The sequence below is a fragment of the Curtobacterium flaccumfaciens genome, from assembly GCF_018598405.1.
Classification (GTDB): Bacteria; Actinomycetota; Actinomycetes; order Actinomycetales; family Microbacteriaceae; genus Curtobacterium; species Curtobacterium aurantiacum.
In genome coordinates this window covers 1-57,046 of record NZ_JAHEWS010000001.1, presented here as the reverse complement: position 1 = coordinate 57,046, position 57,046 = coordinate 1, and the positions used below count along the sequence as shown (strand labels likewise).

The following is a 57,046-nucleotide window of genomic DNA, read 5'->3' as shown; positions in this document are numbered from 1 at the left end:
TCGATCAGGTCCTGCAAGGTCCGCGGTTCGAGCACGGCCGACTGATCGGCGATGGCCGTCGCGGCGCGTGACTTCGGGGAGCGGTCGGCGAACAGGGCGTCGGACTCGGCGTCCGACAGCCGGACGACGTGGCCCTCGAACCGGAGCTGCTGCATCGTCTCGCGCCAGTACGCCTGCAGGGCCGCGTGCGGGTTCTCGGCGAGCTGCCGGCCCTTCGGACTGTCCTCCGACGTGCCGAAGACCAGTCCGTCCGCCTCGATGCGCTTCACGTCGACGGTGCGAGCGGACACGCGGCCGTCGGCACCGGCCGTGGCGAGGGTCATCGACAACGGCTCGGAGACCTCCCGGTCCTCCGCTGCGGTCAGCCACTCGCGAGCGAGGTCGAGCGGAGACGCCGGCGGGCTGTCGAACTCGGGCAGGTGCAGGGAGTCGTCACCGGAGAGCGGAGCAGAGGACATGGACCCACCCAACCGTGCGCAGGTCGTCGACGCCCAGGAAGTCCGGTGTCCGCGCCGAGGCGGGTCACACCGCGTACCGCCGAGCGGTCCGCCGCATCGCCCGCAGCAGCAGCACCCCCGGCACCCGCAGCAGCACCCCCGGCACCAGTGCCCGCACCCTGGCCACCACCCGGACGGTGCGCCGGAAACGCCGTTCCTCCCGCGGCCCCCACGCGAAGCCGTACGCCGTGCGCACCCGCTCCGGCAGCATCCCCACCGTCACGATGCGCACCAGGGGCATCACCGACCGCACCCACAGCGGCGCGAACCGCGGGTGCAGCAGGTCACGGACGACCCCACGGGCGTCGTCGGTGACCTCGAGCCCGTCCAGCGTCTGCTGCCAGTACCGGTCGAACGCCGCCACCGAGGCCGGCCAGCGCTCCGCCGGCACCCGCAGCGCGGTCGCGATCGGGGCGTAGGCCGCGAGCACCTGTGCGGCGCGGTCCGCGGAGACGCGTGTGCCGAACAGGTCGTGCGCCTGCCGGGCCGAGTCGAACAGGGTCGCGGCCACCCAGAGCTGCCGGTCGACGTCGTCGGCGCCGGCGACGGGCCGGTGCGCACGGTTGACGAAGCCCGCTGCGGTCGCCGAGTCGGATTCCGTGCCGACGACGACGGCGTAGATGAACATCAGGGTGTGGGCGAGCCGCTGCTGGGGGCGCCGGGCGAAGTCCGAGTGCCGCCGGACACCGGCCGCGACGACCGGGTCGGCGATCTGCAGCAGGATGGCGCGGCCGCCCGCGGCCACGGGCGTGCTGTCGGCGAGGAAGCGACGCAGGCGACGGTCGTGGACGCGCCCAGCAGGCGGACGGGAGGCACGGCGCGGGTCGTGTGCCGCGCCTCCAGGCCGTGGGGTGGTCACGCCGCACCCCGTCGGCGTCGCGCCCGCAGGACGGGCCACAGGTCCACGGCGATCGCCGCGAGGAGCGCGACTGCGCCCAGAACCAGGGCGACCAGTGCGTACGAGGCATCGACCGGTGCGTCACCGGTCAGGGCGAGGAGCGTCGCGACGAGCCAGATCGCCGGGAGCGGCCAGAGGCGGGTCGGCGAGCCGGTGACGACGGCTCCGATGACGCCGACGACCAGGAGCGGGACCCAGCGGCCACCGGGCTCGGAGCGGGCGGCGAGGTGTGCCGAGGCCGCGACCAGGAGCATCGCCGCGACCGCCAGCAGGCGCGCTGCCGAGGGCATGCTGCGGACGCTGGCGCGGACTCGTCGGAACACGGCCCGATGCTACCGAGCCGTGTTCCGGATGAGCCTGGTCGCGGGGAGGGTCAGAGCGGCTTCGTGCCGAGGTCGTTGCCCAGGTCGGCGCGGTCCTCGTCCTGCTCGTTCTCGTGCTCCCACAGGTCGGGCGAGCCCTCGCGCGGGGAACCGCCGGTCGGACCGTCGTCGGTGCCGTCACCGGGCTGCGGCTCCACCGTCTCGCCGGCGACCGCGTCGTTCGTCACCGTCTCGAGGGACTCCTCGGCCTCGTCCACCTCGTACGGGCCGACGTGCTCACGGTCGATGTCGTCGTCACGACGCTGGTGGGCGTCGAAGCCGTCGACGGGGCTGATGCCGGGGTCACTCATGGTGGTTCCTTTCCGTAGCGGGCTTCCTGCCTACCCGTCGGTGCTTGGCGACTGTCCGGTTTCGTGTCGTGTTCACCCGGGCGTCACCTCCCGGTCACACCGCCCCGGCAGCATCGCCGATGCTCGGGGGAGTGGAGCGCGGTCGCCGACGGGTGGTCGAGCGACCGCGCCTTCCCCGCCCGGGCCGGCTGCGCCGGTGCGCTGGCCGGCGCGCTTCGTCCGCGCCGCGGTCAGACGCGTTCGAGCAGGTCGCGCTGCTCGACGTCGGCGAGTGCCAGGGTGCGGTACCCGGCGGACTCGAAGAACACGGTGATGCGGTCTTCCTCGGTGCTCATCACCACGCCCGTGCCCCACTCGGCGTGCTCGACCCGGGCGTCCGGCGGCCAGGCGTCGTCGTTCGCGCCGTCGGCCACGTGGGTGGAGGCGTCGTGGGCGGTGCCGGAGGAACAGGTGTCGCAGTTGCCGCACGGTTCCGGCAGCTCGTCGCCGAAGTAGCCGAGCAGGAACTGCCGTCGGCACCCGTTCGTCTCGGCGAGCTGCCGCATCATCGCGATGCGGGACTCCTCGACCCGTTCCCGCTCGGCCGCTCGGTCGGCGGTGGCGCGCGCCGCGTGGTCCGCGTCCTGCGGGCCGTCCGGCACCCGGGCGACACCGTCGACGTCGTCCCGCAGCGCGCCGGCGTCGAGCAGGGCGTTGAGGGCACGACCGGCGGTCCGGGCGGACAGACCAGACGCCTGCACGAGGGCGGACCGCGCGATGGAGCCGGTCGCCGGGACCGCGTCGAACACGGCCCGGACCGATGCCGGTCGTGGCGATCCGGAGGCGAAGAAGGTGCGCAGGCCGAAGTCCTCGGCGCGGTAGTGCAGGGTGGCGCCGGCCGGTTCGGCATCCCGCCCGGCCCGCCCGATCTCCTGGTAGTAGGCGTCGATCGACTCGGGGACGTCGGCGTGCACGACGTTCCGGACGTCGGGTTTGTCGATGCCCATGCCGAACGCACTCGTCGCGACCACCACGTCGACGTCGCCGTCGAGGAACCCGGTGTGCACGGCCTCGCGCTCCGCCACCCGCATGCCGGCGTGGTACGGCTGGGCCCGGCGACCGCGGGCTGCGAGGGCGTCGGCGTACTCGGTCGTCGCCGCGCGGGTGGCGACGTAGACGACCGTGGGTCCGTCGAGCTCGGCGACCTGGTCGACCACGGCCCGGCGCTTCTCGGTGTCCTCGGCGTGCCGGACCACCTCGAGCCGGATGCCGGGACGGTCGAACCCCGAGGCGAGCACGAACGGGTCGCGCATGCCGAGCCGCTCGACGATGTCGTCCCGCACCGGAGCGGAGCCCGTCGCGGTCAGGGCGAGCACCGGCGGGCGGCCGAGACGCTCCGTGACCTCGCCGAGCGCCAGGTAGTCCGGTCGGAAGTCGTGGCCCCAGGACGAGATGCAGTGGGCCTCGTCGACGGCGACCAGCGCGACCCCGGCGTCGCGGAGCCGCTCGAGCACGTCGTCCTTCACGAGCTGCTCGGGCGCCAGGAACACGTAGCCGGCTGCACCCCCGGCGACGGCGTCCCACGCATCGGCGACGTCCCGTGCCTTCTTCGTGGCGTTCAGGGCGACGGCGCGGGGTGCGTCCGGATGGTGCTCGAGCCCGACCACCTGGTCCTCCTGCAGCGCGACGAGTGGGGAGACGACCACGACGAGGCCGTCCAGCCCGAGGCCGGCGACCTGGTAGATGGCGGACTTGCCCGATCCGGTCGGCATGACGGCGAGGGCGTCGCGGCCGTCCAGCACGGCGTCGATGACGGATTCCTGGTCGGGACGGAGCTCCCAGCCGAAGACCTCGGTGGCGCGGGTACGGAGTGCAGGCTTCACCGATCCACCGTGCCGAGCAGATCCTGGAACCCTTCGCGGCGATGCGCGCAACGGCTGATGCGGCTTCCGGCGCCCGGTTGCACCAGCCTGCACCGGCCGTCCACCGAGCAGCGCTAGGCTGCGTGGCGGCCGTTGTCTCGACATCGAGCGACCCTCGATGTGGAGAGCGCGACCGGGAAACCGATGCCGATCGCACGAACCGTGCGGGAAGAAGAACAGCGTGGATCTTTTCGAGTATCAGGCCAGGGACCTCTTCGAGTCCTACGGCGTCCCCGTGTTGCAGGGGATCATCGCCGACACCCCCGAGCAGGCGAAGGCGGCGGCCGAGAAGATCGGTGGCGTCGTGGTCGTCAAGGCGCAGGTGAAGGTCGGCGGTCGCGGCAAGGCCGGTGGCGTCAAGGTCGCGAAGACCCCGGACGAGGCGTTCGAGCACGCGCAGGCCATCCTCGGCCTCGACATCAAGGGCCACACGGTCCAGCGCGTCATGGTCGCCCAGGGCGCCGACATCGCCGAGGAGTTCTACTTCTCCGTGCTGCTCGACCGCGCGAACCGCTCCTACCTCTCGCTCACCAGCGTCGAGGGCGGCATGGAGATCGAGCAGCTCGCCGTCGAGAAGCCCGAGGCGCTCGCCCGCGTCGAGGTCGACCCGCTGACGGGCATCGACAAGGCAGCCGCGCTCGAGATCGCCACGCAGGCGAACTTCCCGGAGTCGCTCCGCGATCAGGTCGCCGACGTCTTCGTGAAGCTCTACGACGTCTACAAGGGCGAGGACGCGACCCTCGTCGAGGTGAACCCGCTCGTCCGCACCGGCGACGGCCAGATCCTGGCACTCGACGGCAAGGTCTCGCTCGACGAGAACGCCGACTTCCGGCACGAGGGCCACAAGCAGCTCGAGGACACCGCCAGCGAGGACCCGCTCGAGGCCAAGGCGAAGGCCCACGGGCTGAACTACGTCAAGCTCGACGGCCAGGTCGGCGTCATCGGCAACGGCGCGGGGCTCGTCATGTCGACGCTCGACGTCGTCGCCTACGCCGGTGAGCGCCACGGCGGCGTGAAGCCCGCCAACTTCCTCGACATCGGCGGCGGTGCTTCGGCCGAGGTGATGGCCAACGGCCTCGACGTCATCCTCGGTGACCCGCAGGTGAAGAGCGTCTTCGTGAACGTCTTCGGCGGCATCACCGCCTGCGACGCCGTCGCGAACGGCATCGTCGCCGCGCTCGGCATCCTCGGCGACGCGGCCACCAAGCCGCTCGTCGTGCGCCTCGACGGCAACAACGTGGAAGAGGGTCGCCGGATCCTGGCGGAGGCAGCGCACCCGCTCATCACCGTCGCCGCGACCATGGACGATGCGGCCGAGAAGGCCGCCGAACTCGCCGCCGCAGCGGCCTGAAGGGACTGACCATGTCGATCTTCCTCAACAAGGACTCCAAGGTCATCGTCCAGGGCATCACCGGTGGCGAGGGCACGAAGCACACCGCCCTGATGCTCAAGGCCGGTACGAACGTCGTCGGCGGTGTCAACGCCCGCAAGGCCGGCACCACCGTCACCCACGGCGACGTGTCGCTGCCGGTCTTCGGCACCGTCCGCGAGGCCATCGACACCACCGGTGCCGACGTCTCGATCGTCTTCGTCCCGCCGGCCTTCGCGAAGGACGCCGTGCTCGAGGCCATCGACGCCGAGATCCCGCTCGTCGTCGTCATCACCGAGGGCATCCCCGTGCAGGACTCGGCCGAGTTCTGGGCGCACGCCAAGGCGAAGGGCGGCGCGACCCGGATCATCGGCCCGAACTGCCCCGGCATCATCACCCCGGGGGAGTCGCTCGTCGGCATCACCCCGGCGACGATCACCGGCAAGGGCCCGATCGGACTCGTCTCGAAGTCCGGCACCCTGACCTACCAGATGATGTACGAGCTCCGTGACCTGGGCTTCTCGACCGCCATCGGCATCGGCGGCGACCCGGTCATCGGCACGACGCACATCGACGCGCTCGCCGCGTTCGAGGCCGACCCGGAGACCGAGGCCATCGTGATGATCGGTGAGATCGGTGGCGACGCGGAAGAGCGTGCCGCCGAGTTCATCAAGGCGCACGTCACCAAGCCCGTCGTCGGTTACGTCGCGGGCTTCACCGCTCCCGAGGGCAAGACGATGGGCCACGCCGGCGCGATCGTGTCCGGTTCGGCCGGCACGGCCGAGGCGAAGAAGCAGGCGCTCGAGGCCGCCGGGGTCAAGGTCGGCAAGACGCCGTCCGAGACCGCCGCGCTGCTGCGCGAGGTCGTCGCCGCTCGCTAGCGGTTCGTCCGTCCCGCAAAACACCGGTGTTCGTCGATTGAACCGCGTCCTGCGCGTGTTCGTCCTGCGAACACCGGTGTTTTGCGTCGGCAGCCGCGCGGCTCCAGGGTGCCCGCGCGAGGGGCACGTATCCTCGCTGCGATGAACCGCCTGGGAACCGCTCTGCTCGCCGCGATCGAGGCGGTCGTGACGGTCGGCGTCGGCATCGGGATCGCCCTCGTGCCCCTGACGCTGCTCTGGGGGTTCGAGTACGGCCTGCAGGTCGACTGGGACGTCTTCTGGAAGGCCACCGGCAGCGTCTGGCTCGTCGGCCACGGCGTCGACGTCTCGTTCCTGCTCGGGTCCGCCCTGGCGAAGAGCACCGGGGTCAGCGGCGCCGCCGATCCCATCCACGTGACCCTCGCCGCGCTCGGGTTCGCGGTCGTCACCGCCTGGCTCGGTGCCCGCGCCGGTCGTCGGTTCGCGGAGACCGAGCACCGCACCACCGGGCTCCTGGTCGGCACCGCGGTCGTCGCGGTCCTCGGCCTGGCCGTCGCCCTGTCGTCGACGTCCGCCGCCACCCGCCCGACCATCTGGCAGGCCGTGGTGCTGCCAGCACTCTGGTTCGGGATCCCGGCACTCGTGACCTCCGAGGTCTGCCGGCGTCGCCGCGGCATGCCGGCCGACGCCGGGACCCAGCGGGTCATCGACCTGCTCGACCGCGTCCCGGCGGTCTGGCGTGCCGTCGCCACGTTCGGTCTGCGCGCCGGGACCGCCGCGACCGCCGTGGTCGTCGGGGTCGCCGCGGTGCTGGTCGGCCTGCTCCTCTTCACCTCGTTCGCCGAGGTCATCACCCTCTACGAGCAGTCGCACGCCGGCGTCATCGGCGGGATCGCGCTCACCGTCGGGCAGCTCGCGTTCCTGCCGGACTTCGTCGGGTGGGCGACCTCGTGGCTGATCGGCCCCGGTTTCGCGATCGGCACCGGGTCGAGCGTGTCCCCGATCGCGACAACCCTGGGCCCCATCCCCGGTCTGCCGGTCTTCGGCGCGCTGCCGACCTCGGGGCACACCTTCGGGCTCGTCTGGATCCTCGTGCCGGTCATCGCCGGGTTCGCGGTCGGCGGGTCGATGCGGCCGCGGCTGGTGCGGGCACTGGGCGCTGCCGACTCCGCGCTGCACCGGGCGCTCGGTGGCGTCGCGGCAGGACTCGTCGCGGGCGTGCTCACCGGGCTGATCGCCTGGGTGTCGTCCGGCTCGTTCGGCCCCGGGCGCCTGTCCGACGTCGGCCCGAACGCCCTCGCGGTCGGTGGGTTCGCCGCGCTCGAGGTCGGCCTGCCGGCGATCATCGCCCTCGCCGCGGGCAGCGACCTCGTCCGGCTGCCGGACCGCGGCTGGACGCGCGAGCGGTGGACCGAGGTCGACGACGACGACACGGCGCGCGACGGGGTCGACGTCGGCGAGGGGTCCCTGCTCGCCGCACTCGACCAGGCCGGGGCCGGGCGCACCACCGACGTGCACCGCTTCGTGGTCGAGGAGTCCCACGACGGGTCAACCGCTGCACGATCCCGCGCAGCGACCGAGCACGTGACCGAGCCGATCGGCACCGAGCCGGTCACCGACGAGCCCGCCGAAGCGGACCCGGCACCCGAACGGCCCGCACCCACACCCCCGTCCGTCGCACCGCGCGCTGGCGACATCGAGCACGACGTCGAACTCCCCGACTGGGCGAAGACCGACGCCGTGGCTTCCGAACGCCTGGCCGCCGAGCCCGGGCCGCCGCGCCGGAGTGCCGGGCGTGCGGCGCTCGGTGGTCTCCGCGACCGTCTCGCGGGCGCTGCCGACGGCATCCGCGGCCGGGCTGGCGAGCTCCGCGACCGCGTGACGGGGTCCGACGCCGAACCGCAGCAGCTCAGCCCCGAGCGACCCAGCTCCGAGCGGCCCGCAGCGCCCGCCCCGGCAGCTGCACCCACCCCGGTGCCCACCGACGCCCAGCCCGCGTTCCCGTGGAGCACCGAGGAGTTCGTCGCCGGCCGCGACGACGTGGACGTGACGGCCGAGGCGGACCACGTGGACGTCGCGCCCGACACCCGAGCGTCCGCCTCGAAGCCGGCGGAGCCGTCCCGCCTGGCGAAGTGGGACGTCACCGACCAGATCCCCGAGGACGAGCTGCCCTGGTGGCGGCAGCCGAAGGACGACCGGTAACAGCGCCCGTCGGGTCCGTGCCTGCCGGTAGGGTTGGTGCCGTGCTCGAACTGGTCGTCCTGATCTCCGGTACCGGGTCGAACCTCCGAGCCCTGCTCGAAGCGACCTTCGACGCCGAGTACCCCGCCCGTGTCGTCGCCATCGGTGCCGACCGTGACGCCGAGGGCCTCGGCCTGGGCGAGGAGTTCTCGATCCCGACCTTCACGGTGCCGTTCACCCGCTACGACTCGCGCGCCGAGTGGGGCCAGGCCCTGGCGGAGCAGATCCGCCCGTGGTCGCCCGACCTGCTCGTGCTCTCCGGCCTCATGCGCCTGCTGCCCCCGGCCGTGGTGTCCGAGTTCGCCCCGGGGATCATCAACACCCACCCGGCCTACCTGCCCGAGTTCCCCGGTGCCCACGGCGTGCGGGACGCCCTCGCCGCCGGCGTCACCGAGACCGGTGCGAGCGTGATCGCGGTCGACGACGGCGTCGACACGGGCCCGATCCTCGCCCAGGAACGCATCCCGGTGCTGCCGGGCGACACCGAGTCGACGCTGCACGACCGCATCAAGCCGGTCGAGCGCCGCCTGCTCATCCAGACCATCCTCGACATCGCCAACGGCACCACCGACCTGAAGGGCACCCCGAGCGCATGAGCGTGCACGCAGCCGACCCCAGCCTCTACCGCGACCGTGACGTGGTCCCGGTCCGCCGTGCACTGATCTCGGTGAGCGACAAGTCCGGCCTGCTCGAGCTCGCCGGCGCCCTGGCCGACTCCGGGGTCGAGATCGTGTCGACCGGCTCCACCGCGCAGACCATCCGCGACGCCGGGTACGCCGTGACTGACGTCGCGAGCGTCACCGGGTTCCCCGAGTCGCTCGACGGCCGGGTGAAGACCCTGCACCCGTCGGTGCACGCCGGCCTGCTCGCCGACCTGCGGCTCGAGTCGCACGAGCAGCAGCTCGCCGACCTCGACATCGCGCCGTTCGAGCTCGTCGTCGTGAACCTCTACCCGTTCGTCGAGACCGTGGCGTCGGGTGCCGACACCGCGACCGTGGTCGAGAACGTCGACATCGGCGGCCCGGCGATGGTCCGTGCGTCGGCGAAGAACCACCCGAACGTGGCGATCGTCGTGTCCCCGGCGTCCTACCCCGAGGTCGTCGAGGCCGTGCGTGCCGGCGGCACCACGCTCGAGCTCCGGAAGCGCCTCGCCGCCCAGGCCTTCGCGCACACCGCCGCCTACGACACCGCGGTGGCGTCCTACTTCGCGAGCGACGTCGTCACCGCCGCCGCAGCCCCGACGACCGCCGGCGACATCCGGACCCCGGGTACCTTCGACGAACACCTGTCCTTCGGTGCCGAGCTGTCGGCGACCCTGCGCTACGGCGAGAACGCGCACCAGGCCGCGGCGCTCTACACGTCGACGGACGGCACCGGCATCGCCCAGGCGACGCAGCTGCACGGCAAGGAGATGTCGTACAACAACTACGTCGACGCCGACGCAGCGGTCCGTGCGGCCTTCGACTTCGACGAGCCCGCCGTCGCGATCATCAAGCACGCCAACCCGTGCGGCATCGCGATCGCCCCGTCCGACGCCGCCGACCCCATCGCCTCGGCCCACGCCGCAGCACACGCCTGCGATCCGCTCTCGGCGTTCGGCGGTGTCATCGCCGCGAACCGCCCGGTCACCGTGGCCATGGCCGAGACCGTGAAGGACATCTTCACCGAGGTGGTCGTCGCCCCCGGGTTCGACCCCGAGGCCCTCGAGATCCTGTCGCGCAAGAAGAACATCCGCCTGCTCACGCTGCCGGCCGACTTCGCGCTCGCCGACCGCGAGGTCAAGCAGATCTCCGGCGGGTTCCTGGTGCAGGACGCCGACCGCTTCACCGGCTTCGACCAGGCCACGTGGACCCTGGTCGCCGGCGAGCCCGCGGACGAGCAGACCCTCGCCGACCTGGCCTTCGCGTGGCGTGCGAGCCGTTCGGTGAAGTCGAACGCGATCCTGCTGGCGAACCGGGGCGCGAGCGTCGGCGTCGGCATGGGCCAGGTCAACCGGGTCGACTCGTGCCACCTCGCCGTGAACCGTGCGGGTGACCGTGCGACCGGCAGCGTCGCGGCGTCGGACGCGTTCTTCCCGTTCGCCGACGGCCTGCAGGTGCTGCTCGACGCCGGTGTCCGTGCGGTGGCGCAGCCCGGTGGCAGCGTCCGCGACGACGAGGTCATCGCCGCGGCGAAGGCCGCCGGCGTCACGATGTACTTCACGAGCGAGCGCCATTTCTTCCACTGATGTGAACAATCGGTGGCGAACCATTGCGCGCCGTGAGTCACTGTGAATAGTCTGTAAGGCTCCGCGGCAGGCAGCCGACGATCCCTCGGGACCGGCGGCACCGCGGACACAACGGTGACGAAGACGACGACTGGAGTGACGATGGACAACATGACCGGAACCGTGGCGACGGCCGCCCGTGCAGGTCTCGTGTCCGTCGTGGGGACCGCTCCCGCACGGCGATCCCCGATCGCACCGCGACCCCGCGTCGCGGCCGCCGTCGAGTCGGGCCGTTCCCACGGCCCCGCGGCGTAGCACCACCGGCGTCCGCGAACCACCCGCCTGAACCCGGGGGACGATTGTCCCTCGGTGCCTCCGGCCCGACCGACGTCACGCGAGTGACGGCGGAGACGCGACCACGCGCCCGGCCGATGATCACCACGCAACGCCACACCGAGCCTCCAGGCCGAAGCCGCGCGACGCAAGCAAGCAAGCAGCAAGCAGCAAGCAAGCAGCAAGCAAGCAGCGAGCACGCACCGCGCAGCGCGACCCGGGGACCCGGCAGACGCATGAGGACGCAACGCATGTCCAAGTCGCCCACCACGGCGCGCCCGTCCACCTTCCGTGCGATCGCGCGGATCTACCCCTACGTGAAGCCCTACAAGGGGCGCCTCATCGGCGGCATGGCCGCAGCGATGGGAGCCTCCCTCGTGGCGCTCGCAATCCCCTACGTGCTGCAGTGGCTCGTCGACGGTCCGCTGTCGTCGCGCGACTCCTCACAGATCTGGCCCGCCGGGCTCGGGGTACTCGCCCTCGGTGCGCTCGAGGCGTTCTTCATCGCCTCGCGCCGCCGCCTGGTGATGCGTCCCTCGACCCGCATCGAGACGAGCATGCGCAACTCGCTCTACGCGAAGCTGCAGGACCTGCCGGTCGCGTTCCACGACCGCTGGGAGTCCGGGCAGCTGCTGTCCCGTTCCGTGTCGGACCTGTCCCTGATCCGCCGCTGGCTGGCGTTCGGTGTCGTCCTGCTCGTGGTCAACGCCGTGACGATCGTCGTCGGTTTCGTCGTGCTCTTCACCTTCGGGTGGATGCTCGGCCTGATCTTCCTGATCGCCTCGATCCCGCTGTGGATCAACGGCCTGCTGTTCGAGCGCCGGTACTCCGCCGTCGCCCGCCGCAGCCAGGACCAGGTCGGTGACCTCGCCACGAGCGTCGAGCAGTCCGTGCACGGCATCCGCGTGCTCAAGGCCTTCGGTCGTGGCGGCGCGAAGCTCGAGGAGTTCAGCGAGCAGGCCGAGGCCCTGCGCGGCACCGAGATCAAGAAGGCGAAGGCCATCGCGGGCATCTGGCTGTGGTTGCTGCTCGTGCCGGACGTCGCGTTCGCCCTCTGCCTGCTGGCGGGCATCTACCTGGCATCGCAGGGGCAGCTCACCGTCGGCCAGTTGTTCGCGTTCTTCGCGACGGCGACGGTGCTGCGGTTCCCGATCGAGTCGATCGGGTTCCTGCTCTCGATGACGTTCGACACCCGCACCGCGGTCGACCGCTTCTTCGAGGTGATGGACTCCGAGAACACGATCACGGACCCGGAACACCCGAAGACGATCGCCCAGCCGCACGGCGCCCTGTCGTTCAACGGCGTGCACTTCCGCTACCAGGACTCCGCACCGCAGTATCCGGACCTGATCAACGGCGTCGAACTGCAGCTGCAGCCGGGCGAGACCATGGCGCTCGTCGGGCTCACCGGCTGCGGCAAGACGACGCTGCTCTCGCTCGTCCCGCGCCTGTACGACGTGACCGGTGGTTCGGTGACGATCGACGGGGTCGACATCCGTGAGCTCACCCGTGAGGAGCTGCGCCGCCACGTCGGTGTCGCCTTCGAGGACGCCACCCTGTTCTCGTCGACGGTGCGCGAGAACGTGTTGCTGGGTCGGCCGGACGTCCACGGTGACGAGGCCGAGGCGCTGATGCGCGAGGCGCTCGACATCGCGCAGGCGTCCTTCGTGGACGACCTGCCCGACGGCGTCGACACCCGGGTCGGTGAAGAGGGGCTGTCGCTGTCCGGTGGGCAGCGCCAGCGCCTGGCGCTCGCCCGTGCGATCGCAGCACGACCGTCGGTCCTGGTGCTCGACGACCCGCTGTCGGCCCTCGACGTCGACACCGAGGCGCGGGTCGAGGCGGGCCTCCGCCGCGTGCTCGCCGAGACCACGTCGCTCATCGTGGCGCACCGTCCGTCGACGGTGACGCTGGCCGACCGGGTCGCCCTGATGGAGAACGGCGTCGTCACGGCCGTCGGGACCCACCACGACCTGATGGCCACCAACGAGCACTACCGCTACGTCATCTCGTCGCTCGACGACGACGACCAGACCGCACGACAGGAGGCGATGGCATGAGCCAGCAGACCGACCAGAACCTGCCGGGAGGCACGGCGTCCGTCCCGCAGGAAGCTCCGGACGAGCAGTCTGCCGCGCCCGTCACCGCCTCGATCACCACCATGGGCGTGCGCGGCGAGGAGCGTGAGGACTTCACGAAGGCCGAGAGCAAGCGCCTGCGGCGCCGCTCCCTCGCCCTGCTCGGGTCCCTCGCCGCACCGCTGAAGCTCCGGCTGGTGCTGCTCGGCATCGTGGTCGTGGTCTCGACCGCGGGCACCGTCGCTGGTCCGGCGCTCATCGCGTGGGGCATCGACAACGCCCTGCCCGCGGTGATGGACCAGAACGACTGGGTGCCGGCGTTCGGGGTCGTCGCGACGTACATCGTCGTGGCCGTCCTCGGTGCGGTGTTGACGGCCTGGTACACGGTGCTCGCGGCACGGATCAGCCAGGCGATCCTGTTCGACCTGCGCAAGCGCGTGTTCCTGCACACGCAGCGGCTGTCGCTCGAGTTCCACGAGACCTACACGTCGGGCCGGATCATCTCGCGCCAGACGAGTGACCTCGACTCGATCCGCGAACTGCTCGACTCCGGGCTGAACCAGCTCATCCAGGGCGTGCTCTACATGGTGTTCACCGCCGTGGCCCTGGTGCTGCTCGACCCGACGTCCGGGCTCGTGCTCGCGGTGTCGCTCGTGCCGCTCTGGTTCCTGATCCGCTGGTTCCAGACGAACTCGCAGACGCTGTTCCGCTCCACCCGTGTCACCTCGGCGCGCGTGATCGTGCACTTCGTCGAGACGATGACGGGCATCCGCGCGGTGCAGGCGTTCCGCAAGGAGTCCCGCAACCGTGACGAGTACGGCGGCTTCGTGGAGGACTACCGGGTGGCGAACACGAAGGTGTTCAACCTGTTCGGGACCTTCGACCCGGTGCTCGTGCTCATCGGCAACGCGACGCTCGCCGCGGTCGTCATCGTCGGTGGCTTCCGGATCGTCGGCGGGACGCTGGAGGTCGGTGCGCTGCTCGCGGTCGCGCTGTACGCCAAGCGGTTCTTCGACCCGGCGCAGGAACTCGCGATGTTCTACAACGGGTACCAGTCGGCCTCGGCGGCGATGGAGAAGATCTCCGGCGTCCTCGAGGAACGGCCGAGCGTGCCGGACCCCGTGAAGCCGACCCGTCTGGCGGACGCCACCGGGAAGATGGACTTCGACGACGTCGTCTTCGCCTACAACAAGGGCAAGGTCGTGCTGCCGGAGTTCGACCTGCACATCCCGGCGGGGCAGACCATCGCCCTCGTCGGGTCCACCGGTGCGGGCAAGTCGACGCTCGCCAAGCTCATGGCGCGCTTCTACGACCCGACCCAGGGCTCGGTCAAGCTCGACGGTGTGGACCTGCGCGACCTCGACACGAAGGACATGCGCCGCGCGATCGTCATGGTCACACAGGAGGCGTACCTGTTCTCCGGCACCGTCGCGGACAACATCGCGCTCGGCAAGCCCGGGGCGTCGCGCGCGGAGATCGAGGCGTCGGCCAAGGCCGTCGGCGCGCACGAGTTCATCATGGCGCTGCCCGACGGGTACGACACCGACGTGAACAAGCGCGGTGGTCGTGTCTCGGCGGGCCAGCGGCAGCTGCTCTCGTTCGCGCGGGCGTTCATCGCGGACCCGAAGGTGCTCATCCTCGACGAGGCCACGGCGTCACTCGACATCCCCTCGGAGCGACTGGTGCAAGAAGGTCTGGAGACCCTGCTCGCCGACCGTACCGCGGTGATCATCGCGCACCGGTTGTCCACCGTCGCGATCGCGCACCGGGTGCTCGTGATGGAGCACGGGAAGATCGTCGAGGACGGCACCCCCGCCGACCTCATCGCCGGCACCGGGCGGTTCGCCCAGCTGCACGCGGCCTGGCGCGACTCGCTCGTCTAGGCCCCGGTCGGGCTGCACCACGTGGTTGGCTTGCTCCATGAGCAACGACAGCGTGGTGCAGCCCGGCGGCGTCGCCCTGCACGACCCCTTCTACGGTGCCCCCTTCGCCGAGGCCGTCCGACGGTTCTGGAAGAAGTACACCGTGTTCACCGGGCGGGCATCGCGCGCCGAGTTCTGGTGGTGGTGGCTGACGTCGTTCGCGATCGGGCTCGTGCTGCAGCTCGTCCCGCAGGTGTTCACGCCGGACACCCCGGTGCTCGAGAACCCCGTCGGCTCGTACCTGTTCATGCTGTGGGTGCTCGCGACGCTCATCGGCTCGCTCGGCCTCGGCGCCCGACGCCTGCACGACGCGAACCTGTCCGGCTTCTGGCAGTTCCTGCACATCGTGCCGGGCATCGGCTCGCTGATCGTGTACGTCCTGTGCCTGCTGCCCGCGAACCCGAAGGGTGCGCGCTTCGACCGCTGACGGTCGGTCGGTCGGCCGATCCGCCGGCCGACCCGCGTCGCCGGGGGATCAGAACGGGTCGTCCGCATCCGTGGCGGGCGACCAGCGCGCACGACGCATGTCGAGCCTCCAGGTCGACGTCCCCTGCACGAGCGGCGTCCCCTCGGCGCGGTAGTGCTCGAGTGCCCTGGCCTCGTGGTGCAGCGGCGGGTGCCCACCCGCGCGCACCACGCGCCACCAGGGCAGGTCGGCACCCTCGTGCGCCATCACCTTGCCGACGGCCCGCGACGCCCGCGATCCGAGGGCTGCTGCGACGTCGCCGTACGTCATGACGTGGCCGGGCGGGATCATCCGGACAACCTCGGCGACGGCGGCGCCGAAGTCGACGGCCGCCCCGGACTCGCTGACCGTGGCGTCGGACGGCGCCGTGTCGTCGGAGAGCACGTCGTCGGAGCGTGCTAGAGCGTCAGGACCGCGAAGTGGTCGCCGTACTGGGTCTCGCGCACGACCTCGAAGCCCACGGCGCGGAAGAACGCCTCGGGGCTGTCGTCGCCACCCGGCTCGTACACGACCGTGAGCCGCTCGAACCCACGGCTGCGGGCCTCGTCCGCCAGGCCGTGCACGGCGAAGCGGCCGACACCGCGGCCCTGCGCGCTGGCCGCCACGTTGACGCGCCAGATGCAGCTGCGCAGCTCTTCCTGCGCGTTGTCGGCGTCGAACGAGCCGATGATCAGGCCGAGGACCTCGTCGTCGTCGAGGACGACACGGGTCCACGCGGAGCTCGGCTTGACGTCGGACTCGGCGACCCCGTAGGTGGTCGGCTGCACGAACTGTTCCTGGCCCGGCTTGAGCGTCAGGGAGTTGGCCGCGGCAGCGGTCTTCGCGGAGAGTTCTTCCAGGCGCAGGTCGGACATGCGGCCAGGCTAACGGTGCGACCCCTGTGGGGGCCAGTGACGACGGCAGACCGAGACCGCACCGTTGTCACGGTATCGTCGCGGCATGGCAGAGCATCGACGGGGAGCGAACCTCCCGTCGATCGGCGGGTTCAACCGCACCGTGGTCCTCGACGCCGTCCGCCGCTCACCCGACGGCCTGAGCCGCGTCGAACTCGCAGCCCGCACGGGGCTCAGCGCGCAGACCGTGTCGAACGTCACCCGGTTCCTGATCGAGGCCGGGATGATCGCGGAGTCCGGCACCGTCGTCTCGGGTCGCGGCAAGCCCCGCACCATCCTGCGGCTCGAGCCGGGCAGCCGGTACGCGGTCGGCGTGCACGTCGATCCGGCGGTCGTCACCTACGTGCTGCTCGACCTCGCCGGCACCGTCGTGGCCGCGTCCACGACCTCGACCCCGACCGCCGACGATCCGTCTCAGGTGGTGCGCACCATCGCCTCGGCCGTCGACGGGCTCGTGGCCGACGCCGGGGTCGCCGTCGAGAGCGTGCTGGGCGTCGGGATCGCGAGCCCCGGACCCATCGACGTCGAGGCGGGCATCGTGGTCGACCCTCCGTTCCTGCCCCGCTGGCGGGACGTGCCCCTGCGCGACGCGGTCGCCGAGGCCACCGGCTACCCGGTGCTGCTCGAGAAGGACGTGACGGCCGCCGCGGTCGGCGAGATGTTCCTGGCGGGGGAGTCTTCGGCGCGGAACTTCGCGTTCGTGTACTTCGGCACCGGGTTCGGCGTCGGGCTCGTCGTCGACCACGAACCCGTGCGCGGGGTGGGCTCGAACGCGGGCGACGCCGGACACATCATGGTCGACCAGGGCTCGCTGGCCGGCACCCCGGACGGTTCGGGTACGCGCGGTGAGGTCGGTGCCGCCGTCGCACCGGACCGGCTGGTCCGGGTCGCGCGGTCGCGGGGGCTGGCGTTGTCGGGCGGCGGCGCTGCAGCCGACTCGGTCGACGCCGTGGACGCCGCGTGGGACGAGCTCGCGGCAGCCATCGCCGCCGGGGACGACACCGCCGTCACGCTCGCCGCCGAGGCCGGCACCGTGATGGGCAACGCCGTCGTCCTCATCGTGAACCTGCTCGACGTCGACCGCGTGGTGTTCGGCGGGCCGTTCTGGTCCCGCATCGCGAGCGCCGCCCTGCCGGCGGCGCGGACCGCCATCGTCGGGTCGCCGCTGCTCGTGCCGAAGCACCCGGTGCAGGTGGTCGAGAGCGACCGTGGGGCCGACGTCGCCGCGGTCGGTGCCGCGTGCCTGGTGCTCGACGCCGCCCTGTCACCGCGGGCGAGCGCCCTCCTCATCCGGCGCTGACGACGCGGTTCATCGGGCGCTGACGGCGCGGTCGGCGGGCGGCCTGGCCGGTCGGTGTGGACCGCCACGGCCCGCTACGCTGCGGAACGATGATCCGCCAGGTGCGCGGAGGACGGTGGGGGACGCATGACGGACAGCACGGACGACATGAACGGCACGATGGATCCGCGGTGGGCGAAGGTGCGCCCGCTCGTGTTCCGGACGATCATCGGCGCGGTCGTCGCCGCGGGCCTGGTCGGCATCGCCGCGGTGCTGCTCGGTGACTTCGGCATGGTCGCGGTGCAGCTGCTCCTGACGATCGTCGTGGTCGTCGTCTTCGCGCTGCTGTCCTGGTACGACGCCGACGTCTCGTCCAGGCGGTCGGGGACGTTCGCGTTCGCGAGCATCGCCACGTCGATGTACCTGCTCGTCGCCGGCCTGTACAAGGTGTGGATCGTCCCCACGGGGGTCGACGGTGACGGCATCTGGTTCGTCGTGGAGCACTTCTGGCACTGGATGTGGCTCGTCGGCGTCGCACGCGTGGCGCTCCTGCACGTGCACCTGCTGCTCGTCATCCACCGGCGCTACCCGACGCCCGCTCTGCAGGTCGTCGCCAAGGCCACCGTCGGCGTGATCGCCCTGCTCGCCCTGCTGCTGTCGATCCCGCTGCTCGCACCGGACGTCGACTACGCGCGGGGCTACTGGCGACTCGTCTGGGTGGTCGTGATCCTCGACCTGCTCGGGACCGTCGTGGTCCCGCTGAGCAACGCGCTGTTCCGCCCGCGGGGCGCCCTCCCGTCGGCGACGTGGCCGGTGCCCGAGCAGCAGCCGGCGTGGAGCTCGACGCCGACGCCGGCCGCTCCCGCACCTGCACCCGAGGTCCCGCTGCCGCCCGCTCCCGCACCTGCGCCCGCTCCCGCCTCCACCCCCGGTCCCGCGCCCGAAACGGTCGTCGCGTCCGACGGGCGTCGCTACGCGTCCCGTCCGTCGGCCTCCCGCGCCCTGGCCTGGCCGCGCTACGTCGACGGCACGCCCCTGCCCGCACTCCCCGACGGCACTCCGGACTTCTCGGAGGTCACCGAGCGCTGACACCTCGAGCAACACGTGTGCAGAAGACGTCGGGTTCGCCATGCGGACCCGACGTCTTCTGCTCACCATGTGCGGTAGGCGCGACCGCAGGGCGGACGGGAGGCGCGGTGCGGGGCCGCCCCGCGCCTCCCGTCCGCCCTCCGTGCGTCCAGAGCGCCGGGCGCGGCCCGGGGACACCGCGCGTTCACCGACCGGCCACCGGCCGGACGCCTGGGTGCTGAACAGTCGTGCAGGTCCCGCCCTCCTCTTCCCCGAGCACCCGAGAAGGACCCTGCATGCGCGCTCCCGCCCTGCGCCCGCCCACACTCCGCATCGGCGCCGCCATCGCGGCCGCCCTGGTCGTCGCCACCGGTGTCGTCACGGCCAGCCCGGCGCTCGCCGCCGTCGGGGACGACGACCCGGCCGTCGGGGCCGTCGCGGCCAACGGCCTCGTCGTGAACGAGGTCGAGTCGAACGGCGACGACACCGACTGGGTGGAGTTGAAGAACACCTCGGGCGCCGCGATCGACCTGACCGGGTACGCGTTCCTCGACAACGACAGCTCGCACGACGCGTACGTCCTGCCGAGCGGCTCGACCATCGCCGCCGGCGGGTACTTCGTCGTCGACCAGCTGTCCGCGACCGCCCCGGGCTTCGACTTCGGACTCGGCGGCGCCGACACCGCACGCCTCTACGACCCCGCCGGTGACCTGGTGCTCCGGTACGCGTGGACGACCCACGCGGGTGTCACCTACGGTCGCTGCGCCGACGGCGTCGGGGCACTCGTCGACACCACGGCCTCGACCAAGGGCGCGGCGAACGACTGCTCCTCACCGGTGCGGATCAACGAGGTCGAGTCGCAGGACGGCACCCCCGGCGACTGGGTGGAGCTGACCAACACCGGCAGCACCGCCGTGGACCTGGGCGGGTACGTGTTCAAGGACAGCGAGGACGACCACGCCTCCACGATCCCCGCGGGCACGACCGTCGCGGCCGGGGGCTTCACGGTGCTCGACGAGTCGGACTTCGGGTTCGGACTCGGCAAGGCGGACTCCGCCCGGCTGTTCGATGCCCGGGGCACGGCCGTGGACTCGACCTCGTGGACGGCGCACGCGAGCACGACGTTCGGCCGCAACCCCGACGGCACCGGTGACTTCGCCGAGACCTCGGCACCCACGAAGGGCCTGGCGAACACGTTCGCCGGCGTCGTCACCGCCGAGGTCTGGCCCGGCGGCCCGGACGAGACCGTGCTCGACGACGAGGCCACCTTCACCGGTGACCTGAGCGGCCTCGACTGGACGACGTCGAAGTCCTCGCGGGACGGGCAGCTCTGGGCCGTGCAGAACGGTGACGGGCTGCTCTACCACCTGACCTCGGACGGCACCGGTGGCTGGGCGCCGTCGAACGCCGCCGGCGCCGACCTGCGCTACGCCGACGGCACGGGCACCCCGGACGCCGAGGGCGTCACCGTCACGAGTGACGACCCCGGTGCCGTCTACGTGTCGACCGAGCGGAACAACGACGTGTCGAGCACGAGCCGCCCGTCGGTCCTGCGCTACGCCACCACCGACGGCTCCGAGGCAACGCTCCGGGCGACCGACGAGTGGAACCTCGCGGCGGACTTCCCCGGGCTCGGCGCGAACGCCGGGCTCGAGGGCATCACCTGGATCCCGGACGCCTGGCTCACCGCGCACGGCTTCACCGACGAGCGCACCGGTACCGCCTACGCGCCGTCGGCCTACGCCGGGCACGGCGAGGGCCTGTTCTTCGTCGGGGTCGAGGGCACCGCGAGCGTGTACGCCTACGCCCTGATGGACGACGGGTCCTCGGCACGGGTCGCCACCATCGCGACGTCGCTCGCCGTGGTCGCCGACGTGCAGTTCGACCCGACGCTCGACGCGCTCTGGGTGGTCTGCGACGAGGTGTGCTCCGGCCGCACCGCGCTGTACGAGGTGACGGACGGGGCCTTCGCCGCCTCGACGCTGTACGAGGCGCCCTCGGCCGCCGACCGCACGCTCGCCAACGAGGGCTTCGCGATCTCGGGCGTCTGCACCGACGGGGAGCGCCCGACGTTCTACGCGGACGACAACGACACGGACGGGTTCTCGCTCCGCACGGGGACGTACCCGTGCGAGGGCGGCGACACGGACCCGGGCACCGACCCGACGCCGGTGCCGACGCCGACGCCGACGCCGGGTGACGGCGGTCAGACGCCGACCCCGAGCCCGACCCCGGGTGGGACGCCGACCGGTGGCCCGACGACCGGCCCCTCGGCTGCGCCGGTCGTGCCGGTGGCACCGTCGGAGTCGCTGTTGACGGAGGCGAACCGTGGTGGGGTGTCGGCTCCGGCGTCGGCTCGTGCGGGGGAGACGATCACGGTGACGGTGGGTACTGCGTCGGCCGGTGACACGGTCAACGTGTGGCTGTTCTCGACCCCGACGCTGATCGGCACGGCTACGGTCGCTGTTGATGGGACGGTTCGGGTGACGATCCCGGCGGACACGGCAGCTGGGGTGCATCGTCTGGCGGTGACGGCTGCGGACGGGAGTCTGATCGGGTGGACCCCGATCACGATCACGGTTGATGGTCCGTTGGCGTTCACGGGTGCCGAGGGGCTCGGTGCCGGTGCGCTGGTGGCGTTCCTGCTGCTCGCGGCGGGTGCGGGTGCGGGTGTGCTGATCGTGCGTCGCCGACGTCGGGCTGCGGCTGCGGAGTAGTCCCCACGCCCCACGGGGGTGGATGGTGTGCAGCAATGGTCGGGTCCGCAGTGGGGACCCGACCATTGCTGCACACCATGGGTGGTGGAGGCGCCCCCAGGGCGGCCTGGAGGCGCGGTGCGGGGCCGGCACGCGCCTCCAGGCCGGTGGGTGGTCGCGTTCAGTGTTCGGCGTCGTGCATGGTCTGGTCGTCTTCCTGACCGGGGATCGCGTCCTTCGTGGTCCAGCCGTACCAGCGGCCGTCGATCTCGGTGACGGCGCGACCGTCGCCGCAGGTGACCAGGCCCTTCGTCGGGAGCTCCTCCGGCATGAAGTCCGCGGTCATCGCCGTGCCGCCGTACGACTCGTCGAGCGGGGTGCAGTCGTCCACGTCGACGCCGTCCTTCGACGCGAACCCGATGACGTAGCCCGGCTGCGAGGCGTGCAGGCGGACGTCGATGTCCTTCGCGTCCTTCGGCACCCACTTCGGCATGAAGAACGCCAGGTCCTCCGACTCGCCGGAGCGCGGGGCGTCGGAGTACGTGGCGAAGTGCTTCTGCGGGGTCTTGTTCGGCACGATGTCCTGGATCGCGCTGCAGCCGGCGGTCAGCAGCAGGGCGGTCACTGCTGCGGTGGAGGCGAGGGCGATCCGGAGGGTTCGGCGGGCGGTGGTGGGGCGCGTGTCGGTGCTCATGGATCCAGTCTCGTGACCGAGCGGCGGCTGAAACATCACGCGCGCACCCGGAAGTGGCCGGGGGTTACCCCCACCCGCGGCGCCGACGTCTGCCGAGGAGTGCTGAACGCACGCGATGGGAAGCGGAATCGGGCGTGCCTGGTCGAAACTTCCGACCCGGTACGCCCGATTCCGCCCGGTACGCCCGATCCGACCCGGCACCCGCCCCAGAAACTCCTTGACACGGTTAAGTCAATACGGTGGACTAATCTTGCGCGCGGGCGATGATGCCCGCGGACATCACCCGTGCAAAGGAGCACCGATGAAACGCACCCGCATCATCGCCGGACTCGCAGCTGTGGCCGTGGCCGCAGTCGGTCTGGCTGGCTGCTCGAGCTCGGGGTCCGCCTCGAGCGACACGATCAAGATCGCGTACCAGAAGTTCGGCGCCTTCCAGCAGCTCGACGCCCAGATGAAGGTCGTCAAGAAGCAGTACGAGAAGGACAACCCCGGCAAGAAGGTCACCCTCGTGCCCATCCAGGCGCAGGGCAACGACTACTACACGAAGCTCGCGCTCATGAACAAGGCGCCGGCGACCGCCCCGGACGTCATGTACGAGGACACGTTCCTCGTCAAGGCCGATGCCGAGGCGGGCTACCTGCTGCCACTCGACGAGTACACGGACAAGTGGGACGAGTGGGACCAGTTCTTCGACAACGCCAAGCAGGCCGGGCAGGGTGACGACGGCAAGATCTACGGCGTCCCGATGGGCACCGACACCCGAGCCCTCTGGTACAACAAGGACATCTTCGAGAAGGCCGGACTCGACGTCCCGTGGAAGCCGAAGACGTGGGACGACGTACTCGCGGCGGCGAAGACCATCAAGGAGAAGCAGCCCGACGTCATCCCGTTCAACATCTACTCGGGCAAGGCGCAGGGCGAGGCCTCGACCATGCAGGGCTTCGAGATGCTCCTGTACGGCGCCGACGGCTCCGGCAACACCCTGTACAAGGACAAGAAGTGGGTCACCGGCTCGAAGCAGTTCGAGGACTCGCTCAAGTTCGTGGAGGACGTCTACCAGGGCGGCCTCGGCCCGACACCGCAGCAGGCGCTCGACACGAACGTCGGCACGACCATCGCCCAGACGTGGCTGCCGGAGGGCAAGCTCGCGATCGACCTCGACGGTTCGTGGCAGTCCGGCACGTGGCTGGAGTCCGGCACCGCGCCGTGGCCCGAGTGGAACGACGTGATGGGCCAGGCACCCATGCCGACGCAGAACGGGCAAGCCCCGGGCTACAACTCGATGTCCGGTGGATGGACGCTGGCGGTCGGCGCGAAGTCGAAGAACCCGCAGGCGGCGTTCGACTTCATCACGAGCTTCCTCGACAAGGACGGTTCGCTGAAGTACGACACCGAGAACAGCCAGATCGCCGTCCGGAAGGACGTCGCGGACGACCCCGCCTACACGGCGGCGAACCCGACGTTCAAGTTCTTCTCGGGGCTGGTGGAGAACACCAACTTCCGCCCGGCGACGAGTGACTACTCGCAGGTGTCCAACGCGATCCAGGTCGCCATGGAGGCCGTCATGACCGGGCAGCAGTCGCCGAAGGAAGCGGCAGCCGCCTACGACGAGGCCGTCACGCAGGTGGTCGGCAAGGAGAACACCGTCTCCGCTGGTTGACGGACGTCACCCACTGACGGCCGGGAGGCGCGGGGCGGTCCCGCACCGCGCCTCCCGGCTGCCTTTCCCCACCTTCGGAACCCCTCCGCACCCGGAAGGCACCCATCGTGTCCAGCACCCCCCTCGCGCCGACGCTGTCGGCGCCCGGTGCGCCCAAGCGCACCGATCCACCCGTACCGCGCAAGCGGCGACCACTGCGGAACGTCGGACGAGCGGTCCCGCTCCTGCCCGCACTGGTCCTCCTCGTCATCTTCCTGCTCGGCCCCGTCATCTCGTCGTTCTACGGGTCGTTCACCAACTCGGCCCTGACCGGCGCGAGTGCCGCCGACCAGCAGTTCGTCGGGTTCCAGAACTACGTCGAGCTGTTCCAGGACCCGGACTTCCCGAAGTCCGTCATCCTGACGATCGTGTTCCTGCTGGCCTCGGCCGTGGTGGGACAGAACGTGCTCGGCCTCGGACTGGCCCTGCTGATGCGCTCGGCGAACAAGGCCGTCCGGGCGATCGTCGGCACGTTCGTCGTCGCCGCGTGGGTCCTGCCGGAGATCGTGGCGTCGTTCGCGGCGTACGCGTTCTTCAACGACGAGGGGACGCTCAACACGTTCCTCGCGTCGATCGGGATCACCGGCGCGAACTGGCTCTACACGTACCCGATGCTCGCCGTGATCCTGGCGAACATCTGGCGCGGCACCGCGTTCTCGATGCTCGTCTACTCGGCCGCCGTGCAGGAGGTCCCCGAGGAGATCACCGAGTCAGCCGAGGTCGACGGCGCCACCGGCTGGCAGCGGCTCGTCTACATCACGCTCCCGGTGATCCGCCGGAGCATCTCGACGAACCTGATGCTCACGACGCTGCAGACCCTGTCGGTGTTCACGCTCATCTTCGTGATGACCGGCGGCGGGCCGGGCACGAACTCGTCGACCCTGCCGATCCTGGCGTACCAGGAGGCGTTCAAGTTCTCGCAGCTCGGCTTCGGGACGGCGATCGCGACCATCCTGCTCGTGGTGGGGGCGGTCTTCTCGATCATCTACATCCGAGCACTCAAGCCGGAGGTGGACTGATGGCCATGACAGCCCCGTCCCTCGACCAGACCACGACCCGCTCGGTGACGGCACCCGGGTCCATGCACATGACCTCGCCCCGCGGCCGCACGATGCGGTGGGTGTCGAACACCGTGCTGCTCGTCATCGCGGTGTGCTTCGCGGTGCCGCTGCTCTGGCTCGTGCTCGCCTCGTTCGACACCCAGGCGTCGCTGTCGGTGAAGCTGCCCTCGCAGTTCACCCTCGACAACTTCGCGAAGGTGCTCACCCCCGAGCTGTCGTTCATCCCGCTCGCGAACAGCCTGCTGCTCTCCGGCGGCACCGCGGTCGTCACCGTGGTCTTCGCGCTGCTCGCCGCGTACCCGCTGTCCCGGTACAAGATGCGGGTCAACAAGCCGTTCCTGTACAGCATCCTGTTCGGCACCGGCCTGCCGATCACCGCGATGATGGTGCCCGTCTACGCGCTGTTCGTGTCGCTCAACCTGATCGACAACGTCTGGGGCTGCATCTTCTTCCTCGCCGCCACGTCGCTGCCGATGGCGATCTGGATGGCGAAGAACTTCATGGACTCGGTGCCGATCTCGCTGGAAGAGGCGGCCTGGACCGACGGCGCCTCGATGCTCACCACCCTGACCCGCATCGTGATCCCGCTCATGCGTCCGGGCATCGCCGTCGTCTTCATCTTCGTGTTCATCCAGGCGTGGGGGAACTTCTTCGTCCCGTTCGTCCTGTTGCTCTCGCCCGAGAAGGTGCCCGCCGCGGTGAGCATCTTCAACTTCTTCGGGCAGAACGGGGCGGTGGCGTACGGCCAGCTCGCCGCGTTCTCGATCGTCTACTCCGTGCCCGTCATCGCCCTCTACGTGATCGTGTCCCGAGGCCTCGGCGGCGGCAACGCCCTCGCCGGCGGCATCAAGGGCTGATCCGCCGGCTCCCCGCCCCGCCCCGCCCCGCCCCGCAAGACACCGGTGTTCGCGCGTCGAACACCCGCGAACCGCGGTTCCGTTCGCGAACACCGGTGTCTTGCAACCAGAAAGGAAGCACATGCACCAGGACGAACCGCTCGTCGAGGCCCGGATCGCACGCCTCGTCCGCGACCGTGTCGACCCCGCCGTCCACCGCCGCTCGGCGCCGGTGACGATCGAGGCGTGGGAGGTGCCGGGCGAACCGGTGCCGTTCGACACCGCCGTCGGCGAGACGTACACACCGTTCACGGTGGGGTCGCACTGGGGCGGACGACCGTGGGGCACGACCTGGTTCCGGGTGACCGGCACCGTGCCGGCGGACTTCGGCACCGTGCCGGGGACCACCGCCGAGCTCCTCGTCGACCTGGGGTTCACCAAGCGGCAGCCCGGGTTCCAGGCCGAGGGACTCGCGTTCCGCGCCGACGGCTCCACGATCAAGGCGATCGAGCCGCGGAACGACACGGTGCCGCTCGAGGTCGGCCCGGGGGAGTCCTTCGAGCTCTGGATCGAGGCCGGGGCGAACCCGGACATCGGCGGCGACTCGTTCCAGGGTGCGACGCCGCTCGGCTCGCGCTCCACCGCCGGCGACGACCCGATCTACCGGCTGAAGGCCCTCGAGGTCGTCGAGCGCGACGACACCGTGTGGGAACTGCAGCAGGACCTCTGGGTGCTGCGCGGGCTGATGGCCGAGCTCCCCACCGACGGCACCCGCGGCGCCGACATCCTGCGGGCACTCGAACGCGCCGCCGACGCGCTCGACCCGGACGACGTCGCCGGCACGGCCGCGGACGCCCGTCAGGTCCTGGCGCCCGTGCTCGCCGTCCCCGCCAGCCCCGCCGCCCACCGCGCGATCGCCGTCGGACACGCCCACATCGACTCCGCCTGGCTGTGGCCCGTGCGCGAGACGAAACGCAAGTGCGCCAGGACGTTCTCGAACGTGCTCGACCTGATGGACCGCGACCCCGACTTCACCTTCGCCTGCTCGTCCGCGCAGCAGTACGCGTGGATCCGCGACGAGTACCCGTCCATCTGGACCCGCATCAAGCAGCGGGTCGCCGAGGGCCGGTGGATCCCGGTCGGCGGCATGTGGGTCGAGTCGGACACCAACCTGCCCGGCGGTGAGGCCCTGGCCCGCCAGTTCGTCGCCGGCAAGCGCTTCTTCCTCGAGGAGTTCGGCATCGACACCCCGGAGGCCTGGCTCCCCGACTCGTTCGGCTACTCGGGCGCCCTGCCGCAGATCGTCCGTGCCGCCGGGTCGAAGTGGTTCGTCACCCAGAAGCCGTCGTGGAACGAGACGAACGTCATCCCGCACACCTCGTTCCACTGGGAGGGCATCGACGGCTCGCGCGTCCTGACGCACCTGCCCCCGGCCGACACCTACAACTCCGACGTCTCACCGGCCGACCTGCGTCGGGGCGAACGGAACAACAAGGAGCGCGGCACCGCCAACACCTCGATGCTGCTCTACGGCTTCGGGGACGGTGGCGGCGGCCCCACCCGCGAGATGGTCGGCGCGGCACACCGTCAGCACGACCTCGACGGGTCGCCCCGTGTGACGCTCGGCACGCCGGCGCAGGTGTTCGAACAGCTCGAGGCCGAACTGCCGACGCCGGGTGTGTGGTCGGGGGAGATGTACCTCGAGTTCCACCGTGGCACCTACACGTCGCAGATCCGGACGAAGCAGGGCAACCGCCGCTCCGAGCACCTGTTGCGCGAAGCCGAGCTCTGGGCGGCGACGGCGGCGGTCCGGCTCGGCAGCGAGTACCCGTACGCCGAACTCGAGGAGGCCTGGCACACCGTCCTGCTCCAGCAGTTCCACGACATCCTGCCGGGGTCGTCGATCGCGTGGGTGTACGAGAACGCCGAGGAGGAGTACGCCCGGGTCGCCGAGGTGCTCGAGGGGCTGATCGGCAGCGCGACGACGGCGCTCGCCGCAGGCGGGATCGGGACCGGCGCAGCCGACACCGGCACCGCGAGCACGGGCGCCGCCGGTGCCGCTGACCCCGCGTCGGTCGTGCGCTTCAACGCCTCGCCGGTCGCGGCGGGGGACGTGACCGCCCTGGGGGGTTCGGTGGTCCACGCGCCGCGACCCGTGCCTCCCGTCCGGAGCGGCGACCGCTTCGTCTTCGACACCGGCGTCGTCACCGCGACCATCGACGCTGCCGGCCACGTCGTCTCGTTCGTCGACCACGCCACCGGACGCGACGCGATCGCGCCCGGCGCTGCGGCGGCGGACTACACGGTGTTCCGGGACACCCCGAACCAGTGGGAGGCGTGGGACATCGACCGCGCGTACCAGCGCAACGGCACCGTCCTGTCGGCGTCGTCCGTCGCGATCGCAGGCGACGAGCTCGTGGTGGAACGGTCCTTCGGATCGTCGACGCTCACCACGCGCTACTCCGCGGTGCAGGGCGAACCGGAGCTGACCGTCGAGACCGAGGTCGACTGGCACGAGCACCAGAAGCTGCTGAAGCTCGCGTTCCCGATCGACGTGCTCGCGTCGTCGGCCTCGAGCGAGATCCAGTTCGGGCACATCGACCGGCCGACGCACCAGAACACCTCGTGGGACCATGCCCGCTTCGAGACCTCGGCACACCGCTGGGTGCACGTCGCGGAGCCCGGGTTCGGCGTTGCGGTGGCGAACGACTCGACCTACGGCCACGACATCACGCGCGAGACCCGGCCGGACGGCGGGACCACCACGCTCGTGCGGGAGTCGCTGCTGCGCGGGCCGACGTTCCCGGACCCGGGCGCCGACCAGGGGCACCACGTGTTCCGGACGGTGCTGCGGATCGGGGCCTCGGTGCTCGACGCCGCCGACTCCGGGTACCGGCTGAACCTGCCGGTGCGGAGCGTCCCCGGGTCAGCCGAGGTCACGCCGCTCGTCACGGTGTCGTCGCCGCAGGTGTTCGTCGAGGCCGTCAAGCTCGCCGAGGACCGCTCCGGTGACGTCGTCGTGCGGCTGTACGAGGGGCTCGGCGGCCGGGCGGCGGACGTCGGGGTCTCCTTCGGGTTCGACGTCGAGTCGGTGTCGCAGGTCGACCTGCTCGAGCGGCCGGTGGCCTCGTCGTCGGGTGCGTCGGCTTCGTGGGCTGCCGAGGAGCCGGTCGTGCTGACCCTGCGTCCGTTCGAGATCGTGACGCTGCGCGTGCGTCGGGCCTGAGGCAGCGGGCCCGGCGCGCGACCGGGGAGAGACCGCGGCGCCGGACGGGACACGGGTGCGTTCCGTCCGGCGTCGTGTTGCGGGGTGCGGGGTGCGGCAGGGTGGTTTCGGGCGTGGGTGCGGGTGTGGCCGGGTGGAATCGGGCGTGCCGGGTGGAATCGGGCGTACCTGGTCGGAACTTTCGACCAGGTACGCCCGATTCCGCTGGGCATCGCGCGCGTTCTGGGAAGGAACGTCTTCCCTCCACAACCGCCCAGGCCTGGAGGCCCGTCCACAGTTCTCGACGTCGGCCCGCGAGACGGGTGGCTGGTCCGGCATCGTCACGTGCATGAACGAGTCGCTGCCCATCCTCCGAGCATCCGCCGCGCGCGAGGCCGGTCTCGACGCCACCACCCTGCGGCGCCGGACCCGGATGGCGGGGGCCCGTCGCCTCGTCCGCGTCGGGCCGAACGCCTTCGTCGAGGGGGCCGCCTGGGACGCCGCCGGGCCTCGTCAGCGGTACGTCACCCGCGTCTTCGCACGGCTCGGTCGGCTCGGCACCCGGGCGACCGCGTCGCACCAGTCCGCAGCGGCCGTGCACGGGCTCCCGGCGCTCGGCGGGTGGGACGTGGCGGTGCACGCGACGGTTCCGGAGTCGATGTACCGGGGTCGGAGCGCCGGCCTGGTCCTGCACACGAGACCCGTCGCCCGAGCGGAACGGGTCACGGTCGGTGCGGTCGCGGTCACCTCCGTCCCCCGCACCGTCGTCGACATCGCGATGGCCGGCGATCTCCGCTCGGGAGTGGTCGTCGCGGATGCCGCTCTGCACCGCGGCGTCCACACTGACGATCTCCGACGAGCGGTCCCTCCGAAGGCCCGTGCCCGCGCCCTGGCACAGCAGGTGCTCGACCTGGCCGACGGACGCTCCGGGTCACCGGCCGAATCGCTCGCGCGGGTCGTGTTCCGGGAGCTCGGGCTGCCCGCGCCGGTGCTGCAGCAGGAGTTCGTCGTCGACGGCCGTCGTTCCGCCGTGGACTTCTGGTTCCCGGACCACGGGGTCATCGTCGAGATCGACGGACGGGCCAAGTACTCCCAAGAGCGCTACCTGGGTGGCCGGAGCCCGACCGAGGTGTTCCTCGACGAGAAGCGGCGGCACGGCAGGTTGCTCACGGTGCCGGGCGTCCGCACGATCATCCGGCTGGAGTGGCGCGACCTGTTCGACCTCGAGGCGCTGGCGCTGCGCCTCCGGGCGGCGGGGCTCCCGTGCGCGGTCCGCCCGGTCCGAAGCGCTCGGCGCCGGACGGGGTGATCCCGCACCGGGGAACCGGCACAGCGCACTCTGGCTAGCGTGGCCGCATGGCAGTGCAGGAGATCTGGCTCGTCCGTCACGGCGAATCGGTCGCGAACGTCGCGGCGGCTCTCGCCGAAGCCGCTGGCGACGACGTGATCGACGTCGAGTTCCGGGACGCCGACGTCCCGCTCAGCCCCCTCGGCACCGATCAGTCCCGCGCCCTCGGGCAGGAGCTCGCCGACCGCGGGATCGACGACGTCTCCGTCGCGCTCTGGGTCTCCCCGTACCTCCGCGCACAGCAGACCATCGCGATCGCGCTCGAGGCAGCCGGTCTCGCCGAACCCGAGAAGCGGGTGGACGAACGGCTCCGTGACCGCGAACTCGGCGTCCTCGACCTGCTGACCCTGCAGGGTGTCCGCCACCGCTACCCGGACGAGGAACGCCGTCGGCAGTGGCTCGGCAAGTACTACCACCGGCCTGCGGGCGGGGAGTCCTGGGCCGACGTGATGCTCCGGCTCCGCTCGGTCCTCGGCGATGTCGAGCGGGTCGAGGGAGTGGAGCGCCTGGTGATCGCCGCGCACGACGCCGTCGTGATGCTCGCCGTCGCGGTCTGTCTCGGCCTCGACGAGCCGGCACTGATGGAGTTCGCTCGGACGCACGCCGTCGCGAACGCCTCCCTCACACGACTCCGACGCGACGACGCCGGGGCGCCGTGGGTGCTCGAGGAGTTCTCCTCGGTCGGGCACCTGGACGACGACGAGGTCACCCAGCACACCGGCCGGAAGGACGACGAACATGTCCGTTGAACCCGTCACCCCGAACTTCCTCCGCGACTGGCCGCTGCCCGAGGTGGGTGCCGGCAAGTACGGCCGTGGGCAGGTGCTCATCGTCGGCGGTGCCGCGCGGACCCCGGGCGCAGCGATGCTCTCCGCGCTCGCCGCACTCCGGGTCGGCGCCGGTCGCCTCACGCTGGCCGTCGGCCGGAGCGTCGCGAACGAGGTCGCCGTCGCGGTGCCCGAGTCCGGGGTCGAACCCCTCGACGAGGACCAGGACGGACACATCGCCGTGGGCGCGATCGAGGGCATCGCCGGGAGCGCCTCGAGCGCCGACGCGGTGCTGGTCGGGCCGGGGCTCGACGAGCCGGACGGTTCCCGCGACCTCGTGGCCGGGCTCGCCGACGTGATCGGACCGCAGACCACCGTCGTGCTCGACGCCTTCGCCCTCGGTGTCGCCGCCGATGTGCGCGAGCACCTCGAACCACTGCGGGGTCGACTGGTGATGACGCCGAACTCCGGCGAGGCCGAGCGCCTGCTCGGCCGGGAGTGCAGCGACGACGACGTGGCCGACTCCGTGGCGATCGCGAACCGGTTCGGTGCGGTCGTGGCCCTCGGCGACGCCATCGCCACGCCGCACGGTCGGGCATGGCTCAAGGGCACCGGCTCGGGCGGCCTGGGCACCAGTGGCAGCGGCGATGTCCTGTCCGGCGCGGTCACCGGGCTGCTCGCACGCGGCGCCGATCCGGCACAGGCCGTGGCGTGGGCGTCCTACGTGCACGCTGCCGCGGGCGACCGGCTCGCGGTGCAGGTGGGGCCGCTCGGGTACCTGGCGAGCGAACTCGTGACGGAGATCCCGCGGGTGCTCGTCGAGCTCGGGGCCTGAGCGCGCCCGTTCCTTCCCAGAACGCCCGCGATACCTGGTGTTTTCGGGCGTACCTGCCCAGAACTTCCGACCAGGTACGCCCGAATCGACCAGGTATGCCCGGAACGACCACCCCGCCCCAGCCCGCCCGCCCCGCCACTACCCCCGCAGGGACTCCACGACCTTCTCGATCCGCCGAGCCCGGGTCTCCGGGGCCTTCGCCTGCGTGACCGGATCGGCGAGTGCCCGCTGCCGTGAGTTCGACAGCGTGTCGAACGCCGCACGCACGCCGGCCTCCTGCAGCGCGGCGGCCAGGTCCTCCGGCAGGTCGACGGTCCGGGGCAGGGTGTCGACCTCGAGTGCGACCTCGACGGTGTCCCCGGCGGCGATCCCGGCGGCCTCACGGTGCGAGGCCGACAGCGGCACCAGGAACTGCTCGTCCATGACCCCGACGGTGGACCGGTAGGTGTAGCCCCGGTTGATCGTGACGACCACCGCGGGGCGCTTGCCGGATCCGAGCGCCTCGATGACGGACTCCGGGACGGGGAGTCCGGTCGCCGTCTTCCGTGCTTGCAGGACCGTCGTCGTGAACCGCATCCGTGCCTCCAGGCCTGGTGTGGGCGCGACCATGCGCCCAGAACGAGCAAATCGTACAGGCGCACCCGCTGTTCGGTCCCCGTTCACCGCCGCAGCACGGAGCGGATACCGGCCGCGTCCACGATCGTGCACGACCCGGACCCCCGGGACACCCCACGTTCCCACCCGAAAGGCCCACCCGTGCAGCACAAGCGCACCCTGGCCGGCATCGCCCTGGCCGCCGCCGCGATCGTCACCCTCGCCGGATGCTCGGCGACGAGCTCCGCGACCGCCGGCTCCGACGGTGACACCGACTGGAAGACCGCCACCAGCGCCGAATCCGCCGGCGGCATGGACGCCCTCGTCAAGGCCGCCAAGGCCGAGGGCCAGCTGAACGTCATCGCGCTGCCGCCGTCGTGGGCCAACTACGGCAAGATCATCGACGGCTTCACGAAGAAGTACGGCATCAAGATCAACTCCGCGAACCCGAACGGCTCGAGCGCCGACGAGGTCGCCGCCGTGAAGTCGCAGAAGGGCCAGTCCACCGCGCCCGACGTGCTCGACCTCGGCAACGCCGTGCTGCAGGAGAACCTCGACCTGCTCACCGACTACAAGGTCGCGAACTGGGACGACATCCCCACAGACCTCAAGGAGAAGGACGGTGCGTGGACGCGTGACTACACCGGCCTGATGTCGATCGGGTACGACTCGTCGAAGGTCTCCGAGGCCCCGAAGGACCTGAAGGACCTGCTCGGCAGCGAGTACAAGGGCAAGGTCTCGATCGCGGGTGACCCGACGCAGGCCAACCAGGCCGCGTCGGCCGTGTACCTGGCGGCGCTCGAGAACGGCGGCTCGGCCGACGACATCACGAAGGGCGTCGACTACTTCGGCGACCTGAAGAAGGCCGGCAACTTCCAGAACGTGCTGCCGACGCAGGCCACGGTCGCCTCGGGTGAGACCCCCGTGGTCATCCAGTGGTCGTACAACAACCTGGCGTGGGGACCGGCAGCGGGCGCGAGTGGCAACAAGGACTGGAAGACCGTCGTCCCGAAGGGGCAGGCGCTCGGCTCGTACTACTCGCAGGCCATCACCAAGGACGCCCCGCACCCCGCGGCCGCCCGCCTGTGGCAGGAGTACATCGCCAGCCCGGAGGCGCAGAACCTCTACCTGCAGGCCGGCGCCTTCCCCGCCACCCTGTCGGCGATGGAGAAGTCGGGCAAGGTCGACCAGGACGCCCTCGACGCCGCCGGTGGCGCGCCGAAGGACTACGTCGAGCTGACCGACGCGCAGGTCGCCGACGCCGCGAAGGTGCTCAAGGCCGAGTGGTCCTCGACGATGGGGTCCTGAGCAGCATGACCACGGCATCGGCAGACGCGCCCGCACCGGCGGCGAGCGGCACCGCCGCACCGCCGACGAGCGCAGCGAGCACCGTGCGCCCGGCGTCTGCGTCCGCGCCCGCCGATGCCGTCCGTCGCGGCGCCGGACCCCGCGTCCGGCGCCGCGTCGGCCTCGCCTGGCTGGGGCTGACGCCCTTCGCCGCCTACGTCCTGCTGTTCCTCGCGGTGCCCGCAGTGATCGCGATCGGCAGCGGCTTCTTCGACGGCTCCGGTGCCTTCACGTTCGCCAACCTCGCGGCCTTCGCCGACCCGTCGGTGCTGCGGGCGTTCGGCGGGTCGTTCGGCCTGTCCGCCGCCTCCGCGGTCATCGGCGCCGTCCTCGGCGCGCTCGTCTGCTGGGCGCTCTCGGCGCTGCGGCCCGACGGCCTGGTCCGGTCGATGATCGACTCGGCCGCGAGCGTCCTCGCACAGTTCGGCGGTGTGATGCTCGCCTTCGCGTTCATCGCCACGATCGGCGTGCAGGGACTCGTCACGACGTGGCTGGTCACGGTCTTCCACGTCGACCTCAACGCGGACGGCGCCTTCCTGTACACCGTGCCCGGGCTCGTGATCCCCTACGTCTACTTCCAGGTGCCGCTCATGGTCCTCACGTTCATGCCCGCACTCGAGGGCGTCAAGGCCCAGTGGGGCGAGGCCGCCGCGACCCTCGGCGCCTCGCGCCTGACGTACTGGCGCCGGATCGCGTTGCCGGTCCTGGCGCCGGCGTTCTGGGGTTCGCTCCTGCTGCTCTTCGCGAACGGCTTCTCGTCGTTCGCCACCGCGGCGGCCCTCATCTCGCAGGGTGGCATCGTGCCGCTCACGATCCGCACGCAGCTCACCAGCGAGACGCTCGTCGGGTTGCAGAACGTCGCCGGGGTGCTCGCGTTCGGCATGGTCGTCGTGATGGCGGTCGTGATGGGCGCCTACTCGCTCCTGCAGCGCCGGGCCGCCAGGTGGCAGCGATGAGCGCGGCGGCTCCGGTGGGACCGTCGCGTCCGGCGTCGGCTGCCTCCGCCCGCACAGGAGGCCCGTCCCGCGTCCGCCGCTTCGGCACGGCCCCGTCTCGTGGTGCGGCAGCGATCGTGCTCACCGTGATCGGGCTGCTGTTCGCCGTCCCGCTGGTCGCCCTGCTGCAGTTCACGTTCCGGCAGGGCACCGACGGTGGGCTGACGTTCGCGCACTGGGCGGCGATCGGCGACCCCGCCAACGCCGTCACCTACCAGCCGGTGTTCGACGGGCTCGGGGCGTCACTGCTCATCGCCGCGATCACCGTCGGGATCGTGCTGTTCGTGCTCCTGCCCGCCCAGATCATCACCGCACTGCGCTACCCGAGGCTCCGACGCGTCCTGGAGTTCGTCTGCATCGTGCCGATCACCGTGCCGGTCGTGGTGCTCGTCGTCGGGTTCATCCCCGTCTACCAGGTCGTGTCGCAGGTCTTCGGCTCCGGCGCCTGGACACTGGCCTTCGCGATCGGCATCGTCACGTTGCCCTTCGCGTTCCGACCGATCTCCGCCGCCATCACCGCGACGGACATGACCGTCCTGTCCGAGGCGGCCCGTTCCCTCGGCGCGTCGTGGTGGACCGTCACCTGGCGGGTGCTCCTGCCGAACCTGCGCCGGGGCATCACGGCCGCGTGCTTCCTCACGATCACCGTGGTGCTCGGCGAGTACACGCTCGCCGCGTTCCTCTCCCGCACCACGTTCCAGACCGCGCTCGTCCTGGTGCAGGGGACCGACCCGTACGTCGCCGCGATCTTCTCGGTCGCCGCCCTCGCGTTCGGCTTCGTGCTGCTCGTCCTCATCGGCCGCATCGGTTCCCGTCGCACGGGCCGGGTCCGCGGCACCCGAACCACCCGTCGTCCCCGTACCCAGGAGTCCGCATGACCGTCACCGCTCCGGCAGCCCCGGCGTCCCTCGCCACCACCGGTGCCGTCGTCGAACTCCACGGCGTCGAGAAGCACTACGGCACGCACCGGGCGCTCGCCGGCCTGTCGCTCCGCGTCGAGCCGGGGGAGTTCGTCTCCCTGCTCGGCCCGTCCGGCTGCGGCAAGACCACGGCGCTCCGGGCGCTGGCCGGCCTCGAGGCCATCGACGCCGGTTCGATCCGCATCGACGGCCAGGACGTCGCGGACACCCCGGTCAACAAGCGTGACATCGGCATGGTGTTCCAGCAGTACTCGCTGTTCCCGCACATGACGGTCCGGCAGAACGTCGCCTTCGGACTCGAGATGCGCCGGGTCCCCGCCGCCGAGCGCAAGAGCCGCGTGGTCGAGGCCCTCGACATGGTCCACCTCGGGGAGTTCGCCGAGCGGTACCCGCACCAGCTCTCCGGTGGACAGCAGCAGCGCGTCGCCCTCGCCCGGGCTCTGGTCACCCGCCCCCGGGTGCTCCTGCTCGACGAGCCGCTGTCCGCCCTCGACGCGAAGGTCCGGGTCTCGCTGCGCGACGAGATCCGCCGCATCCAGACCGACCTCGGCATCACGACGGTGTTCGTCACCCACGACCAGGAGGAAGCACTCGCCGTCTCCGACCGGATCGCCGTGATGCAGGCGGGCGACATCGAGCAGGTCGGCACGCCCGAGGAGCTCTACCGCACCCCGTCGTCGGCCTTCACCGCGGACTTCGTCGGCCAGTCGAACCGCCTGCAGGGCGACCTTCGCGGCGGCGACGTGTTCGTGTACGGGTTCCGGGTGCCGGCGCTCGACTCCTCGGTCGCCGACGGCCCGGTGCTCGCCTACGTCCGGCCGGAGGACATCGCCTTCGCCCCCGAGGGCATCACCGGCACCGTCGTCACCTCGAGCTTCCTCGGGTCGATCCGACGCACCACCGTCCGCCTGGACGACGACACCGTCGTGACCGTCCAGCACGAGGTCGGCGACCGCCGTGCGGCCGGCGACCCGGTCGCCGTGCGCCTGCTCGGCGCGCCGGTGGCGGTCGCGCCGCTCGCGTAACCGCGACGACGTTTCGCGCTGCGCGACAGTCCACGCGCGACCAGGCGCGTGGACTGTCGCTGCGCCCGAAACGTCGGGGGACGCGGACGGGAGGCCCGTGGCGGCCTGGCACCGCGCCTCCAGGCCGGTGGGGTCAGCGCTGGAAGCGCGCCTCGCGCTCGTCCGCCAGGCCGGCCTCGACGCGTGCACGCATGTTCTCGGACATGTCGGGCAGGGCGTCGAGCCGGGCCCAGAACGCCTCGGTGTTCTCGCCGTCGGCGGGGTTCGGCGCACCGGAGACGTAGCGGCAGGCGAAGACCAGGTCGAGGTACTGCGACCGGTCCCCGTTCGGGTAGGTCATCTCGGGCAGCGCCTGCACCCACGCCAGACGTTCGGCGACGGCGACGACGTCCGCTTCTTCGAGGACCTCGCGTTCGGCGGCGACGGCGGGTTCCTCGCCCGGGTCGACGATCCCCGTGACGGGTGTGTACGCGCCGGTGTCGGCCCGTCGCACCACGAGCAGTTCGCGCTCGGCGCCGGAGCCGCGCGTGACGACGGCCGTCACGCCGGTCAACCACAGCGGATCCGTGCCGATCTTCTCGCGCAGGGACAGGACGAAGTCGGGGGTCGGCATGCCCCCACGCTACCCATCGACCCCTGTCGCATACTGGTCATGACCAGTAGGCTGGCGCCGTGGAGATCATCATCCTGCCCACGCCGGACGAGGTCGGTCGCGTTGCCGCGGCCAAGATCGCGTCCGTCGTCGCCAAGAAGCCGTCCGCCGTCATCGGTCTCGCCACCGGATCCAGCCCGCAGGGCATCTACGCCGACCTGCGGCGCCGGGTGCGGGCGGGCGAGATCTCGTTCGCCGAGGCCCGGGGGTTCGCCCTCGACGAGTACGTCGGCATCCCGCTCGAGCACCCGGAGTCGTACGCGGCCGTGATCGCCCGCGACGTCGTGGCACCGCTCGGCTTCGACGCCTCGCGCGTGCGGGTGCCGGACGGCCGTGCCGCCGACCTGGAGTTCGCGGCGAAGGAGTACGACGCCGCGATCCGTGCCGCAGGCGGGATCGACGTGCAGATCCTCGGCATCGGGGCCAACGGGCACATCGGGTTCAACGAGCCGACCTCGTCGTTCGCCTCGCGCACCCGCATCAAGACCCTCGCGCCGTCGACCCGTGACGCCAACGCGCGCTTCTTCGACTCGCCCGAGCAGGTCCCGACGCACTGCATGACGCAGGGGCTCGGCACCATCCTCGAGGCCCGTGAGCTCGTCCTCGTCGCCCAGGGCCCGACGAAGGCAGCGGCCGTCGCCGCCGCGGTCGAGGGGCCGCTCAGCTCGTTCGTCCCCGGGTCCGCGCTGCAGCTGCACGAGCACGCGACCGTCGTCGTCGACGAGGAAGCCGCCGCCGGGCTGCAGCTCGCCGACTACTACCGCTACACGTACGCGAACAAGCCAGCCTGGCAGCGGTTCGAGTAGGCGGGCGCGGACGTCGTGCTGCGGTGAGACGCCGTCGTCTTGCTGTGACGCCGCCACGTCGCCGCAACGCCGCCGGATTCGGGGCGTCTCGACGGGTCGGGGGCGTCGACCGCACACGCCGGCGTCTTGCGCTCAGCTGCGCGCCGCTGCGGCGAGGCGGTTGAGCCCCTCGTCGAGGGTGTCCGCCGAGCACCCGAAGTTCAGCCGCGCGAAGCCTCGTCCCTGCCGCCCGAACGCGGGGCCGGAGCCGAGCGCCACCTTCGCCCGGTCGACGAGCTCCGCCGCGGGGTCGTCGCCCCACGGCAGTGCCCGCAGGTCGAGCCACGCCAGGTAGGACGCCTGCGGCTGCCGGTACTCGGCACCGGGCAACACGTCGCCGATCCGTTCGGCCAGCGTGCGACGGTTCGCGGCCAGTTCGGTGAGCAGTGACGCCAGCCAGGGCCCGCCCTCACTGAAGGCCGCGACGCTCGCCGTGTAGCCCAGGATGCCGGTACGCTCGACGACCTCGGTGGGCATCCCGTCGAACCAGGCGCGGGCCCGCTCCGAGGCGCCGATCATCAGGGCGCACTTCGTGCCGGCCAGGTTCCACGCCTTGCTCGCACTCGTCAGCGCGACGCCGAGTGAGGCGGCCTCGGGGCAGGACTCCAGGAACGGCGTGAACACCGCGTCGGCGTGCACGAGCGGCGCGTGGATCTCGTCGGACACCACGACGGCGTCCCACTCGGCGGCCAGCTTGGCGAGTGCGACGAGGGAAGCACGGTCGTGCACCAGGCCGAGGGGGTTGTGCGGGTTGCAGAGCAGCACCGTGCGGGCTCCGTCGGCGAACGCCCGGGCGACGCCGTCCAGGTCCATCCGCCAGCCGGCCGTGGTGTCGAACGGGTCGGCCGGACCTGCGGGTGCGAGCAGCGGGACCTCGGTGACGGTGCCACCGGCCTCGGACACGTACTCCCAGAACGGCGGGTACACGGGCGGCATGATGACGACCTGGTCGCCCGGTTCGATGACCCGGCGCAGCACCTCGACCGCGGCGACCGACACGTCCGTGGTGGTGCGGACCAGGTCGGGGTCGACCCGCCATGCCCACCGGCTCTCCGCGAAGTCGGCGAACGCCTCCGGCAGGGCCCGACCGTGCCCGACGTACCCGGTGTCGCCGTTCGTCACCGCGGTGACCAGGGCGTCACGGATCGGTTCGGCGAGCATGCTGTCCATCTCGGCGACGAACATGGGGAGCACGTCCGGCGGGAAGGCCGTGTACTTCTCGCTCGTGCGGGACCGGTACGCATCGAAGACGGACACCATGACGCTCATGCGCCCATCCTGACAGCGACCCCCGCACGGCGCGAGGGTGGTGTTCAGACGGGTCGGAGGCCGGTGAGCAGCACCTCGACGTAGCGCTCGGGGTCGTGCACCCGGGAGCCACCGGCCACGGCGGCCGTCCGCATCCCGCACAGCAGCCGTCGCAGGTCGTCCGCGTCCACGTCGTCGCGGACGAGCCCCTCGGCACCTGCCCGTACGAGCAGCGCGTCCACGGAGTCGACCAGGTCACCAGCGAGCGCCGTGGTGTCGGCGCACGAGAACCCGCCGTTCGTCAGCAGGTCGCCGAGGGCGACATCTCCGACCATGCTCCGGAACGCCACGGTCACGACCCCGCGGAGCGCGTCCACCGAGTCGGGCAGGGCGACGGCGACACGGACGCGGTCGAGCATGTCCTCGAGCGCGTCGATCGCGAGCGCCTCGAGCAGGTGCTGCTGCGACGGGAAGTGCCGGTACGCGGTCCCGACGCCGACACCGGCCTCGTGCGCGACGGCGTTGAGGAGGGGCTGCTCGCCGCGGTCGAGGAACGTCCGGGCGACGTCGAGCAGCGCGGTCCGGTTGCGCTGCGCATCCGAACGCAGCGCTTCGGGGCGGGCCATCGCGACGGTCATACGGACAGCCTATCCGCTTGTGCTACCGTTCCGGATGGATCATCCGATTCGAGACGACGAGTGAGCAGGAGACGGCGATGGACCCCTTCGCGTGGGAGCCCGAGCAGATGGCGGACCAGGACGGACGGACGGTCGTGGTGACCGGGGCGACGGGCGGACTCGGCCTGGTGGTCGCGAGCCGGCTCGCCGCAGCCGGAGCCCGTGTCGTCGCCGGGGTGCGCGACCTCGAGAAGGCGGCTCGCGTCCTCCCCGTCGGCGCCGGTCTGGAGGCGCGGCTCGTCGACACCGCGTCCGTCGCCTCCGTCACGGCCTTCGCCCGGCAGCTCGCCGCCGACGGCGTCGTCGTGGACGCCTTGGTCAACAACGCGGGGGTGTCGGTGTCCCGCTTCGAGCGCAGCGTGGACGGTGTCGAACGCACCTGGGCCACGAACGTCGTCGGCCCGGTCGTGCTCGCCGACGCGATGCTCCCCGTCCTCGGCGGGCCGTCGCCCCGGGTCGTACTCGTCGGGTCGAACCTGTCGCAGCGGTCGTCCCGGGTGCCGGACCTCGACGCCGTCGACGAACCGGAGCGCTTCCGGCAGCTCCCGGCCTACATCGCCTCGAAGACCGCGGCGGCCGCGCTCGCCGTCGAGCTCGGTGAGCGGCTCCGGGCATCGGGCTCGCCGGTGCGGTCGGTCATCGCGCACCCGGGCATCGCCGCGACCGGGATGAACGGCCAGGCCGAGACGGCGCTCGCACGGGTCGCCGGGCGGATCGCCCGTCTGGCCGCCCGGACCGCCGACGACGGCGCCCGGGCGATCCTCTGGGCGGCGACCGCTGACGACGTCGAGCCGGGGACCTTCGTCGGCCCCGCCCTGCGACGCTCCGACCGTCGCCTGCACCCGGTCCCGGTCCGCGGAGCCGCCGTCGACCCGGCGTTCCGGGCGCGTGTCCGTGCCTTCGTGGACCAGGTCGCCGTGCGCGCCACCGCCTGACCCGCACCAGCGGCCGTCGCCGAACCCGACGTGAACAGCGGGAGAGCGCTCGGTGACGAAAGCGGCGTCCCCCGTCCGAGGGGTCTAGCGTCGCGAACGTGAACCGATCTCGCGTGCACCGCCGCCCGCTCGTCCGTCCGCTGCCGCTCGCCGCGGTGGCCACGATCGCCGCGCTGCTGGGGACGGGGATCGTCGCCGCGCCGGCCGTGGCCTCGCCCGCGTCGCAGGCCGGCCGGACCGTCAGCGACCCCGCGCGGTACGTCGACCCGTTCATCGGCACGAGCAACAACGGCAACACCTGGCCGGGGGCCACCGCACCGTTCGGGATGATGCAGTGGAGCCCCACCGGGACCGCGGGTGACCAGACGTCGACCCCGGTCGCGAACGGGTACTCGTACGACGTGAACCGGCTGCGCGGCTTCAGCCTGACGCACCTGAACGGGGCCGGGTGTGCTCCGGGTGCCGCCGGGGACGTGCCGATCATGCCGGTCACCACCCCGGTCACGACCTCGCCGTCGGCCGACTCGAAGGACGCCGTCTACGCCGCCGGGTACTCGCACGACCAGGAGTCCGCGAGCCCCGGCCGCTACGGCGTCACGCTCGACAACGGCGTCCGCACCGACCTCGCCGTGACCACCCGCGCGGGCGTCGGCGCGTTCACGTTCCCGGCCGGCAAGGACGCGAACCTGCTGTTCCGCACCTCGAACTCGATCAACGGCAGCGAGGCCGCGATCACCCGCGTCGACCCCCGCACCCGCACGGTCAGCGGCAGCGTCCTGACGGGCGGCTTCTGCAGCCGCCGCGCGAACGGCGGCGGCGCCACCAACCCCGACCGCCGCAGCTACTACCGCCTCTACTTCACCGCGACCTTCGACACGGCGTTCGCGAGCACCGGCACCTGGAAGGACGGCACGGTCCAGCCTGGAGGCACGTCCTCCTCCGGTGGGGAGGGCTACCTGACCGGCGCCGACCGCGCCGGACGCGGCTCCGGCGCGTGGGTCGGGTTCGACGCGCGTCGCGGAGCGACGGTGCAGGCGAAGATCGGCATCTCGTACGTGAGTGCGGCCGGAGCGGTCGCCAACCGTGACGGCGAGGTGACCAAGCGCTCGACCGTCGCCAGCGTGGCAGCCGGCACACGGGCCTCCTGGAACCGCGAACTGTCGCGCCTGCGCGTCGGTGGCGGCACCGCGGACCGGACCACGCAGCTGTACACGTCCGTCTACCACGCACTCATGCAGCCGAACACGCTGAACGACCGCGACGGGCGCTACCTCGGGCCGGACCTGCGGGTGCACCGGATGGACCGCGGACACCGCGCCGTCTACGGCACGTACTCCGGGTGGGACCAGTACCGTGCGCAGATCCAGCTGCTCGCCCTGCTGCGGCCCGACGTCGCCGGGGACATGGCGCAGTCGATGCTGCGCTTCGCCGAGCAGAACGGCGGCGTGTGGGACCGGTGGCTGCACCTCGGAGCGCCGACGCACGTGATGACCGGCGATCCCTCGGCCGCGACGCTCGCCACCTGGTACGCCATGGGGGTCCGGAACTTCGACGTCCGTGCCGCCTACGCCTCGCTCAAACGCCAGGCGACGGTCGAGAACGCGGACGCCGAGAGCGACATCGGGTGCCCGGGGCAGTGCCTGGCGCAGCGGCCCGCACTCGACGAGTACCTGGAGCGGCAGTACGCGGCGAACGACGACTGCTCCTGCTGGGGCGGGGCCGCCGAGACGCTCGAGAACTCCATCTCGGACAGCGCCCTCGGGTACTGGGCCGGCTCGATGGGGCTCCGCTCCGACGCCCGCATGTTCGCGGAGCGTGGCACGTACTGGAAGAACACCTTCAACGCGGCGGTCGGACACCAAGCTGCTCGTCAGGCCGACGGATCGTGGACGCCGGGCTGGTCGCCGTCGACGGGGACCGGGTTCGCACAGGGCACCAGTGCGCAGTACACGTGGCTCGTGCCGCAGGACGTGCGGGGGCTGTCGACCGCGCTCGGCGGTGACGACGCCGCGGTCGCACGGCTCGACGCCTTCTTCCACGACGCCTCGGGCAACTGGGCGGTCACGGGCGGCGACGCCACGAAGTTCGACCCGACGAACGAGCCCGACATCCACACGCCGTGGATGTACAACGCCCTCGGGAAGCCGTGGAAGACGCAGGAGACCGTGCGTCAGGTGGTGGACGACGCCTACTCGACCGGCCCCGGCGGGCTGCCCGGCAACGACGACCTCGGCACGATGAGCGCCTGGTACGTCTTCGCCTCGATCGGCCTGTTCCCGCAGACGCCGGGGCGAGCGGAGATGCTCATCGGCAGCCCGACGTTCAGCACGGTCGACATCCGGCGCTCCAGCGGCGAGCGGATCCTCATCCGGTCCTCGGGGACCGAGCCGTACGTGCAGGGCGCCCGGTTGAACGGGTGGACGCACCAGCGGTCCTGGGTGCCGGCGTCGTTCGTGACACGGGGCGGCACGCTGTCGCTGCGGGTCGGGGACTCTGCGGACACCGGCTGGGCGAGCGGGGTGCGGGGGCGACCGATCGACCGCTGAACACACGCTGTGCGCGTCAGCGCAGCTCGCGCCCGCCGCCCCACACGCGCTCGACCTCGAGCGAGGGTGACAGCGCCACGAGGTCCGCGGCGAACCCCGGCGCGAGCCGACCCAGGCGGTCGCCGAGCCCGAGCGCTCCGGCCGGCACGCTCGTCAGCGCCGCCACCGCCTCGGGCAGGGACCGCCCGGCGAGCGAGACCGCGTTCCGCAGCGCCACGTCCTGTGTCAGCGTCGACCCCGCGATGGTGTCGGTGCCGGCGACGTGCGCGACCCCGTCGGTCACCGTGACGTCGAGCGACCCGAGCCGGTACGACCCGTCGGCAGCGCCGGCGGCACCCATCGCGTCGGTGATCAGGGCCACACGACCCGGCGTCGCCCGGAAGAGCGTGTCCGCCACGACGGGGTGCACGTGCACGCCGTCCAGGATGAGCTCGAGCGTCACCCGGTCGTCCGCCACGGCGGCGCCGATCGGCCCCGGTGCGCGGTGGTGCAGCCCCGGCATCGCGTTGCACGCGTGGGTCAGGATCGTCGCCCCGGCGTCGAAGGCGGCACGGGCCTGGTCGTACGTGCCGACCGTGTGCCCGACGGCGACCGTGACGCCGGCGTCGACGAACCGGCGGACGGCGTCGAGGGCTCCGGGCAGCTCCGGTGCGATCGTGACCTGGCGGATGACGCGATCGCCCGCTTCGAGCAGGGCGTCGACCGCGGCGGGCGTCGGGTCGATCAGGAACGACTCGTTGTGCGCACCCTTGTTGTGCGGGGACAGGAACGGTCCCTCCAGGTGCACGCCGAGCACGAGCGGGTCGGTCGCCATCACGGCGCGGACCTGTGCCAGCGACGCCGCAAGGGCGGGGACCGGGTTCGCGACGAGCGACAGGACGGAGCGGGTCGTGCCGTGCGAACGGTGCATCGCGAGCGAACGGTCGAACGAGTCGTCCTCGTAGGCCTCGGTCGCCCCACCGTGCCCGTGCAGGTCCACGAAGCCGGGCGTCAGGACCGCGTCGCCCAGGTCGACGACCCGGTCGGCCACAGGGGCCTCGGGGCCGGAGCCGGTCGCGTGGATCGTGTCGCCGACGACCAGGACCCAGCCGTCGGCCGTGGTGCCGGACGCGTCGACGACGCGGGCGGCGCGGACCAGCGTGCGCTGGGCCTCCCGGCCGGTCTGGAGGCCCGTGGCGGTCATTCGGTCTCCTTGCGGAACGCGATCACGCCGCTCAGGGCGGCGATCACGATGAAGACGAGACCCACGACCGGGAAGCCGATGGAGATCCAGCTCCCGCCCGCGGCGACGACCAGGGCGACCTCGACGATGGTCTTGCCGACGATGTCCGTCTCGATGGGGGAGCGCGGCGACCGGAAGAAGTACCAGACGACCGCGGCGAACAGCGGGGCGCCGATCATGAACAGGACGGCGGGGAACGGCACCTGCCACGACCAGTAGCCCCAGAAGGCCAGGGACAGCAGCCCGAACACCATCACGGCGACCCGCAGCACCTTCCAGGCCGCGAATCGCCGCGGCTGCCGGACGGCCGCCGGGTCGGGGACCGATTCCCAGTCGACGGGGGACTGCGGAGCGTTGGTCATGGTGCTGCCTACTTGAAGATGATGGTGCGGGCGCCGTCGAGCAGGACGCGGTCCTCCGCGATCCAGCGCACCGCCTGGGTGAGCGTGCGGGACTCCTCGTCCTGCCCGATGGACACCAGCTCGGCCGGTTCCTTGGTGTGGTCGACGCGGACGACGTTCTGCTCGATGATCGGGCCCTCGTCGAGGTCGCTCGTCACGAAGTGCGCGGTCGCACCGATGAGCTTCACCCCGCGGGCGTGCGCCTGCCGGTACGGGTTCGCGCCCTTGAAGCCGGGCAGGAACGAGTGGTGGATGTTGACTGCGCGTCCCTCGAGCGCTGCGCAGAGCTCCGGCGACAGGATCTGCATGTAGCGGGCGAGGACGACGAGCTCGACGTCGTGCTCCTCCACCGCCTGCAGCACGCGCCGCTCCATCTGCTCCTTCGACTCGGCGTCGGTGACCGGACGGTGCTCGAAGGGCACGGAGTAGAACGCGGCGAGCTCGGACAGGTCCGCGTGGTTCGACAGCACGAGGGGGACCTCGATCGGGAGCTGTCCGCCGCGCTGCCGGTAGAGCAGGTCGTTGAGGCAGTGGCCGGCCTTCGACACGAGCACGAGGGTGCGCATCGGGCGACCGACGACGTCGAGCTGGACGCGGGCGTCGTAGCGGGCGACGACGGGGGCGAGCGCGGCTTCGAACGCGGCGCGGTCCACGGGCGCCATCACCTGCAGGCGCATGAAGAAGGTGTTCGTGTCGGCGCTGGAGAACTGCTGCGACTCGGTGATGTTGCCCTGGGCGGCGACGATCGCTCCGGAGACGGCGTGCACGATCCCGGGCTGGTCGTCGCAGACGAGCGTCAGGGTCCAGTGCGTGGGGATCGGGTCGGTCACCGGTTCAGGGTACCGGGCACGGGGGTCAGGGGACGGCGGCGTCGTCGTCGCCGGCGTCCGGGCCGAGCAGCGGGAGCAGGGTCGCCGTGATCGGTTCGGCGCCGTCCCCGAACCACGCGTTGCTCGCCCGGACGATCGGGTGGGCGCGCGCGAGCAGCGCCTCGCCCTGGGCGGTCAGCCGCAGCCTGGAGGCCCGTCCGCGCCCCGGCGCAGCGCCCCGCTCCACGAGTCCCCGCGTCGCGAGCCCGCCGACGAGCGTCGTCATGCTCTGCGGTCGGACGCCCACCGCCCGGGCCAGGTCGGCCTGACTGAGTTCGCCCGCCGCGGCGAGCTGGATGAGCGCCCCGAACTCGACGGGCGTCAACCCGAGCGGCGCCAGCTCGACCGCGAGTCGTCGGGAGAGCGTCCGCGCCGCCCGGATCACGGTCCACGCCACGATGCCGTCGACGTCGTCACGCGGGGCTGGGAGTTCCTGGGGCACGGGGCGATCGTACCGGCGTACGGTCTGGTATCAGGAAACTGATACCGGGTGGGCGACCTGGAGGAGGAGTGGACATGGGTGAGATCGTGGCGGTCACGGGCGTGACCGGGGACGTCGGCGGCAAGACGGCGGAGCTGTTGCGGGCGGCAGGGGTGACGGTGCGAGCCGTGGTCCGACGACCCGAGCAGGTCGACGCGCTCCGGGCGCGGGGCATCGACGGCCGCCTGGCCGACCTCGGCGACGAGGACGCCCTCACCGCGGCGCTCGAGGGGGTCGACCGGTTCTTCCTCGTGACGCCGGTCAGCCAGCGGCAGCGGGAGCAGGGGGCCGCCGGTGTCCGCGCGGCACAGCGGGCCGGGGTCGCCCGGATCGTGCAGCTGTCGGGTGGGGACGCCGCCGAGCACTCCCCCCATGTCGTGGGCGAGCGCCGCCTGGCACACCGACCGGCTGGTGCGCGCGAGCGGCCTGGCGTGGACGATCCTCCACCCGTCGTCGTTCATGACGAACGTGCAGCCCTCGGCGCCGGCGATCCGTCGGGGATGGTTCCCGCACACCACGGGCCGCGGGGTGATTGGCTGGATCGACACCGAGGACATCGCCCGGACGGCCGCGCGGGTGCTCACCGAGGACGGCCACGACAGCACCGAACCGGTGCTCACCGGACCGGACCTGCTCGACGCGCGGGGTGTCGCCGCCGCGCTCACCGTAGGGCTCGGCCGACCCGTGCGCGCCCTGCACCTGCCGAGCCGCGTCTACGCCGGTGTGCTGCGCCTGAGCGGGGTGCCCGCCTGGCAGGCCGAGGGGCTCCGGCAGCAGTTCGGTCGGGTCGTCCGCCGCGGACTCGACGGCGTCGACGTGATGAGCGACGACGTGCAGCGCATCACCGGCACCGCACCGCGGAGCCTGACCGACTGGGCGCGAGCCCACCGCGACGACCTGCTGGGGTGACCCGTCGCGCCGGAGGTGATCCGGGCCTCCAGGCCGTGGACCGTCAGCGCGACGTGAGCGTGACGACCAGGTGTTCCTGCACGTAGCCGAGCCAGTCGTAGACGTCGCGCAGGCCGACGCCCGCGTCGGCCTCGATCGAGCGCTCCTCGTCGTCGGCGTCCTCGATGCCGAGCCGGTCGGCGATGGTCAGCCGGAGGTCCGTGAGGGTGCGGAGCCACGCCTGCTCGTCCTCGACGTCCAGCGAACCGTCGCGGGCACCCGTCAACCAGTCGTGGACGATGCCCGCGTTCGTGGTCTTCTGCGTGAGGAGGTCCGACTGCGTGTACTTCCGGAACTCCGCGCTCGCCTCGTCGTCACCGGGGTAGGCGTCGGGGAACATCCGCTCGGTGACGGGGTCGGCGGACAGGTCGCCGTCGAGGACCTGGCGCAGCTGCTCGGTGAGGGACGTGAGCAGGTCGCGCTCGCCGGAGGACAGGCCGAGGTGCACGCCGTCGGCGCGGCGGACGAACGGGATCACGCTTCGGGGGCCTTGTCGACGGTCGCCTGCAGGCCGTAGCCGTGCATGGACTGCACGTGGGCCTCCATCGATTCACGCGGTCCCGACGCCACGATCGCCCGACCGTCGTCGTTCACCTGGTGCATGAGCCGCTCGGCGTGCTCGCGCGAGAACCCGAAGTGCTGCTGGAACACGTAGGTGACGTAGGACATCAGGTTCACCGGGTCGTCCCACACCACGGTGACCCACGGAGTGTCCGCCCGCGCACTGGTCCGTTCGTCCGTGGTGGTCCGTTCGTCCACGTCGGGCGAGAGCAGCGTCATGCATCCAGGGTGACACAGGGCGGGGTCGCTCGGTACGATCGTCACGTCGCGACTGGCGTTGGATGGGTCACCATCAGGGAGCGACAAAGACACGGTGCGCGGCCGTACGCCTGGGCTGCACCGACCGACCGTCCGAGTGCGACCAGCTGGTCGTCCGCACACCGTAGGAGTCCCGTGTCCATTGCCGATCTGCCCCCGTTCGTCTCCGATTCGGACGAGGTGGCCGAGCAGGCCGCCGCCCGTGCCGCGTTCAACGCCCCGCTCACCGAGGTCGACCCCGAGATCGCCGCCGTCCTGCAGCAGGAGCTCGGCCGCCAGCGCGACACCCTCGAGATGATCGCGTCCGAGAACTTCGTGCCGCGTGCCGTGCTCGAGTCCCAGGGCTCCGTGCTCACCAACAAGTACGCCGAGGGCTACCCGGGCAAGCGCTACTACGGCGGCTGCGAGTACGTCGACGTCGCCGAGCAGCTCGCCATCGACCGTGCCAAGGCGCTCTTCGGTGCCGAGTACGCCAACGTCCAGCCGCACTCCGGCGCGACGGCGAACGCGGCCGTCCTGCACGCCATCGCCTCGGCCGGCGACACCATCCTCGGCCTCGAGCTCGCGCACGGCGGTCACCTGACCCACGGCATGAAGCTCAACTTCTCCGGCCGCATCTACAACGCCGTGGCGTACGGCGTCGACCCCGAGTCGTTCGAGGTCGACTACGAGGACATCCGCGCCAAGGCCATCGAGCACCAGCCGAAGGTCCTGATCGCCGGTTGGTCCGCCTACCCGCGCCAGCTCGACTTCGCGAAGTTCCGCGAGATCGCGGACGAGGTCGGCGCCAAGCTCTGGGTCGACATGGCGCACTTCGCCGGCCTCGTCGCCGCTGGTCTGCACCCGTCCCCGGTGCCGCACGCGCACGTCGTGTCGTCGACGGTCCACAAGACCCTGGGCGGCCCCCGCTCGGGCATCATCCTGTCGAACGACGAGACCCTGTTCAAGAAGCTGAACTCCGCGGTCTTCCCGGGCCAGCAGGGCGGCCCGCTCATGCACGTGATCGCCGCCAAGGCCACCGCGTTCCTGCTCGCCGGCACCCCCGAGTTCAAGGACCGTCAGGAGCGCACCATCCGCGGTGCCCAGGCACTCGCCGCCCGTCTGACCGCCGCCGACGCCAAGGCCGCGGGCATCGACGTGCTCACCGGCGGCACCGACGTGCACCTGGTACTCGTCGATCTGCGCACGTCCGAGGTCGACGGCAAGCAGGCCGAAGACCTGCTGCACGAGGTCGGCATCACCGTGAACCGCAACTCCGTGCCGTTCGACCCGCGCCCGCCGATGGTCACCTCGGGTGTCCGCATCGGCACCTCGGCGCTGGCGACCCGCGGCTTCGGCGACGCCGAGTTCACCGAGGTGGCCGACATCATCGCGCTGACCCTCATGCCGAACCCGGACGTCGCAGCGCTCTCGGCCCGGGTGAAGGTCCTGACCGACGCGTTCCCGCTCTACGCGTGAGCGGTTCGGTCAGCGCGGCGCTCCCGCGCGAGCTCTGGGCCGGTGAGGGCAGTGCCGTCCGCATCGACGGTACCGCCCTCGCCGCCCGGACCCTCGATGAGCTCCGGGGCCGGATCGACCGCCTGCACGAGCACGGTATCCGTCCGGGTCTCGGCACGATCATGGTCGGCTCGAACCCGGGCTCGATGTCGTACGTCGCCGGCAAGCACCGCGACTCGGCGTCGATCGGGCTCGACTCGCACCGCATCGACCTGCCCGAGACCGCGTCCGCTGCAGACATCCGGGCCGCGATCCTGCAGATGAACGACGACCCCCGGGTCACCGCGTTCATCGTGCAGCTGCCGCTGCCGCAGGGCATCGACCCGACGCCGATGCTCGAGCTGATGGACCCGGCGAAGGACGCCGACGGTCTGCACCCGACGAACCTCGGCGAGCTCGTGCTCGCCGTGCCCGGTGGTGCCGGCACGATCGACGCACCGCTGCCCTGTACGCCGCGGGGCATCGTCGCGATGCTCGACGCGTACGAGATCCCGATCCGGGGTTCGCACGTCACGATCATCGGCCAGGGGCTGACCGTCGGCCGGCCGCTCGGCCTGCTGCTCACGCGGCTCGAGGCCACTGCGACCCTGACGCACTCGCTGACGGCCGACGTCGCCGCGGAGTGCCGTCGTGCCGACATCATCGTCGCCGCGGCCGGGGTCGCCGGGTTGGTCAAGCCGGACTGGGTGCAGCCCGGTGCGGCCGTCATCGACGTGGGGATCACCCGCGTGGTCAACGAGGAGACCGGCAAGGCCAAGCTGCACGGTGACGTCGACCCCGCGGTCGCATCGGTCGCGGGCTTCCTGTCGCCGACCCCCGGTGGCGTCGGGCCGATGACCCGCGCGATGCTCATGAAGAACGTCGTCGAGGCCGCCGAACGCCAGCTGTCGTAGCCCGCGGGCGTGCGCGGCGGCGGTCGCTCGCGTGGCGCTCGCGGGTGGTCGCTCGCGTGCCGATGGTGTGCACTCCGCCGGTGCTACGGTCGCGGCATGGGGGACGAACGAATGCAGACGACGCCGGTGATGCAACCCCGGCCCGAGCCGTCGCAACTGACCAAGGACGCCCGGTGGCTGATCGTCATCGTGGCGATCTGCGTGCTGTTCCAGGCGCCGGGTTCGAGCTGGTCGACGACCTTCGTGCACGCTGGCCAGGAGTACACGTTCACGTCGAGCCCCTGGTCCCTATGGACGCTCGCGACGGTGGGGTTCGCGGTCATCGGGTTCGTCGTCGCGATCGCCCGCCGTGGTGCAGTCCGCTTCGACGAGCACGCCGTGATGGGACCGACCCTGGCAGCCGTGCTCGGGACCACCGCCCTGGTGTGGCTGCTCATGCCGGCGCAGAGCGCGTGGGTGGAGTGGGCCGTGGAGCACGGTCGGGCGCACCCGTTCGTGCTCGGGAACGTCGTGGAGCACGTCCGGTACGCGGACTCCCTCGGCTGAGCCGGCCGGCGCTGCCGTTCTTTCGCGCTGAGCGACAGTCCACGGGCCGATCGCCGCGTGACCTGTCGCTGAGCGCGAAACGCCGGGCGACCACGCGGTCGGGCGACCACGCCCCCGCGCCGTGCCCGTCAGTCGCGCCGGGCGCCCTGCGCGGCGTGCACCGTGAACACGTTCGGCTCGCGGTAGCCGGCCTCGGCGAAGGCAGCGGTGACCGCGGCGGTGATCGCACCCCGCGATTCCTGGTCGACCAGCGCGATCGCCGCACCGCCGAACCCGCCACCGGTCATGCGGGCACCGACGGCACCGTGCTCGACGGCGGTCGCGACGGCCAGGTCGAGCTCCGGCACCGAGATCTCGAAGTCGTCGCGCATCGACTCGTGCGACGCGACGAGGAGCGAACCGATCGCCCGCGGCCCCTGCTCACGCAGCGTGCGGACGGTGTCGAGGACGCGCTGGTCCTCGGTCACGATGTGCCGCACACGACGGAAGGTCTCGTCGTCGAGGAGTTCCTGCGCACGGGGCAGATCCTCGACGCTGACGTCACGCAGGGCCTCGACGCCGAGCACCTGCGCACCCTTCTCGCACGAGGCCCGACGAGCCGCGTACCCGCCGGTCGCGTGGGCGTGCTCGACACGGGTGTCGATCACCAGCACCTCGAGCCCGTTCGCCTCGAGCGCCAGGTCGACGACGGCGGTGTCGAGCGTGCGGCAGTCGAGGAACACGACGGCGTCCTGCTCGCCGAGCAGCGAGGCGGACTGGTCCATGATGCCGGTGGGAGCACCGACGGCGTGGTTCTCCGAGTACTGCCCGACGCGCGCCAGGGTCTTCCGGTCGAGGCCGAGGCCCCACAGGTCGTTGAACGCCAGCGCGACACCGCACTCGATCGCGGCACTGGACGACAGGCCGGCGCCGACGGGCACGTCGGACTCGATGAAGACGTCGAACCCGGTCTTGCCGGTCAGATCGGCCCCGGCCTGCTCGCGCAGGGCCCACGCGATGCCGAAGACGTACGCCGACCAGCCGTTCATGGCCTCGGGTGACAGTGCGTCGAGGGACAGCGTCACGGGCTCGCTCGCGGCGTCGAAGGCCGAGGCCACGCGGATCGTGCGGTCGTCGCGCGGTGCGATGGACGCGGTGGTGCGACGGTTGATCGCGAAGGGCAGCACGTAGCCGTCGTTGTAGTCGGTGTGCTCACCGATCAGGTTGACGCGACCCGGGGCGGAGTACCGCACCGTCGGCTCGTACCCGTAGACCTGCTGGAACGTCATGCGCGCTCGACTCCCTGTCGGATGAACTCGGCCGCCTTCTCGGGCACGAGGTCCCCGATCCAGGCGCCCATGGCGGCTTCGCTGCCGGCCAGGAACTTCAACTTGTCCGCCGCACGTCGCGGCGAGGTGATCTGCAGCATCAGCCGCACGGTGTCGCGGGCGGTGTGCACCGGAGCCTGGTGCCAGGCGGCGATGTACGGCGTCGGGTCGCCGTAGAGCGCATCGAGCCCACGCGTGAGCCGGAGGTGCATGTGCGCCAGCTCGTCCTTCTCGGCGTCGGTCAGGCCGGCGAAGTCGGGGACGTGGCGGTGCGGCAGCATGTGGATCTCGATGGGCCAGCGCGCGGCGAACGGGACGAAGGCGGTGAAGTGCTCGCCGGCGAGGACGACCCGCTCGGAACCGCGCTCGTTCGCGAGGTGCTGCTCGAACAGGTCCGGCCCGAACCGCTCGATGCTCGCGAGCAGGCGCTGGGTGCGCGGCGTGATGTACGGGTACGAGTAGATCTGCCCGTGCGGGTGGTGCAGCGTGACGCCGATCGCCTCGCCCCGGTTCTCGAAGGGGAACACCTGCTGGATGCCCGGCATCGCGGAGAGTGCGGCGGTTCGGTCGGCCCATGCCTCGACCACCGTGCGGGCGCGCGACTCGGAGATGGAGGCGAAGGACCCGGAGGTCTCGGGGGAGAAGCACACGACCTCGCACCGGCCCACGGAGCGGAGTTCGCGGTTCAGGCCGACGTCGCTCAGGGACTCGAGCGATTCGGGTGCGTCATCGGCTTCGAGCAACGGGCCGAACGACGGCGACCGGTTCTCGAACACCGCGACGTCGTAGCGGCTCGGGATCTCCGAGGGGTTCGCCGCACTCTGCGGCGCGAGCGGGTCCTGGTCGGCCGGCGGCAGGAACACTCGGTTCTGCCGGGATGCCGCGATCGACACCCACTCGCCGGTCAGGACGTCCTGCCGCATGCGCGCCGTCTCCGGCCGCGGGTCGAGCACGCGCTGGTCGATGCTGCGTTCCGCCGGCAGCGTCGAGTCGGCGTCGTCGAAGTAGATGAGGTCGCGGCCGTCCGCAAGCTTCGTCACGCGCTTGGTGATCACCGGAAGAGCCTAGCGCCCATCCGAAGCGTTGCGAAAGACGTCGGAAGCAAGCGAAACTGAGCACATGACGGACGCCGACCTCTCCTTCCTCGCCGGCGCACTCCCGGCACCCCTGCGCCAGGACCGCATCGTCACGATCGTCGAGGGTGCCCCCGGCATGGTCCGGACCGCCGCGTTGGCAGCGTCGCTCGGCACCAGCGAGGTGACGGTCCGCCAGGACCTCGCCGTCCTCGACCAGGAGGCCCGGATCCGCCGGGTGCACGGGGGTGCGGTCCGCCTCGCGGCCGGGTCCACCGAGCGCCCCTTCGAGGAGACCGCCGTCGAGCACCAGGTGGCCAAGGCTGCCATCGGCCGCGCCGCGGCGGCGCTGGTGCGGTCGGGGGAGTGCGTCGTGCTCGACGTCGGCACGACCCCGGCTGCCGTCGCCGAGGCCCTCGTCGCCCGGACCGAGCTCACCGGCGTGACCGTCGTCACGAACTCCCTCACCACGGCCCTCACGCTCGAGCGGGCCGTCCCGCGCTTCACCGTGATCGTCACCGGCGGTACGCTCCGGCCCCTCCAGCACTCGCTCGTCGCCCCGTTCAACGGTGCCGTCCTGCCCATGATCGCCGCGGACCTCGTGTTCCTCGGCGGCACCGGTCTCGACGTCGACCACGGCCTGACGAACGTGAACCTGCCCGAGACCGAGGCGAAGCGGATGCTCGCAGGGACGGCCCGGCGTACGGTCGTGGTCGCGGACGGGTCGAAGTTCGGCCGGGCCCACATCGGGGTCGTCCGCGCGCTCGAGGACATCGACGTCGTCGTCACCGCCGAGGCCGACGCCGCCGCGGTCGCCACGATCCGGGCGGCCGGGGCCGAGGTGATCGTCGCCGACGGCGAGCACCGCACCGAACCAGCCGGAAGGAAGAACACGCCATGACCGCAGCACCCACGGGTGGCCAGTACCGCCTCCACCACGCCGGACCCGACGGGGTCGTCGAAGCCGTGGTCACCGAGGTGGCCGCGGGCATCCGCGAACTCCGCGTCGGCGGCTTCGACATCACCGAGCCGTTCCCCGTGACGGAGCAGCCGCCCGGCGCGAACGGCATCGTCCTGGCACCCTGGGCGAACCGCGTCGCCGGCGGCGTGTGGGAGCTCGACGGCACGCGCCAGCAGCTCGACATCTCGGAGCCGAAGTACGGCAACGCCTCGCACGGCCTGCTCCGGTTCGCGCCGTACCGGGTGGTGTCGCAGACCGAGACCTCGATCCAGCAGGAGGCGACGATCCACCCGCAGCACGGCTGGCCGTTCACCCTCGAGACCCGCGTGACGCACGAACTCGTCGACGACGGCATCCGCGTCACGCACGAGATCACGAACCGCTCCGGCGTCCGTGCACCCTTCGCGGTCGGCGCCCACCCGTACCTGCGTGCCGGTGACACCCCCGCCGAGGACCTCGTCGTCACGCTCGACGCCGCGACCGCGTTCACGGTCGACGAGCAGAAGGTGCCGAACGGGTCGGTGCCGGTCGAGGGCACGCCGTACGACCTGCGGCAGGGGCGACGTGCCGGTGACTCCGACCTCGACACCGCGTACAAGGACGTCACCCCGGACGAGGACGGGGTCCGCCGCACCACGATGCACGGGCCCGAGGGCGACGGGGTCGAGCTCTGGCAGGACGCCTCGTTCCCCTACGTGCAGGTCTTCACCTCACGCGAGTACCCGCGCGCGGACGGCAAGGGTCTCGCCGTCGCGGTCGAACCCATGACGGCACCCGCGAACGCCCTGAACTCGGGCGAGGGTCTGCGCTGGCTCGAGCCGGACGAGACCTGGACCGGTTCGTGGGGGATCCGTCGCGTCTGGTCCTGACGACCCCGGTCGGCGCCACCGCTGACACGAGGAAGGCCCCGCCGGGTGTCCGGCGGGGCCTTCTGCGTTCGTGTGGGACGCCGGGAGCGTCAGCCGCGGCGCATGCGGAGCGCTTCGACGGCGAGGGACTCGGTCGCGTACCGGCCGACCTCCTGCGCCCACGCCGGGTCGTCCCCGCGGAGTGCGATGAAGTCCCTGCGCTGCCGGCAGACGTAGCCGAGCACGGCGGTGGCCGTCGCGACCTCGATGAAGTCCTTGCGGATGTGGCGGGTCGTGACCTGGGCGTTGCGGCGGAGCGTGTCGAGCAGGAGCTCGTTGCTCATCGTCGTGTTGGTCGCTGCTGCGAGCTCGACGATGCGGCGCGCGTCACCGGTGGTGCTGGTCTGCGTGGCTTCGATGGGCTCGATCACGGTGTACCCCGTTCGTTCGTGGTGGTGCGGTGCTGCAGGATCCGGTGATCGGATCCGGGAACGACACTATCGGCGGCATCCCAACAGTCCGCTGAGGATGGACTGTGGTGGGCAGGGGATCTGCCATGAGCCCGCTGGGGAGGGGTTGTACCCCGTTCAGGACCGGGCGGTGTCCCTCAGACGCACCGGGTGCTGCCGGCGGGTGCGGCGAGGGCGTCGAGGGACTCGCTGACGCGGTCCGCCAGGTACTGGTACCCGGCGTCGTTCGGGTGCCCGCCGTCCACCGCGGAGTACCCCGGGCTGTTGGTCCTCGTGAACCACCGGCCGGCGAGGGCGTCGATGTAGGGGACACCGGCCGAGGCCGCACCGGCGGAGACCGACGCGGCGACACCGACGGTCGAGTTCGCCCACGGGAGCGGGGCGGAGGGGCCGAGCGCGACGACGACCGCGTCCGGCCAGGTCTGCTGCGCCGTCCGGAGGGTCCGCTCCACCGTGGCGCGGAGGGTGTCCGCGTCGACGAGCCAGTCGTTCTGGCTGCCCTGCACGATCACGAGCTGGGGGTCGAACGACGCGTGCCGCTCGATGCGGGGACCGTACGTGTAGTGCGACGAACCGGTCCGGCCCGTGTCGACGTAGCCGGTGCCCGGGTAGCCGTCGATCTTTGCCGTCCACCCGCGGTCCTCGCTGATGTCCTGAGCCCATCCGCGGACGCCGCTGGCCGAGCCCCGACCGGAGGTGTACGAGTCGCCGACGATCAGGACGCGCGCCCCGGGCTCGATCGCTGCGGCGACCCGGTCGGCCGAGACCCCGGGGGCCGCGACGGCCGAGGCGGAGGTCGACGAGGACACGGGCTGGCAGGCGCTCGACACGGTCGGCAGGATCAGCAGCAGCCCGGAGACCCCGAGGGCCATCGCGCCGAGGGCGAGAGCCGGGACGAGCCTGCGGTGGCGTCGGCGCATCGTCGCCGGGCCGGTGGGGGTGCCCGGCCGCTCGCGCTGCGATCGTCGGCCCATCCGTCGCATTCTAGACAAGAGAGCGACGCGAGACTGGGAGGCCGGCGTTCAGGAAGGTGTGGGCCCCGTGGGGCTCGAACCCACGACCCTCGGATGAAAAGCCGGTGTTCGGGAAGGTGTGGGCCCCG

General features: G+C 71.7%; 53 protein-coding genes, 1 pseudogene and 1 riboswitch (1 of these 55 cut by a window edge). Of the genes and pseudogenes, 32 read left to right on the top strand and 22 right to left on the bottom strand.

Annotated elements, in window-relative coordinates; genetic code table 11:
• From KK097_RS00265 to KK097_RS00245, 5 genes are all read right to left on the bottom strand, one after another.
• On the bottom strand, positions 1-458 hold the 5' portion of the coding sequence (locus KK097_RS00265) for a pyridoxine/pyridoxamine 5'-phosphate oxidase (RefSeq protein WP_214529350.1). 181 nt of this gene lie to the left of the window's left edge; 458 of the gene's 639 nt are visible here — the first part of the coding sequence; the start codon lies at positions 456-458; its stop codon lies beyond the left edge, outside the window.
• Between the two features lie 64 nt (positions 459-522).
• Positions 523-1,356: an oxygenase MpaB family protein gene (locus KK097_RS00260; RefSeq protein WP_214543325.1), complete on the bottom strand. Its 834-nt coding sequence runs from the start codon at positions 1,354-1,356 to the stop codon at positions 523-525.
• On the bottom strand, positions 1,353-1,718 hold the full coding sequence (locus KK097_RS00255) for a hypothetical protein (protein WP_214529346.1): 366 nt from the start codon (positions 1,716-1,718) through the stop codon (positions 1,353-1,355). Before KK097_RS00255 ends, KK097_RS00260 begins: the two co-directional genes overlap by 4 nt.
• Positions 1,719-1,768: 50 nt before the next feature.
• Positions 1,769-2,068 (bottom strand): hypothetical protein, encoded by a 300-nt coding sequence (locus tag KK097_RS00250; RefSeq protein WP_214529345.1) that lies wholly within the window; start codon positions 2,066-2,068, stop codon positions 1,769-1,771.
• Positions 2,069-2,298: 230 nt separating this feature from the next.
• Entirely contained in the window at positions 2,299-3,930 is a 1,632-nt protein-coding gene (locus KK097_RS00245) for a RecQ family ATP-dependent DNA helicase (RefSeq protein ID WP_214543324.1), read from the bottom strand.
• Positions 3,931-4,150: 220 nt separating this feature from the next.
• On the opposite strand from KK097_RS00245, the gene sucC reads away from it, so the two are divergent.
• From sucC to KK097_RS00205, 8 genes are all read left to right on the top strand, one after another.
• A complete protein-coding gene (sucC, locus tag KK097_RS00240; RefSeq protein ID WP_214543323.1) occupies positions 4,151-5,320 on the top strand; it encodes an ADP-forming succinate--CoA ligase subunit beta in 1,170 nt (389 codons plus the stop codon).
• A gap of 11 nt (positions 5,321-5,331) precedes the next feature.
• Positions 5,332-6,219, top strand: coding sequence for a succinate--CoA ligase subunit alpha (gene sucD, locus KK097_RS00235; protein ID WP_214543322.1), 888 nt, complete (start codon positions 5,332-5,334; stop codon positions 6,217-6,219).
• 141 nt (positions 6,220-6,360) lie between these two features.
• On the top strand, positions 6,361-8,400 hold the full coding sequence (locus KK097_RS00230; protein ID WP_214543321.1) for a cell division protein PerM: 2,040 nt from the start codon (positions 6,361-6,363) through the stop codon (positions 8,398-8,400).
• 41 nt (positions 8,401-8,441) lie between these two features.
• The gene (purN, locus tag KK097_RS00225; protein ID WP_071404669.1) at positions 8,442-9,035 is read left to right on the top strand and encodes a phosphoribosylglycinamide formyltransferase; all 594 of its coding nucleotides are present in this window, start codon (positions 8,442-8,444) and stop codon (positions 9,033-9,035) included.
• A complete protein-coding gene (gene purH, locus KK097_RS00220; RefSeq protein ID WP_214543320.1) occupies positions 9,032-10,666 on the top strand; it encodes a bifunctional phosphoribosylaminoimidazolecarboxamide formyltransferase/IMP cyclohydrolase in 1,635 nt (544 codons plus the stop codon). The genes purN and purH overlap by 4 nt, the downstream gene beginning before the upstream one ends.
• Positions 10,667-11,229: 563 nt before the next feature.
• The gene (locus KK097_RS00215) at positions 11,230-13,038 is read left to right on the top strand and encodes an ABC transporter ATP-binding protein (protein WP_214543319.1); all 1,809 of its coding nucleotides are present in this window, start codon (positions 11,230-11,232) and stop codon (positions 13,036-13,038) included.
• 101 nt (positions 13,039-13,139) lie between these two features.
• A complete protein-coding gene (locus KK097_RS00210) occupies positions 13,140-14,939 on the top strand; it encodes an ABC transporter ATP-binding protein (RefSeq protein ID WP_214543476.1) in 1,800 nt (599 codons plus the stop codon).
• Positions 14,940-14,976: 37 nt separating this feature from the next.
• On the top strand, positions 14,977-15,405 hold the full coding sequence (locus KK097_RS00205; RefSeq protein ID WP_214531506.1) for a DUF805 domain-containing protein: 429 nt from the start codon (positions 14,977-14,979) through the stop codon (positions 15,403-15,405).
• A gap of 48 nt (positions 15,406-15,453) precedes the next feature.
• On the opposite strand, the gene KK097_RS00200 is transcribed toward KK097_RS00205, so the two are convergent.
• Both KK097_RS00200 and KK097_RS00195 read right to left on the bottom strand, forming a co-directional pair.
• On the bottom strand, positions 15,454-15,828 hold the full coding sequence (locus tag KK097_RS00200) for an MGMT family protein (RefSeq protein WP_307858314.1): 375 nt from the start codon (positions 15,826-15,828) through the stop codon (positions 15,454-15,456).
• 14 nt (positions 15,829-15,842) lie between these two features.
• On the bottom strand, positions 15,843-16,298 hold the full coding sequence (locus tag KK097_RS00195; protein WP_027466669.1) for a GNAT family N-acetyltransferase: 456 nt from the start codon (positions 16,296-16,298) through the stop codon (positions 15,843-15,845).
• Between the two features lie 85 nt (positions 16,299-16,383).
• Here KK097_RS00195 and KK097_RS00190 point away from each other — a divergent pair, with 85 nt between their 5' ends.
• From KK097_RS00190 to KK097_RS00180, 3 genes are all read left to right on the top strand, one after another.
• Positions 16,384-17,637: an ROK family transcriptional regulator gene (locus KK097_RS00190; protein ID WP_214531507.1), complete on the top strand. Its 1,254-nt coding sequence runs from the start codon at positions 16,384-16,386 to the stop codon at positions 17,635-17,637.
• A 126-nt stretch (positions 17,638-17,763) separates the two neighbouring features.
• Complete coding sequence (locus tag KK097_RS00185) at positions 17,764-18,705, top strand: hypothetical protein (protein WP_214543318.1); 942 nt, start codon at positions 17,764-17,766, stop codon at positions 18,703-18,705.
• A 275-nt stretch (positions 18,706-18,980) separates the two neighbouring features.
• The gene (locus KK097_RS00180) at positions 18,981-21,401 is read left to right on the top strand and encodes a lamin tail domain-containing protein (protein ID WP_214543317.1); all 2,421 of its coding nucleotides are present in this window, start codon (positions 18,981-18,983) and stop codon (positions 21,399-21,401) included.
• Positions 21,402-21,561: 160 nt separating this feature from the next.
• Here the strand turns inward: KK097_RS00180 and KK097_RS00175 are convergent, their stop codons facing one another.
• Positions 21,562-22,074 carry a hypothetical protein gene (locus KK097_RS00175; protein ID WP_214543316.1) on the bottom strand — a complete coding sequence of 171 codons (513 nt, stop codon included), beginning with the start codon at positions 22,072-22,074 and terminating at the stop codon, positions 21,562-21,564.
• 301 nt (positions 22,075-22,375) lie between these two features.
• Between KK097_RS00175 and KK097_RS00170 the strand changes: the two genes are divergently transcribed.
• The 7 genes from KK097_RS00170 to KK097_RS00140 all read left to right on the top strand — a co-directional run bounded on the left by KK097_RS00170 (position 22,376) and on the right by KK097_RS00140 (position 31,825).
• A complete protein-coding gene (locus KK097_RS00170; protein ID WP_214543315.1) occupies positions 22,376-23,734 on the top strand; it encodes an extracellular solute-binding protein in 1,359 nt (452 codons plus the stop codon).
• A gap of 107 nt (positions 23,735-23,841) precedes the next feature.
• Entirely contained in the window at positions 23,842-24,792 is a 951-nt protein-coding gene (locus KK097_RS00165) for a carbohydrate ABC transporter permease (protein WP_017888131.1), read from the top strand.
• Positions 24,793-24,797: 5 nt separating this feature from the next.
• Positions 24,798-25,691 (top strand): carbohydrate ABC transporter permease, encoded by an 894-nt coding sequence (locus tag KK097_RS00160; protein ID WP_371836703.1) that lies wholly within the window; start codon positions 24,798-24,800, stop codon positions 25,689-25,691.
• A 121-nt stretch (positions 25,692-25,812) separates the two neighbouring features.
• Positions 25,813-28,896: an alpha-mannosidase gene (locus KK097_RS00155; RefSeq protein ID WP_214543314.1), complete on the top strand. Its 3,084-nt coding sequence runs from the start codon at positions 25,813-25,815 to the stop codon at positions 28,894-28,896.
• Positions 28,897-29,224: 328 nt separating this feature from the next.
• Positions 29,225-30,184, top strand: coding sequence for a hypothetical protein (locus tag KK097_RS00150; RefSeq protein WP_214543313.1), 960 nt, complete (start codon positions 29,225-29,227; stop codon positions 30,182-30,184).
• A gap of 47 nt (positions 30,185-30,231) precedes the next feature.
• Positions 30,232-30,972, top strand: a complete 741-nt coding sequence (locus KK097_RS00145) for a histidine phosphatase family protein (RefSeq protein ID WP_214543312.1) — start codon at positions 30,232-30,234, stop codon at positions 30,970-30,972.
• The gene (locus tag KK097_RS00140) at positions 30,962-31,825 is read left to right on the top strand and encodes an NAD(P)H-hydrate dehydratase (RefSeq protein WP_214543311.1); all 864 of its coding nucleotides are present in this window, start codon (positions 30,962-30,964) and stop codon (positions 31,823-31,825) included. Before KK097_RS00145 ends, KK097_RS00140 begins: the two co-directional genes overlap by 11 nt.
• Positions 31,826-31,963: 138 nt before the next feature.
• Here the strand turns inward: KK097_RS00140 and KK097_RS00135 are convergent, their stop codons facing one another.
• A complete protein-coding gene (locus KK097_RS00135; protein WP_214543310.1) occupies positions 31,964-32,401 on the bottom strand; it encodes a YdeI/OmpD-associated family protein in 438 nt (145 codons plus the stop codon).
• Between the two features lie 180 nt (positions 32,402-32,581).
• On the opposite strand from KK097_RS00135, the gene KK097_RS00130 reads away from it, so the two are divergent.
• The 4 genes from KK097_RS00130 to KK097_RS00115 are packed head-to-tail and all read left to right on the top strand — an operon-like array spanning position 32,582 to position 36,706.
• Positions 32,582-33,727, top strand: coding sequence for an ABC transporter substrate-binding protein (locus KK097_RS00130; RefSeq protein WP_214528797.1), 1,146 nt, complete (start codon positions 32,582-32,584; stop codon positions 33,725-33,727).
• Between the two features lie 5 nt (positions 33,728-33,732).
• Positions 33,733-34,722, top strand: coding sequence for an ABC transporter permease (locus KK097_RS00125; protein ID WP_250896300.1), 990 nt, complete (start codon positions 33,733-33,735; stop codon positions 34,720-34,722).
• Positions 34,719-35,639, top strand: a complete 921-nt coding sequence (locus tag KK097_RS00120) for an ABC transporter permease (RefSeq protein WP_214543308.1) — start codon at positions 34,719-34,721, stop codon at positions 35,637-35,639. The genes KK097_RS00125 and KK097_RS00120 overlap by 4 nt, the downstream gene beginning before the upstream one ends.
• Positions 35,636-36,706 carry an ABC transporter ATP-binding protein gene (locus tag KK097_RS00115; RefSeq protein ID WP_214528794.1) on the top strand — a complete coding sequence of 357 codons (1,071 nt, stop codon included), beginning with the start codon at positions 35,636-35,638 and terminating at the stop codon, positions 36,704-36,706. Before KK097_RS00120 ends, KK097_RS00115 begins: the two co-directional genes overlap by 4 nt.
• 133 nt (positions 36,707-36,839) lie before the next feature.
• Here KK097_RS00115 and KK097_RS00110 read toward each other — a convergent pair whose 3' ends face one another.
• Entirely contained in the window at positions 36,840-37,319 is a 480-nt protein-coding gene (locus KK097_RS00110) for an NUDIX hydrolase (RefSeq protein ID WP_214543307.1), read from the bottom strand.
• Between the two features lie 59 nt (positions 37,320-37,378).
• Here KK097_RS00110 and nagB point away from each other — a divergent pair, with 59 nt between their 5' ends.
• A complete protein-coding gene (gene nagB, locus KK097_RS00105; RefSeq protein WP_214543306.1) occupies positions 37,379-38,164 on the top strand; it encodes a glucosamine-6-phosphate deaminase in 786 nt (261 codons plus the stop codon).
• A gap of 132 nt (positions 38,165-38,296) precedes the next feature.
• Here nagB and KK097_RS00100 read toward each other — a convergent pair whose 3' ends face one another.
• Positions 38,297-39,472, bottom strand: coding sequence for a MalY/PatB family protein (locus KK097_RS00100; protein WP_214543305.1), 1,176 nt, complete (start codon positions 39,470-39,472; stop codon positions 38,297-38,299).
• Positions 39,473-39,516: 44 nt separating this feature from the next.
• Positions 39,517-40,089, bottom strand: coding sequence for a TetR/AcrR family transcriptional regulator (locus KK097_RS00095; protein WP_214543304.1), 573 nt, complete (start codon positions 40,087-40,089; stop codon positions 39,517-39,519).
• 77 nt (positions 40,090-40,166) lie between these two features.
• Between KK097_RS00095 and KK097_RS00090 the strand changes: the two genes are divergently transcribed.
• Together KK097_RS00090 and KK097_RS00085 are read left to right on the top strand one after the other, a co-directional pair.
• Positions 40,167-41,063, top strand: a complete 897-nt coding sequence (locus tag KK097_RS00090) for an SDR family NAD(P)-dependent oxidoreductase (RefSeq protein ID WP_214543303.1) — start codon at positions 40,167-40,169, stop codon at positions 41,061-41,063.
• Between the two features lie 98 nt (positions 41,064-41,161).
• Positions 41,162-43,609 (top strand): GH92 family glycosyl hydrolase, encoded by a 2,448-nt coding sequence (locus KK097_RS00085; protein ID WP_307858440.1) that lies wholly within the window; start codon positions 41,162-41,164, stop codon positions 43,607-43,609.
• Between the two features lie 16 nt (positions 43,610-43,625).
• On the opposite strand, the gene nagA is transcribed toward KK097_RS00085, so the two are convergent.
• From nagA to KK097_RS00065, 4 genes are read right to left on the bottom strand one after another with little or no spacing between them, the layout of a single operon-like run.
• Positions 43,626-44,792 (bottom strand): N-acetylglucosamine-6-phosphate deacetylase, encoded by a 1,167-nt coding sequence (gene nagA / locus KK097_RS00080; protein ID WP_214543302.1) that lies wholly within the window; start codon positions 44,790-44,792, stop codon positions 43,626-43,628.
• Complete coding sequence (locus KK097_RS00075; RefSeq protein ID WP_214543301.1) at positions 44,789-45,193, bottom strand: YrdB family protein; 405 nt, start codon at positions 45,191-45,193, stop codon at positions 44,789-44,791. The genes nagA and KK097_RS00075 overlap by 4 nt, the downstream gene beginning before the upstream one ends.
• A gap of 8 nt (positions 45,194-45,201) precedes the next feature.
• A complete protein-coding gene (gene purU / locus KK097_RS00070) occupies positions 45,202-46,062 on the bottom strand; it encodes a formyltetrahydrofolate deformylase (RefSeq protein WP_307858441.1) in 861 nt (286 codons plus the stop codon).
• 25 nt (positions 46,063-46,087) lie between these two features.
• On the bottom strand, positions 46,088-46,543 hold the full coding sequence (locus tag KK097_RS00065; RefSeq protein WP_214528785.1) for a MarR family winged helix-turn-helix transcriptional regulator: 456 nt from the start codon (positions 46,541-46,543) through the stop codon (positions 46,088-46,090).
• 74 nt (positions 46,544-46,617) lie between these two features.
• Between KK097_RS00065 and KK097_RS18805 the strand changes: the two are divergent.
• Together KK097_RS18805 and KK097_RS17785 are read left to right on the top strand one after the other, a co-directional pair.
• Positions 46,618-46,914 (top strand): annotated as a pseudogene (locus KK097_RS18805) (SDR family oxidoreductase); the annotation flags it as partial.
• 40 nt (positions 46,915-46,954) lie between these two features.
• A complete protein-coding gene (locus KK097_RS17785) occupies positions 46,955-47,491 on the top strand; it encodes a Rossmann-fold NAD(P)-binding domain-containing protein (RefSeq protein ID WP_250896299.1) in 537 nt (178 codons plus the stop codon).
• Positions 47,492-47,534: 43 nt separating this feature from the next.
• Here the strand turns inward: KK097_RS17785 and KK097_RS00055 are convergent, their stop codons facing one another.
• Positions 47,535-48,008 (bottom strand): DUF2017 family protein, encoded by a 474-nt coding sequence (locus KK097_RS00055; protein WP_214543300.1) that lies wholly within the window; start codon positions 48,006-48,008, stop codon positions 47,535-47,537.
• Positions 48,005-48,310: an ATP-dependent Clp protease adapter ClpS gene (clpS, locus tag KK097_RS00050; protein WP_214528782.1), complete on the bottom strand. Its 306-nt coding sequence runs from the start codon at positions 48,308-48,310 to the stop codon at positions 48,005-48,007. The genes KK097_RS00055 and clpS overlap by 4 nt, the downstream gene beginning before the upstream one ends.
• Before the next feature lie 38 nt (positions 48,311-48,348).
• Positions 48,349-48,433, top strand: a riboswitch (ZMP/ZTP riboswitch).
• A gap of 96 nt (positions 48,434-48,529) precedes the next feature.
• Between clpS and glyA the strand changes: the two genes are divergently transcribed.
• The 3 genes from glyA to KK097_RS00035 all read left to right on the top strand — a co-directional run bounded on the left by glyA (position 48,530) and on the right by KK097_RS00035 (position 51,285).
• Positions 48,530-49,807, top strand: coding sequence for a serine hydroxymethyltransferase (gene glyA / locus KK097_RS00045; RefSeq protein ID WP_214543472.1), 1,278 nt, complete (start codon positions 48,530-48,532; stop codon positions 49,805-49,807).
• Positions 49,804-50,739, top strand: coding sequence for a tetrahydrofolate dehydrogenase/cyclohydrolase catalytic domain-containing protein (locus KK097_RS00040; RefSeq protein ID WP_214543299.1), 936 nt, complete (start codon positions 49,804-49,806; stop codon positions 50,737-50,739). The genes glyA and KK097_RS00040 overlap by 4 nt, the downstream gene beginning before the upstream one ends.
• A 96-nt stretch (positions 50,740-50,835) precedes the next feature.
• Positions 50,836-51,285: a hypothetical protein gene (locus KK097_RS00035; protein ID WP_214543298.1), complete on the top strand. Its 450-nt coding sequence runs from the start codon at positions 50,836-50,838 to the stop codon at positions 51,283-51,285.
• Between the two features lie 128 nt (positions 51,286-51,413).
• Here KK097_RS00035 and galK read toward each other — a convergent pair whose 3' ends face one another.
• On the bottom strand, positions 51,414-52,553 hold the full coding sequence (gene galK / locus KK097_RS00030) for a galactokinase (protein ID WP_214543297.1): 1,140 nt from the start codon (positions 52,551-52,553) through the stop codon (positions 51,414-51,416).
• Positions 52,550-53,647 carry a galactose-1-phosphate uridylyltransferase gene (gene galT, locus KK097_RS00025; protein ID WP_214543296.1) on the bottom strand — a complete coding sequence of 366 codons (1,098 nt, stop codon included), beginning with the start codon at positions 53,645-53,647 and terminating at the stop codon, positions 52,550-52,552. The genes galK and galT overlap by 4 nt, the downstream gene beginning before the upstream one ends.
• Positions 53,648-53,711: 64 nt before the next feature.
• Here galT and KK097_RS00020 point away from each other — a divergent pair, with 64 nt between their 5' ends.
• Both KK097_RS00020 and KK097_RS00015 read left to right on the top strand, forming a co-directional pair.
• A complete protein-coding gene (locus KK097_RS00020) occupies positions 53,712-54,566 on the top strand; it encodes a DeoR/GlpR family DNA-binding transcription regulator (RefSeq protein WP_214543295.1) in 855 nt (284 codons plus the stop codon).
• Positions 54,563-55,495 carry an aldose 1-epimerase family protein gene (locus KK097_RS00015; RefSeq protein WP_214543294.1) on the top strand — a complete coding sequence of 311 codons (933 nt, stop codon included), beginning with the start codon at positions 54,563-54,565 and terminating at the stop codon, positions 55,493-55,495. Before KK097_RS00020 ends, KK097_RS00015 begins: the two co-directional genes overlap by 4 nt.
• Positions 55,496-55,584: 89 nt before the next feature.
• Here the strand turns inward: KK097_RS00015 and KK097_RS00010 are convergent, their stop codons facing one another.
• Positions 55,585-55,905 (bottom strand): hypothetical protein, encoded by a 321-nt coding sequence (locus KK097_RS00010; RefSeq protein ID WP_214543293.1) that lies wholly within the window; start codon positions 55,903-55,905, stop codon positions 55,585-55,587.
• Between the two features lie 176 nt (positions 55,906-56,081).
• Positions 56,082-56,918: an SGNH/GDSL hydrolase family protein gene (locus KK097_RS00005; protein WP_214543292.1), complete on the bottom strand. Its 837-nt coding sequence runs from the start codon at positions 56,916-56,918 to the stop codon at positions 56,082-56,084.
• Positions 56,919-57,046 lie beyond the last annotated feature (128 nt).

Excerpts from the sequence above, each read along its gene's own strand:
- KK097_RS00250 (WP_214529345.1), bottom strand. The coding sequence starts at position 2,068 with ATGAGTGACCCCGGCATCAGCCCCGTCGACGGCTTCGACGCCCACCAG.
- sucD (WP_214543322.1), top strand. The coding sequence starts at position 5,332 with ATGTCGATCTTCCTCAACAAGGACTCCAAGGTCATCGTCCAGGGCATC.
- KK097_RS00230 (WP_214543321.1), top strand. The coding sequence starts at position 6,361 with ATGAACCGCCTGGGAACCGCTCTGCTCGCCGCGATCGAGGCGGTCGTG.
- purH (WP_214543320.1), top strand. The coding sequence starts at position 9,032 with ATGAGCGTGCACGCAGCCGACCCCAGCCTCTACCGCGACCGTGACGTG.
- KK097_RS00215 (WP_214543319.1), top strand. The coding sequence starts at position 11,230 with ATGTCCAAGTCGCCCACCACGGCGCGCCCGTCCACCTTCCGTGCGATC.
- KK097_RS00210 (WP_214543476.1), top strand. The coding sequence starts at position 13,140 with ATGGGCGTGCGCGGCGAGGAGCGTGAGGACTTCACGAAGGCCGAGAGC.
- KK097_RS00205 (WP_214531506.1), top strand. The coding sequence starts at position 14,977 with ATGAGCAACGACAGCGTGGTGCAGCCCGGCGGCGTCGCCCTGCACGAC.
- KK097_RS00195 (WP_027466669.1), bottom strand. The coding sequence starts at position 16,298 with ATGTCCGACCTGCGCCTGGAAGAACTCTCCGCGAAGACCGCTGCCGCG.
- KK097_RS00190 (WP_214531507.1), top strand. The coding sequence starts at position 16,384 with ATGGCAGAGCATCGACGGGGAGCGAACCTCCCGTCGATCGGCGGGTTC.
- KK097_RS00185 (WP_214543318.1), top strand. The coding sequence starts at position 17,764 with ATGACGGACAGCACGGACGACATGAACGGCACGATGGATCCGCGGTGG.
- KK097_RS00180 (WP_214543317.1), top strand. The coding sequence starts at position 18,981 with ATGCGCGCTCCCGCCCTGCGCCCGCCCACACTCCGCATCGGCGCCGCC.
- KK097_RS00175 (WP_214543316.1), bottom strand. The coding sequence starts at position 22,074 with ATGAGCACCGACACGCGCCCCACCACCGCCCGCCGAACCCTCCGGATC.
- KK097_RS00170 (WP_214543315.1), top strand. The coding sequence starts at position 22,376 with ATGAAACGCACCCGCATCATCGCCGGACTCGCAGCTGTGGCCGTGGCC.
- KK097_RS00160 (WP_371836703.1), top strand. The coding sequence starts at position 24,798 with ATGACAGCCCCGTCCCTCGACCAGACCACGACCCGCTCGGTGACGGCA.
- KK097_RS00155 (WP_214543314.1), top strand. The coding sequence starts at position 25,813 with ATGCACCAGGACGAACCGCTCGTCGAGGCCCGGATCGCACGCCTCGTC.
- KK097_RS00150 (WP_214543313.1), top strand. The coding sequence starts at position 29,225 with ATGAACGAGTCGCTGCCCATCCTCCGAGCATCCGCCGCGCGCGAGGCC.
- KK097_RS00145 (WP_214543312.1), top strand. The coding sequence starts at position 30,232 with ATGGCAGTGCAGGAGATCTGGCTCGTCCGTCACGGCGAATCGGTCGCG.
- KK097_RS00140 (WP_214543311.1), top strand. The coding sequence starts at position 30,962 with ATGTCCGTTGAACCCGTCACCCCGAACTTCCTCCGCGACTGGCCGCTG.
- KK097_RS00135 (WP_214543310.1), bottom strand. The coding sequence starts at position 32,401 with ATGCGGTTCACGACGACGGTCCTGCAAGCACGGAAGACGGCGACCGGA.
- KK097_RS00125 (WP_250896300.1), top strand. The coding sequence starts at position 33,733 with ATGACCACGGCATCGGCAGACGCGCCCGCACCGGCGGCGAGCGGCACC.
- KK097_RS00120 (WP_214543308.1), top strand. The coding sequence starts at position 34,719 with ATGAGCGCGGCGGCTCCGGTGGGACCGTCGCGTCCGGCGTCGGCTGCC.
- KK097_RS00115 (WP_214528794.1), top strand. The coding sequence starts at position 35,636 with ATGACCGTCACCGCTCCGGCAGCCCCGGCGTCCCTCGCCACCACCGGT.
- KK097_RS00110 (WP_214543307.1), bottom strand. The coding sequence starts at position 37,319 with ATGCCGACCCCCGACTTCGTCCTGTCCCTGCGCGAGAAGATCGGCACG.
- KK097_RS00100 (WP_214543305.1), bottom strand. The coding sequence starts at position 39,472 with ATGAGCGTCATGGTGTCCGTCTTCGATGCGTACCGGTCCCGCACGAGC.
- KK097_RS00095 (WP_214543304.1), bottom strand. The coding sequence starts at position 40,089 with ATGACCGTCGCGATGGCCCGCCCCGAAGCGCTGCGTTCGGATGCGCAG.
- KK097_RS00090 (WP_214543303.1), top strand. The coding sequence starts at position 40,167 with ATGGACCCCTTCGCGTGGGAGCCCGAGCAGATGGCGGACCAGGACGGA.
- nagA (WP_214543302.1), bottom strand. The coding sequence starts at position 44,792 with ATGACCGCCACGGGCCTCCAGACCGGCCGGGAGGCCCAGCGCACGCTG.
- KK097_RS00075 (WP_214543301.1), bottom strand. The coding sequence starts at position 45,193 with ATGACCAACGCTCCGCAGTCCCCCGTCGACTGGGAATCGGTCCCCGAC.
- KK097_RS17785 (WP_250896299.1), top strand. The coding sequence starts at position 46,955 with ATGTCGTGGGCGAGCGCCGCCTGGCACACCGACCGGCTGGTGCGCGCG.
- clpS (WP_214528782.1), bottom strand. The coding sequence starts at position 48,310 with ATGACGCTGCTCTCGCCCGACGTGGACGAACGGACCACCACGGACGAA.
- KK097_RS00035 (WP_214543298.1), top strand. The coding sequence starts at position 50,836 with ATGGGGGACGAACGAATGCAGACGACGCCGGTGATGCAACCCCGGCCC.
- galK (WP_214543297.1), bottom strand. The coding sequence starts at position 52,553 with ATGACGTTCCAGCAGGTCTACGGGTACGAGCCGACGGTGCGGTACTCC.
- KK097_RS00020 (WP_214543295.1), top strand. The coding sequence starts at position 53,712 with ATGACGGACGCCGACCTCTCCTTCCTCGCCGGCGCACTCCCGGCACCC.
- KK097_RS00015 (WP_214543294.1), top strand. The coding sequence starts at position 54,563 with ATGACCGCAGCACCCACGGGTGGCCAGTACCGCCTCCACCACGCCGGA.
- KK097_RS00005 (WP_214543292.1), bottom strand. The coding sequence starts at position 56,918 with ATGGGCCGACGATCGCAGCGCGAGCGGCCGGGCACCCCCACCGGCCCG.